Origin of the sequence: Bradyrhizobium sp. AUGA SZCCT0105 (assembly GCF_018129565.1) — a bacterium.
Lineage (GTDB): Bacteria > Pseudomonadota > Alphaproteobacteria > Rhizobiales > Xanthobacteraceae > Bradyrhizobium.
The window spans coordinates 394924-451383 of sequence record NZ_JAFCMK010000005.1; the positions used below are offsets into that span (position 1 = coordinate 394924).

Consider the following 56460-nt stretch of genomic DNA (forward strand, 5'->3'; position numbering starts at 1 on the left):
TCGACACCACGTTGGGACACTGCGCGAGCCGGGCCATGCCGGCGCGCCAGGCGGCGCGGCCTTGCGGCGACAGATCCTCCAGCATGCCGGCATGCTGCAGGATGAATGTCACCTCGGGGCAGGCCTCGACGAGGCCGGCGGCATCGGCCATCTGCGTCGCGAACACCTGCAGGTCGAAGCTCCAGCCATAGTCGGCGAGGTGGCCGACATTGCGCCGGATCACAGGATCGGTGCAGAGATCGGGACGGGCCGCGAAGCGATAGAGCGGGTTTTCGTGCCAGTGCAGCTGCATGCGCACGCCGCGGACCAGCGGATAACGCTTCAGCCGATCGAGCTGCGGCCGGACGTCGTCGACGGAAAAATCGGCATAGGCGACGAGCGCCTGCGGCCAGCCGTGCTGATCCGCGGTCTGCTGCACCCAGGCTGCTTCGTCCTCGAACTGGCCATTCGGCCAGTTGGTCTGGACATAGACCGAGCGGGTGACGCCGGTGCCTTTGAGGTCGTCGAGATACTCCTCGATCGGATAGTCGCGGCGGATCGGCTCGTAGGGGCCGAAGATGCGCGGCTGCATCGGGCCGGACAGCCAGGCGAGATCGGCCTGACGCCAGATGTGATGATGTCCGTCGACAATGCCGGTCACGCAGCTCTCCTTGTTGCAAGCGACAGCAGATGCGCGACCACTGCCGCGCTCGATCCGCCGTCCACGAGATCATCGACAAAGCGCTGGATCGCGATCAGTGCCTCAGTTTGCGGCTTGAATCCGGGCGACGTCGCGAGCGGCGTCAGCCAGCTCACGCGCCAGGCCCGGCGCGACAGCTTTGCGACGGCATCGCGCAGTGCCGCCGGGTCGCCGCGCTCAAGGCCGTCGGAGACGATCACGACCGCGGCGCCGCGGGCATATCCGCCGAACCGCGGCACGGCGAGGAAGGCCTGCAGCGCGTCGCCGATCCTCGTGCCGCCGTCCCAGTCGCTGACCAGGAAGGAGGCCGCGTTCAGCGCCTGCTCGCGCCGCTTCAGCCGCAGCGCCGGCGTGACACGGGTCAGCCGCGTGCCGAAGGTGAACACCTCGACATTGCCGGCCGCCTGCACCAGCACATGCGCGAGCCGCATATTCTCCTCGGTGCGCGCCTTCATCGAGCCGGAGACGTCGATCAGGAGCAGGATCTTTCGCGGACGCTGGCGGCGGCGCATCCGGCCGAGCCGCAGCACCTCACCGTCATTGCGCACGCTGTCACGCAGGGTGCGGCGGAGGTCGGCGAACGGGCCGCTCCTCGCGCGGCGTCGCCGGTGGCCGCGCCTTCGCGGCAGCCGTTTTGCCGCGTCGCGCGAGAGCCGGCGCAGCGGATCGCTGGTTGCAGTCTGGGCAAAGCGGCGCTCGACCAGTGCTTCGGCGCGCGCCGCAGCAAGGCCGGATTCATTGGCCTCGTCGGCAAGCGGCGGCTCGTCCCCGCCGCGGCCTTCTTCCTGCAAGCGGACAGTCTCCTCGTCCTCGCCCTCGGCCTGCTCGATCGCATCAGTGCCGCGGAAATGGATGTCGAACAACCGGTCATACGTTGCGCGGCGCTCGGGTGGCGGCGCCAGCGTCGCGAGCCCGGCCCGGCGGATGTGCTCCAGGCTGCGCGGCCCGAGCAGCTCGATTGCCGCCAGGAAGCTCGTCGTCTGCTCCGGCGCGACCGAAAAGCCGTTGGCGCGCAGCAGCGCGACGAAGGTGACGAAGATCTGCGCGGCGCGCGGCAGCTTGAGATCGTCGCTCACGCGGCTGCCTCCGCGATGATCGCATCGAGCCGGGGTGAGATGAAATGCAGATCCTCCTCGTCCTTCAGCGCGACGCCGATCGAGCGCTTGAATGCGTCAGGCCAGCGTGCGCCGCCTTTGTGCAGCAAGGTCGCGGCCTCGGCCCAGTCGACCGCTTCGGCCACCCCCGGCGCCTTGCTCAGCGGCTCGCGGCGCAGCCGACCGACGGCGGCGACCACGGCGCGGGCAGTCGCCTCGGCAACGCTGGAGGCGCGCATCATCACGATGCGCGCCTCGCGCTCGGCGTTCGGATAGTCGATCCAGTGATAGACGCAGCGCCGCCGCAGCGCCTCGTGCAGGTCGCGCGTCCGGTTCGAGGTCAGCACCACCACGGGATGCTCGACGGCGCGCACCGTGCCGCGCTCGGGGATCGAGATCTGGAAGTCGGAGAGGAATTCGAGCAGGAACGCCTCGAACTCCTGGTCGGCGCGGTCGATCTCGTCGATCAGAAGAACGGTCGCGTCGGGCGCGCGCAACGCGGCGAGCATCGGGCGCTCGATCAGGAACGACTCGCCGTAGATGTCGATGCTCTCCTCGCCCGCCTGCCGGATCGCCAGCATCTGGCGCGGATAGTTCCACTCGTAGAGTGCCGCCGAAGCATCGATGCCCTCATAGCATTGCAGGCGGATCAGCCTGCGGCCGAGCACGGCGGCGATCGCCTTCGCAGCCTCGGTCTTGCCGACCCCCGGCGCGCCCTCGAGCAGCAGCGGCTTGCCGAGCGCGAGCGAGAGATAGGAGGCGGTCGCGATGCCGTCGTCGGCGAGGTAATAGGCCGCACGCAGCGCCTTCTCCAGCGCCTCGGGGCTGTCGATACCGACAATGTTGCTGCGGACCGGCATGAAAGGACCTCAGCGCCGCGGCTGCGGCCGCGCGCCGCCCTGCGCCCGGATCGCGCGCAGTACCTTTTCCGGCGTGATTGGCAGATCGTCGATCCGGACGCCGACGGCGTTGAAGATCGCGTTAGCAACGGCGGGCAACACCGGATTGGCGCACATCTCGCCGGGTCCCTTGGCGCCGAACGGGCCGTCGGGCGCCGGGCGTTCCAGCACCGCAATGTCGTGCGGGCAGATGTCGCCCGGTCCCGGCATCAGATATTCGACGAAGTCGCGTGGGCCATGCACCGGCTCCGGATAATAGGGCTCCGGCGTCTCGTAGAGCGCGTGGCTGACGCCCATCCAGGCGCCGCCGACCAGCTGCTGCTCGACCAGCCGCGGATTGAGCGCGCGGCCGAGCTCATAGGCGGAGTCCATCCTGACCATGTCGACCTCGCCGGTCTCGTCGTCGACCTCGACCTCTGCGACGAGACAGGCATGCGCATAACATGTCGCCGGCGACATCTCGCCGGTTTCAGGGTCGACGTCGGACAGCGGCACCAGGAAGATGCCGCGGCCGGAGATCGTCTTGCCTTGCTTGAACTGTGCGGCGATCGCGACGTCCTTGGTCGAGATCGAGCGGTGCGGTGCGCCCTTGACGTGGATATTGCCGCGCCCATCAGTCTCGAGATCAGCGGCGTTCACCTCCAGTTCCTCGGCAGCCGCCTCCATCATCACGCCGCGCGCCTCCCGCGCCGCCGCCATCACGGCGTTGCCGACGCGGTGGGTGCCGCGCGAGGCGAACGAGCCCATGCAGTGCGGGCCGGTGTCGGAGTCGGCAGTGTCGACATAGACGTCCTCGACCGGCACGCCGAGCGTCTCTGCGCAGATCTGCCGGGTCACCGACTTCATGCCCTGGCCAAGATCGATCGAGGACAGCGCTACGGTGAACTTGCCGCTCGGGTTCGAATGCACCAGCGCCTGGCTCGGATCGCCGCCGAGATTCATGCCGATGGGGTAGTTGACCGACGCGATGCCGCGTCCGCGATGCCGGGTCATGGTCAGCGCCTCCTGGTGCCGAAGACGGATGAGAAGCGGGTCGCGCCGTGCGACGGCGCGCTCGGCCGCGGTGGCGGAGGTGATGGTGGCAGTGGAGAGGGCGGCGGAGGCGGCTCGCGCGTCGCGGCCGGCGCGCGGTCATACGTCGTGCGCTGCTGGATCGGTGCGGCCGCCGGCGCATGTGATTCCCGCGGCGTCAGCGTCACGGCGGCGCGGATCCCGCCACCATCCTTGCGCGACGACATCCGCTTGAACTCCTCGCGGAGCGGCCATTTCGCCTTCTCCGCGGCGACCTGCACGCATTCGATCAGCGCGGTGTTCTTGGCCTCGCGCCGATGCGCCTTCATGTCGCCGTCGCGATACGCGTTGAGGATCCGGAACTCCATCGGATCTATGCCGACGAGATGGGCGAGCTTGTCCATCTGGCATTCGATGGCGAAATCCATCGCCGTGACGCCGAAACCACGCATCGCGGTCGCCGGCGTCCGGTTGGTGAAGACGCAGTAGACGTCGCCATGGACGTTCGGGATCGTGTAGGGGCCGGGCAGATGCGCGGCGCATTTCACCGCCGCATAGCTCGACAGCCGCGTATAGGCGCCGCTGTCGAAATAGGCGCGCACCTTGCGGGCGACGACGCGGCCGTCGCGCATCACGCCATCCTTGATGTAGATGCGCTCGGCGCCGCGCGGCGGGCCGTATTGCATCTCCTCCTCGCGCCCGAACACGTAGCGCACCGGACGCCCGGTCAGCATCGCGCCGAGGATGCAGAGCGGCTCGGTCAGCGTATCGACCTTGCCGCCGAAGCCGCCGCCGACAGTGCCGCCGATGAAGTGGAAGGTGTTGGAGGGCACATCGAGGATCTTGGCGCAGGTGTCGACCGAGAAGAACAGCGCCTGCGTCGAGGTGTAGACGATGTAGCGGCCGTTGGTGTCGGGTGCTGCGATCGAACCGTTGGTCTCGGTCGGCGCGTGCTCGATCGGCGACATCTGGTAGCGCTGCTCCAGCACATGGTCGGCCGAGGCCAGGGCGCGGTCGGCGTCGCCGAAGCGCAACTGCTGGCGATCATAGGTCTCGTGATAGGTGAAGGTGTTCTTGGGGTACACCTCGTTGACGACGGGCGCGCCCGGCTTCAGCGCCTCCTCGACATCGAACACCGCCGGCAGCGGCTCATAGTCGATCTTAACCTTGGCGATCGCCTCAAAAGCTTCGCGCGGGCTGTCGGCGACGATGGCGACGATCGGCTCGCCCTTGTAGCGCACCTTGTCGACCGCGAGCGATGGCTCGTCGTCCTTGCCGAAATTGATCAGGCTGAGCAGCGTGTTGAGGTTGCGCGGCACGTCGGAGGCGCGAATCACGCACCGCACCCCCTGCGACCGCTCGGCCTCCGACGTGTCGATGCGTCGCAGCCGTGCGTGGGAATGCGCGCTGCGGACCACTTTCAGGTGCAGCATGCCTTGCAGCTTGTGATCGTCGAAATAGGGCGAGGTGCCGGTGACATGGCCGAGCATGTCCTGGCGCTGCGTGCCCTTGCCGATTTCCTTCAGATTATCGTCGCGCTCGTCAGCGAAGAGGTCCTTGCGCAATTCCAGCATGGCACTGTTCCCTTACGCGCGGGCTCGGCCGCCGGATGCGGCAGCCAACACGGCGTTGATGATCGGCTCATAGCCGGTGCAGCGGCAGATATTGCCGGAGATCGCCTCGACCACTTCGGCGCGGTTCGGCTGCGGATTGCGGTCGAGCAGCGCTTTCGCGGCCATCAGCATGCCCGGCGTGCAGTAGCCGCACTGCGCGGCGAAATTGTCGGCAAAGGCGCGCTGCAGCGGATGCAGGTTGGGGCCGTCCTTGATGCCGTCGAGCGTCTCGACCGAGCGGCCGGCGACTGTTTCGGCCAGCGTCAGGCAGGAGAGATGCAGCTCGCCATCGATCAGCACACTGCAGGTGCCGCAGCCGCCCTGGCCGCAACCGAATTTCGGTGTCATGTCGCCGATCAGCTCGCGTAGCGCGACCAAAAGGTTGGTGCCGCCGTCGACGAAGATCGCGACGTCGCGGCCGTTGTGGCTGAATTGCAGAGGGGTCTTGGCCATGACGATCTATTCCTGACCGGACAACAGGCGCCTGAGATGCACGCCGACGATCTCGCGGCGATACCAGGCGCTGGCGAGCGCATTGTCGCCGGGCGAAGTTCCTTCGACCGCTGCCGCGGCAGCCGCATTGATCGTGGACGTGTCGAGCGAGTGGCCTTCCAGCGCGCGTTCGGCGGCGCGGGCGCGGATCGGGGTCGGCGCCATCGAGCCGAGCGCGACGCGGGCGCCGACGATCCGGCTGCCGTTGACCGGCAGATGCGCCGCGAGCGTGATCACCGCGCCGCCCTTGGGCTTGATCCGCGCGATCTTGCGGTAGCGGAAGGCATCAGCGCTGCCGGGCTTGGCAAAGGAGATCGCGAGCACCAGCGTGCCGGCCTGCCGGTCGCGCGACAGCAGGAATTCCTCGATTCCGATCTCGCGGCCGCCGAGGCCGCCGTGCACCGATACCATCGCATCGAGCGCAAGCATCGCGACGGTGAAATCGCCATACGGCACCGGCGCGAACAGATTGCCGCCGACCGTTCCCATGTTGCGCACCGCCGGTCCGCCGATCGAGCGGGCAGGGGCGTGCAGGAAGCCGAGATCGCGTTCGGCCAGGATGCGTGCGAAGGTGACGCCGGCGCCGAGCACGATCCGCGCGCCCGACGTGTCGATCCTTGTCATCGCCTGGTCGCTGGCGCGCACGACGGTCGAGATCGAGATGTCGCCTTCGTTCAGCGCCCGCATCACCAGCGTGCCGCCGCCGAGATAGCGGGCGCTGCGGTCCGACGACAGCGCGGCTGCGGCCTCGTTCGTGCTGGTGAAGGTCTTCACCGTGACTGGCATGATGTCCTTCCCCGCTTACGCGGCCCCCTTCAGATGCCGGCGGATGGCGTCGAAGCCGGCCTGGTAGATGTCTTCCGAAACCATGTGCGTGATGCGGTCCGTGTCCTCGGTCCGCGTCATGAAGCGCGACTCCCAGTGCCAGAAGGTGCGGTCGCCATCGGTGACCGGCAGCAGGCGAACATGCGCCACGTAGTTGAACATCGGGACCGGCGTATCGAGCAGGCAGTAGCTGAACGATTGTTCGAGGTCGGACAGCGCCAGCAACTGCTCGCGCAGCTCGGATCCGTCCTTCAGCTTGAAGCGCCTGACGCAGCCGATTTTGTCGGAGGGCTGCGCCCGCTCGATGCCGCTGGTCGCGACCGCTGGGTGCCAGCGGTCATGACCGTTGAAATCGCGCAGCACGGCCCACACCGCATCGGTTGGTGTATCCAGGATCGTGCTCTTGACGATATGCGGCACGGCCTATCCCCCGAACGCCCGCTTCAGCGCGTCGAACCCGCCCTGGAACACACCGCCGCCGATATTGTTGACCAGCTCCGCCTCGCGCTCGGGCGCACAGTCGAACTCGGCGGTCCATTCCATGAACGTCTGGTCGCCATCGGTGACCGGCGTGAGCCGCAGCGTCGCGACATAGTTCTCGACGCCCATCGGCGATTCCAGGATCGAGTAGGTGCAGAACATGTCGTAATCGGACAGGCCGAGCAGCTTCTCGCGGATGCGATCGCCGTTGCGCAGGCGGAAATCCCTGATGCAGCCGATCTTGTCCGAGGGCTCGCCGCCCTCGATCCGGCTTTCAGCGATCGCGGGATGCCAGTTCGGCAGCCCGTTAAAATCGCGCACCCGGGCCCAGACCCGGTCGTTGCGGGCGTTGACGACAGTAGAGACGTAAACCCGTGCCATGTTGCGAGCTCAGTCCTTCTTGCGCGGCGTGCGTTCGGGGCGCGGCTCGCCGCCGCCTTCGGGCGCTGCCGGCTTGGCATCGCCGCCGCTCTTGCGCGCGGAGTCCTTGATGCCTTGCATGTCCCGGGCCTCGCGGATCAGGCCGGGCATCTTGGCGAGGCTGCCGCCCTCGACGCCGATATCCGACAGGATCGAGTCGATCAGCGGCGCCTGCACGCGGTAACGCAGCGCCGAATCGATCACCTCGTCGGTGGCGCTGCGGCCGGAACCGCCGCCATTGCCGTTGCCATTGAGCCCGTCGACCTGGAGGATGCGGATGCCCTCGATCTTCTCCATCGGCTTGACGCTCTCGCGCACGATGCCCTCGATCCGGTCGAGCAGCTTGCGGCGGAACAGCGAGTAGCGGGCCTGATCGGTCAGCACGTTCTCGGCCTCGTTGAGCAGCCGCTGTGCCTCGGCCTCGACCGTGGCACGGACCCGTTCGGCCCCGGCCGCGATCCTGGTTTCCTCGGCCTGCTTTTCGGCGAGCAGAACCTCGACGGTCTTGCGCCGCTTGGCGATTTCGCTCTCGCGCGCGGTGACGACGCGCTCGGCCGCCTCGGTGGCGTGGACCCTGGCGTCCTCGGCGGCGGCGCGCGCCGCCGATTCCTCCAGCGACTTCTGGTGCAGCGCGATCGCCTTTTCCATCAAGGCGGTCTCGACGTCCTTCTCCCTGTTGACCTCGAGCTTGCGCAGCTCGCGCTCGCGGCCGACCCTCGCCTCGTCGAGGCCACGGTCGGAGGCGATGCGGGCGCGCTCGACCTCCTCGCGCGCCGCGATCTCGGCCTCCTGCAGCGATTGATTGCGGGCGACCTCGAGCTGCTCGATCGAACGGCGCCGTTCGATCCGCGCCGCCTCCAGCGCCTGCTCGCGGGTCACATCGGTGGTCTCGACCTCCTTGCGAGCCGTGATCTCGGCCTGCTTCACCTGCCGGTCGGCATCGATCCGCTCCGAGCGCTTGGCGGCGAGCGCGATGACGCGCTCCTCGTCGGCGAGCTCGATCGCCCGCTTCTGGTCGATATTGAGCACCTCGCGGGTCCTGGAGGAGGTGATCCGCTCGCTCTCCAGCGCCAGCTCGACATCGATGCGCTGCCGCTCGACCGCGTCGCGGCGCTTCAGCTCGGCGGCCTCGATCGCTCCGGTGCGTTCGATCTCGAGCGCGCGGGTCTCGCGCTCCGCACGGATGCGCTGCGCTGCGACCGACTTCTCCTGCGAGATGCGTGCCGCCTCGATCGATTCACGCGAGGCGATGTCGGCTTCCTCGATCGCGCGGGTGCGTGCGATCTCCAGGGAGCGTACGTGTTCCTCCTGCGCGATCCGGGACGCCTCGGTGGCGTCGCGCGCGGTGATCCCGGCGATCTCGATCGCCTGGTTGCGCTCGATCTCGAGCTTGCGCGTGGTGTGATCGGCGGCGATGCGCTCGGCCGCCAGCGTCTTCTCTCTGATGATCCGAGCGGCTTCGACCGACTTCTGCGCCTCGATCTCGGCCTCCTGGATGGTCCGGACCTGCTGGATCTCCAGCGCGCGGGTGCGTTCGTCGGAGGAGATGCGCTCGACATTGACCGTCATGGTCTGGGCGATGCGCGCCTTCTCGGTGGCCTCGCGGGCCGCGATCTCGGCTTCCTCGACGGCGCGGGTGCGCTCGATCTCGCGCCGGCGGGTCTCTTCCTCATTGGCGATGCGGGCATCGGTGACGACGCGGTCCTGCTGGATGCGGGCCTTTTCGATCGACTCGCGGGCCGCGATCTCGGCCTCCTCCACTGTGCGCATCCGCTCGATCTCGCGCTGGCGGACCTCGCGCTCGGAGGCGATGCGGGTGGTGTCGACCGAGCGCTGGTTGGCGATCCTGGCCTTCTCGATCTCCTCGCGCGCCAGCAACTCCCGCTCTTCCACCGCGCGGGTGCGTTCGATCTCCCGGTGCCGGGTCTCGCGTTCGGAGGCGATGCGGGCTTCGGTGATAGCCTGCTCGTTGGCGATGCGCGCCTTTTCGATGGCTTCGCGCGCGGTAATCTGGGCCTGTTCGGCCTCGGTCTCGCGCAGCGCGCGCTCGCGCGCGACTTCGGTGCGCTGCAGGGCGCGGCGCATCTCGATGTCGCGCTCCTGCTCGAGGCGGGCGGTCTCGCTCTCGCGCTCGATGTCCAGCGCTTGCCGCTCGGCCTCCAGGTTGCGGGAGCGGATCTTGATCATCGAGTCCTGCTCGATGTCGTTGCGCAGCTTGCGCTTGGCCTCGATGTCCTCCATCAGGCGGGTCAGGCCTTCGGCGTCGAAGCGGTTCGAGGGGTTGAAATATTCGAGGTCGGTCTGGTCGAGATCGGTGATCGCGACCGACTCCAGCTCGAGGCCATTCTGCGCCAGTGCTTCGGCGGCATTGGCCTTGACGCGGGCGACATATTCGCCGCGCTGCTCGTGCATCTGCTCCATCGTCATCTCTGACGCAACCGAGCGGATCGCGGAGATGAACTTGCCGGAGAGCAGGGTGTGCAGCTGCTCCGGCTCCATGGTGCGGCGGCCGAGCGTGGCGGCGGCGATCGAGACGGCCTCGCGGGTTGCCTGCACCCGGACGTAGAAATCGGCCTCGATGTCGACGCGCATCCGGTCGCGGGTGATCACGGCATCCTGCCGGGAGCGCACGATCCCCATCGGCAGCACGTTCATGTTCACAGGCGTGTAGTCGTGGATGAACGGCAGCACGAAGGCGCCGCCGTTGATCACCACGCGTTCGCCGAGGAAACCGGTCCGGACGAAGGAGGTTTCCTTCGATGAGCGGTGGTAGAGCCAGTTCACCACATAGACGATGATGACGATCGCGACGATTGCGACGATCAGCCAGAGGATCAATTCACCGACCAGCATCCCCGACATCTCTTCCTCCCTTGGTCACGGCGGCTCTAGCGCGCGCCGATCGCCTTGAACTTGCGAACCTGATCCGTCAGCGCCCGCTCGACCGGCAAGCGCTCCATCGAGGAGGCGCCGTAGAAGCCGTGGCAGTTGGGGGTCTGCTTCATGATGAAATCGGCATCCGCGGGATCGGCGATCGGGCCGCCATGCGCGAGCACGATGATGTTCGAATTGACGCTGAGCGCGGCCTCGGCCCAGGCCTTGATGCGGGCAGGGCAGTCGGCGAGCTTCAGCGCGGTCTGCGCGCCAATCGTGCCGCCCGTGGTGAGGCCCATATGGCAGACGATGATGTCGGCGCCCGCGATCGCCATCGCGGTCGCTTCCTGCTCGCTGAACACATAGGGCGTGGTCAGCATGTTCTTGTCATGCGCCTTCGCGATCATGTCGATCTCGAGCGCATAGGACATCCCGGTCTCTTCGAGATTGGCGCGGAAGGTGCCGTCGATCAGTCCGACGGTCGGGAAGTTCTGCACGCCGGCGAAGCCGATGGCCTTGAGCTGGTCGAGGAACACGTCCATGTCGCGGAACGGATCGGTACCGTTGACGCCGGCGAGCACCGGCGTCTTGGTCACGACCGGTAATACTTCGCCGGCCATCTCGACGACGATGGCGTTGGCATCGCCGTAGGGCATCAGTCCGGCGAGCGAGCCGCGGCCGGCCATGCGGTAGCGGCCGGAATTGTAGATCACGATCAGGTCGACGCCGCCGGCCTCCTCGCATTTTGCCGATAGGCCAGTGCCGGCGCCGCCGCCGACGATCGGCTCGCCGCGTGCGATCATGGCGTGAAACTTCTTCAACAGCGCCGCGCGTTCAAACCTGGGCATGGGTCACCTCGCCACTCTCCGCCGGCCACCGGCGCGTCCGAGCAGCGGACGGAACGCGCTGACGATGGCGGCGGTGAACTCGGGATCGTTGATGTTGCGCTTGATGCGGATGATCTGCCGGTTGCCCGTCTGGCGCACGGTGCGCTCCAGCGCGCGGAACAGCGCCGTGTCGGCATCGGGGTCCCAGAACGGCTGGCCGGGCGCATCGAGCGCGGAGACGCCGCCTTCGGCCAGGAAGAAACGCACCGACCCGTCCATCTGGTTGAGGCGCTCGCCGATCCAGCGGCCCATCCGCTCGTTCTCTTCCGGCGTGGTCCGCATCAAGGTGACCTGCGGATTGTGGACATGGAATTTGCGCTGCCGGTAGCGCTCCGGAATCGTGTCGGGCGCGCCGAAGTTCACCATATCCAGCGCGCCGACCGAGCCGACATAGGGCACGCGGCTGCGGATGATGGCGCCGAAGCGATCGTCGGTCGCCGGGAACACGCCGCCCATCAGCAGGTCACAGACCTCGGTCGTGGTGAGGTCGATGACGCCGGCAAGCTGGCCGGACTCGACCAGCTTCTCCATCGATCGGCCGCCGACGCCGGTGGCGTGGAACACGAGGCACTCGAAATCCTCGCGCAGGTCGGCTGCGATCTTCTGCACGGCCTGAGTGGTGACGCCGAACATGGTAATGCCGATGGCCGGAGGATGAGCGCCGGTATCGCGTGGCTTGCCGGTCTGTTCCTCGAGCCGCGCCTTGACCATGCCGACCAGGGCATGGGCGCCGTTGCCGAGCACCGTGCGCGAAATCGAATTGAGGCCCTGCACGTCGGTCACCGAATACATCATGGTGATGTCAGCGGGCCCGACATAAGGACCGACGTCGCCGGAGGCGACCGAGGAGATGATGAGCTTCGGTACGCCGATCGGAAGCGCGCGCATGCCCGGCGCGACCAGCGACGCGCCACCCGAACCCCCGGCGGAAATAATGCCGGCGACATTGCCCTGGCGGCGCAGCCACCGCTCGAACGCGTCCGCCATCGCGGTTACCGAGGCGCCGCGATCGGTGCCGAACACGCCGGAGCCGCCGCGGCTGTGGTTGAGGGCAATCTCCTGCGCGGTGACGTCGCAGCTCGCCGCCTTGCCGCTGGTCGAAACGTCGACCAGCCGGGTGCGCAGGCCGCTGGCCGCGATGATATCGCGGATGAAGCGCAGCTCCGCACCCTTGGTGTCGAGCGTGCCGACGACCAGCACGACGGGAGGCCCCGATGTCCTCGACGTCGCCAGTTCGCGTCGCGTACGGGTTGCTTCCTCGAGACGCGTGACGGCGACGGACTGCGTCCGCGCGGCGGCCTCGATACGGGCGATCGGCACCGGTTGCGACCAGCGCGTCGGCAGCACGGGATTGGAGACGTAGATGCGAGCCGGACCCTTGCGTTCCGACTGCGGCGCGCCGGCCGCCTCAGCTTTTGCCGGCGCCGTCTCGGCATCAATCTCGTTAGCGCCGTGGGTGCCGACGCCGAGTAGCCGCTGCTGCAACTCGCGGTCGGTGGCGAGCCGCGCGGAGTCGATGATGCGATTGATCCGGCCATTGACCATGATGGCGACGTTGCGCGATACCGCCGTCGCGACGCCGATGTTCTGCTCGATGACCAGGATGGACATGTCGCCTTCGTCGCCGAGGCGTAGCAGCATCTCCTCGACTTGCGCGACGATGACAGGCGCGAGGCCCTCGGTCGGTTCGTCCATGATCAGGAGCTGCGGATTGGTGAGCAGTGCGCGCGAGATCGCGAGCATCTGCTGCTCGCCGCCGGAGAGCTGGTTGCCGCCGTTGTTCCTGCGTTCGGCGAGGCGCGGGAAGGTGTCGTAGATGCGCTCGATGGTCCAGGCGCCGCGGCGCAGGCCGCCGGCGAGCGCAAGGTGTTCGTCGACCGTCAGCGAACGCCACAGTCGCCGGCCCTGCGGCACATAGCCGACGCCGAGCCGGGCGATGCGCGCCGGATTGAGCCGCGTGACTTCCTCGCCGCGAATCCGGATCGAGCCACTGCTGGCGCGCACCAGGCCCATGATGGCCTTGCACAGCGTGGTCTTGCCCATGCCGTTGCGGCCGACCACCGAGAACACGCCGGTATCGAGCGTAAGGTCGACGCCTTGCAGCGCGTGCGCATGGCCGTAATAGACGTCGAGGCCCTTCACCTCGAGTGCGGGCGCGGTGCGACGGTCATTCATGGCCGCCTCCGAGATAAAGCTCCTGCACCTCGGGATCGGACTCGATCTCGCGCGGCAGCCCTTCCTTGAAGATGCGGCCGTTGTGCATCATCGTCACGCTCTCGACGACGCGCAGCGCAACGTCCATGTCGTGCTCGATGATGATGTAGCCGATATGCGCAGGCAGCGAGGTCAGGATCTCGATCAGCTCGCGCCGCTCGGTCGGCGACAGTCCCGCCGCCGGCTCGTCGAACAGGATGAAGCGCGGCGCGCCGGCGAGGGCTAGTGCGATCTCGAGCTGGCGCTGCTGGCCATGCGCCAGCTCGGCGACGCGCTGCTCCTTGACGCCGGCAAGGTGCACGGCCTGCACCAGCGTCTCGGTCGCGTGCATCAGCGCATCGTTCTGCCCCGGGCGCAGCAACGAGAACCGGCCGCGGGAGACGCCGCGGCAGGCGAGATAGACGTTGTCCTGCACGGTGAGGCCGGGGAACAGCGCCGAGATCTGGTAGGTGCGGCGCAGTCCGCGGCGGATCCGCTCATAGGGCGGGAACTGGGTGATGTCCTCGCCGAAGAAGCGGATCGTGCCGGAGGAGGGCGGGAAGTCGCCGGTGATGCAGTTGAACAGCGTCGTCTTGCCGGCGCCGTTCGAGCCGAGCACCGCGCGCCGCTCGCCCGGACGCACGGTGATGGTGACGTCGGTCAGCGCCGCCAGCGCGCCGAACAGCCGGGTCACGCCGCGCAGCTCCAGGGCTGCGCCGGCGCCGACCACGGACAGTCGCTGCGCGACGCTATCCATGGCGGCCTCCGACCGAACGTTGTGTCGCGGATGCGCTGCGGCGCCGCCAGCGTTCCCAGAGGCCGATCACGCCGTCGGATGACCAGAACACGATGGCGAGGAAGCCGAGCCCGATCAGCAGCCGGAAGCGGTTGCCGTCGAGCCCGAACTTGATCAGCACGTCGAGCGCGAAGGTGCGCAGCAGCACGAAGATCAGCGCGCCGATGAACGGGCCGATCGGCCGGGTGATGCCGCCGACCACGGCGATGATCAGGACGTCGATGCAAGCGCCGACGCTGACTGAGCCCGGCGAGATCTGCCGGTAGTTCCAGACCTGCAACACGCCGCCGAGTGCCGCGATGAAGGCGGCGAAGGCGTAGGCGGCGATGCGGTGGGCATTGGGATTGAAGCCGAGCGCGGCCATGCGGCGGGGGTTGTCGCGGACGCCTTGCAGCGCGAGGCCGAACGGCGCGCGCGAGACATACTGGACGGCGAAGTAGCAGATCGCGGCGACGCCGAGCGTCACATAATAGAAGGCGATGTCGGCGCGCCAGTCGACGCCCCAGAAGTGCGGGGTCGCGACGGTGTTGATGCCGGTATGGCCGTTGAAGATCGCCCAGTTCTGGTTGGTGAAGTAGTAGAATGCCGCACCGATCGCGAGCGTGATCATGATGGTGTAGATGCCCTCGGTGCGCACCGCGAGCGCGCCGCCGAGCGTGCCGAACAGCGTCGCCAGCGCGAGCGCCATTGGCGTTGCGAGCCACCACGGCCAGCCGAGGCTGATATTGGCGTTGCCGCTCATGCCGAACACCGCGACCATGTAGCCGGCAAAGCCCGCGATCGTGAGCTGCATCAGGCTGACCATGCCGCCATAGCCGGCGAGGAACATCAGGCTCAGCGCAATGACGCCGAGGATCAGCGTGGTGGCGAAGATCTCGATCAGGAAGAAGCCGTTGGCGATCAGCGGCATGATCACGAGGATCAGCGCGACCAGCCAGGCCGCCGGGTTCTGGAATTCCGGCCAGGCGCGGATCAAGGCGCGGCGGGTCGCGTTGGCGGAAGGATCGGGGCGGAACTGGGTGCTCTGCAGCAACGACATCTCATCGCCTCGCGAGCAGGCCCTGCGGCCGCAGCGCCAGCACCACGACCATGATCAGGAAGGTGACGACGATGGCGTAGGTCGGGATGTAGACCGAGCCGAGCTGCTCGGCGAGCCCGATGATGACGGCGCCGAGCGCAGCGCCCGGGATCGAGCCCATGCCGCCGACGATCACGACCACGAGCGAAGCCAGCAGGAAGCGCGTATCCTCGCCCGGCGACAGCGACTGGAAGGTGCCGCCGACCACGCCGGCGATGCCGGCGAGCCCCGCGCCGAGCGCGAACACCAGCACGAACACCAGCTGGATCCGAACCCCGGTCGCGGCCAGGATGTCGCGGTCGTCGACCCCGGCGCGCACGATCATGCCGATCCGCGTACGGTTGAGCGCCAGCCACATTGCGACGCCGATCACGACGGACGCCGCGAAGATCACCAGCCGTACCAGCGGATATTGCAGATAGACCGGCTCGCCCGATGATTTGATTGCGGTGAGCAGCGGCAGCTGCACCGGCCCGATCAGCCAGCTCGGGGTCTGGACCTGGTAGAAGTCGCCGCCGAACACCCAGAGCATCAAATCCGCGAACACGATCGAGAGCCCGATCGTGACCATGGTCTGCCTGAGGTCCTGACCCTCCATGCGGCGGAACACGGCGAGCTGCAGGATCACGCCGACCAGCGCCGCCGCGATGAAAGCGACGATGAAGCTGAGGATCCATGATCCGGTCCAGGTGCTGATCGCGTAGCCGATATAGCCACCGAACAGATAGAGCGAGCCGTGGGCGAGGTTGACGTTGCGCATCAGGCCGAAGATCAGCGTGAAGCCGCTGGCCACCAGGAAATACAGCCCACCGAGCGTGACGCCGTTCAAGACGGCGTTGAGGAACACGCGCTTGCGGCCGATCGCGGCTTCCAGCCCCGGCGGCCAGATCGCGAACACCAGCCACAGCAGCACCGCGACCGCGATGATCACGATCAGCGCCCAGGCCGGATGGCGTTCGATGAACCTGGCCATCTCCGTCGCGTTCCCTCTGACGTCGCGACCGTCTGCCGGGCCGCGTGTCCAGTATCCTACCGAGGGCGAAAGCGGCGGATTTGATCGAGAGTATCTTTTATCGTCTGCTCTGGAACTCTTTCACGGCCGCAACACCTTGGCAGCGCGGCGATAGTCGGTCGGGGCCATGCCGACATTGGCGGCGAAGAAGCGGGTGAAACCGCTCTGCGAGGAGAAGCCGAGATCGAAGCCGATATCGGCGATCGGCGTTTCGGTCGCGACCAGCGCATCCAGCGCCTGCTCCATGATTAGCGTGTTCATGTAGAGGTGAGGGGTGACGCCGGTCTGGGTGCGGAACAGCCGGTAGAAATGCGGCCGCGACAACCCCGCTTCGCGCGCGATCGCATCGAGCTCGATCTCGGCGCCGGGGCTTTCCGACATCAGCTTGATCGATTTGCGGACCCGGAAATCGGTCACCGCGGCGGCGGCGCGCGCGTCCTGCGCCGCCTGCCAGCTCTCCTCGTAGCAGGAGTCGATCAGCTGCCGGAGCTCGCAGTCGAGGCTGCGCAGCGACGGCGCGCCGCACACCAGTGCTGCGGTGCGGCGGATCAGCCGGTCGAGCGCCTCCGTGCGCGGAAAGAAGGTGCGGCCGAACCGCAGGCCCTGCGCGCTCGCCGGCTGCGGCGCGAACCATTCGGCGTTGACATAGAGCACGAAGAAGATCGCGCCGTGGTCCATGTCGGTCGGCAGAAAATTGTGCGGTTCCCACGGGTTGACCGCAACCACGGTGTCGTCCTTGAGCAGCAGGCGCTGCTCGGAGACATCGATCTGCGCCGGCGTTCCGCCGACATGAAAGATCAGGTGCCCTTCGCGGTGCGCATGCACGTTGAAGGGACGGTTCAACTGATAGACCGTCGCGCGACCGAACCGGCCGTGGAAGACGGCAAGCGCCCTGCTCATGCCTCCCCTCCCGCGGGATGTTCTTGTCTTTTCGACAAGCGTTCATCATCCGCCCGCGGAAAGCAAGGGCGAGCAGGGCTGTTCATGCAACCGCGCGCTTCCGTCACGGCTGGCTTGCTCGCACCTGCAACAAATACGTCAGTACTTCTTGCACTCCGGGACCGTGCGGCTCGGCAGGCCGATCTTGGCGAACACCGCCGGATCGTAGCCCAGCGTCTGGTTGACGTTCGGGATCACCTTCACGACCTTGCTGAACAGCGCGCCCTTGCCGTCATCGACCACCTCGGTGACGAAATTGGTGCCGATCGCCTGGCGGTTGGCGTCGAGCTTGATCTTGCCATTCGGGGCGTCGATCTCGATCTTGGCCAGCGCGTCCTTCAGCTTGGCCTGGTTGTTGGAGAGATCGCCATTGACCTGCCGCAGCGCCAGGATCAGCGCCATGGTCGAGCCGTAATAGTTGGTGGCGAGCAGCGACGGGCTCGGGAAGCGTTTGCTCTCCGGGAACGAGTCCTGATAGGCCTTCACGAATTTCTGCCAGCCCGGATCCTCCCAGGTATCGGCCTGGCCGCTCGCGGCGATGGTGCCGATCAGCGCGTTCTTGGCGCTGCCCTTCGACGACAGGATGGTCTGGTCGATCATGATCGAGCCGCCCATCAGATGCGCCTTGCCGCCGGCCTGCTGATACTGGTTGAGGAAGTTGACGGCGTCGGCGCCGCCGAGGCCGAGATAGATCGCATCGACATCGTCAGGCAGCGCGGCGATGACAGAGGCGAAGTCCTTGGTGCCGAGCGGCACCCATTGCCGGTTGGTGACCTGGCCGCCGGCGCCGCAGAACTCCAGCACCAGGCCGAACACCTGGGTGTAGATGAACGAGTAATCCTCGCCGACCGTCGCGATCTTGCGATAGCCCTTGGTCTCATAGGCATATTTGCCGAGGCCGACCTGCCACTGCGCGCCGTCCATGTTGTAGCGGAAGAAGTTCGGCGCCGGATCGACGTAGGTCGTCTCCTGCGCGCCGGAGGCGGCGTTGACGAAGGTCAGCTCCGGATGGGTCTTGGCAAAATTCTTCACCGCGATGCCCTCGTCGCCGGATAGCGGCGACAGCAGGATCTGCACCTTGTCCTGCTCGATCAGCTTGCGCACCGCGCGCACCGCGGAGTCCGGCGTCGCATCGGTCGAGGCGACGACGAATTCGAGCTCCTTGTCGCCGATCTTCTTGCCGAGCACGTTGAGCGCGGTCTGGTGGCCGCGCATGCCGTCCTCGCCGAGCACCGTATAGGTGCCCTCGAGCGTCGCGGTGACGCCGACCTTGATCTTCTCCTGGGCGAACGCCGTGCCCGAAAGCAACAGGCTGCTCAACGCAATCAGTCCCAAACTGCCTTTCAACATCGCTCTCCTCCCTCTGTGTTGTCACCGGCGCCAACATGGCCTGACGAAGGCTGATTGGCGTCCGGTTGTTGCGGCAAAGCTAGCCGAAGGCAGGCGCGGCGCGGATGTCGTCGCAGCGGGGGTGCTTAACGGGCAGTCTCATTTTGATTGTTGCGCCGCAACGAGATTCGCGGCGGGACCGCATACACAATCGTCGTCTCGGCCTGCGCCGGGACGACACTGAATTTGTGCACGCGTCAATTGCGCATTCGGCGTCCACCGCATCTCACGCCGCGTTCGTGCGCCGCGAGGCCCGTAGCGCGGAGCGGCAACATGGTCCGGACATCGCCTGCGTTACGGCATGTGGTGGCCGGCGGCCTGTCCGCCGTCGACGTGGAGCACTTCTCCGGTCACGAAGCCTGCGCCATCGAGGTAGAGCACCGCGTCGACGATGTCGGAGATATCTCCCATCCTGCCAACAGGGTGAAGGGCTGCGAGCGCCTGATGCGCCTCCGCCGGGTGCATCGGGGTCTTGATGATCCCGGGCGACACCGCGTTGACGCGGATTCCGGTCCTTGCATATTCGATGGCGAGCGCGCGGGTTGCGGCGTTCAGGGCGCCCTTTGTCAGCGAAGCGAGGGCGGCGGGAACGCTGCTCATCGGCTGGTCGACGAGACTCGTCGTGATCGTGACGACGTGGCCGTGGCCCTGCTTGCTCATCAGCTCCAGCGCGCGCCGGGTCATGTGGAAGAAGCCGGTGACGTTGGTCGAGATGTAGCTGGCGTAGTCATCCTGCGTGTAGGCCGTGAAAGGTTTTGCCATGAAGATGCCGGCGTTGTTGACCAGCGTGTCGACGCGACCGAAACGCTGCAGCGCCGCCTTGAACACCTGCTCTGCCGTATCGGCTGCACCGACGTCGCCCGCCACCGTGACGATATCGGCATCGGCGGCCGGCTTGATCGAGCGTGACGTCGCGACGACCCGGCAGTTGCGATCCCTGAAGGCCTGAACGAGGCCGGCTCCGATCCCCTGCGATGCGCCGGTGACGACTGCCACTTTCCGCTCTGTGCTCATGATTGCACTCCTTTTTCGCGCTACGCTGCGCCGCTTGCGGCGAGCGGGCTGTAGTCGCGGCTCTTGAACATCGCGTGCAGTTGCCGGCGCCGGATGCCGATATTGCCGCCGTCGAAGATCGGCAGCGCGAGCGCGTCCTGCAGCAGGCCGCCGAATGGCGCCTCATGATCGTAGCTGTCGATCCCGACCACCCGCATCAGATCGGTGATGACGCGCACGGCGGCCTCGGAGCCGAAGATCTTGGCCTGCACCGCCAGCTCTTCGGCCGCCGGCGACTGGGTGTCCAGTGCATGGCAGGCGCGCCAGCTGAGAGTGCGCGCCGCCTCGATCGTGGTCTTGGCATCGGCGAGCGCGTATCCGACCGCTTGATGCTCGATGATGGGGTGGACGCCGCCGCGCTTTTCGCTGCGGGCAAAATCGAGCGCGAACGCGAAGGCTGAGCGCATCAACGCGACGCCGAAGATTCCGACCAGGGCCGCGGTGCCGGTGAATGCCGCCGCGGTCAGCGCCAGGCCGGCACCTTGCTGTCCGAGCAGATTGTGGTGTGGCGCCGCGACATTCTGCAAAGCAAACTGCGGCACGAGATGCGCGCGATGACCGATGCTGTCGATTGCACGTTCGAACACGAGACCGTTCACCGGTCCTTGCACGGCAATGATCGAGATAGCGGCGTCCGGCGCTGCTGCCGGATCGGTCCGGCACACGATGGTCAGAAGATCGGCGCCCTCGCGATTCCAGCCGGTGGCCGAGGACACCCATTTCTTGCGGCCGTTGATCAGCCAGTTGTCGCCCTCTCGCTTGGCCGTAGTGCGGACACCTTCGCCGGGTGGCGGCGAGGCCGCGTTGGCGCTGCCGCCCGGTTCGCTGGAGCAGAAGGCCGCGAGCGGCGCGCCGCTGGTCTTCAGGAACGGCGGAAGCAGCCGCTGGCATTGCTCCGGCGTGCCGCCGAGCAGCAGCGGCAAGAGGCCGAGCACGCTGCCGAGCATGGTGAGCGTCACGCTGGGGTTCACGCTGTAGAATTCCTCCGCGAGGATCGCCATGTCGATCATGCCGGCATTGTCGCCGCCCGCCGGCGCCGGAATGCATTTGCGCAGATAGCCCGCCGCCACCACCGCCTCATAGGTCGGCTTGGTCGCGAGAAAGCGCTGCTCGGGCGTCGCCAGCTTTTCGGCGGCCCTGGCATCGGCCAGCACCTCCCTCGCAAACTTACGGGAGGCGAGCTGCAGCTCGCGCTGCTGTGCCGTGAGCGTGAAATCGATCGCCATGCCAATGCCCTCCGTGTCGGCGGTTCGGGCTATGGCTATCGCGGTGTGGTCAGGAAATCTTGGACGGCAGTGCCCGATTTCTTGGCGCGGAGTGAACCAGCTCTCGTCGCGCTTCAGTGTGCGGCGGCGCGGCGGAACTCGCGCGGGGCGAGGCCATTGTGGCGCTTGAACAGGCGGTTGAAATGCGAGATGTCGCGGAAGCCCGCGGCAAAGGCGATCTCGGCAATGGTCTTGTGCGCTGAGGTGCGATCGAGCAGGGCGCGCGTGCACGCGGCGATCCGCTGCTCGTTGACGTGTTCGCCCACCGAGCGGCCGGTGCTCGCAAACAGGCGGTGCACGTAGCGCTCGGAGCAGCGGAATTTTGCGGCCAGCGCCGGCGCACCGAGCTCGGGGTCGTCGCTGTGCCGGGCGATATGGTCAAGCATCATCGACAGCAGCACCGGCGTATGCACGCGCTCCGCCGCCATGTCGGCGAGGATGTCGGGTGCGTGCGCGATCAGCTCGGCGATATGCGTGCCGAGCATCGCCGAGGTTGTTGGGAGGCGACCGCCGCTCAGGCAGAGCTCGGCGTAGCTCGCCAGCGTCCGCGAGAGCGCGCGACCGGTTTCGGTCGCAGACAGACCGAGCCGCGGGCGATCGAACAGCGTGTCCGGCAACAGGCGCCGCGGCACGGCAAAGCAGAACAGCTTGAAGTGATGCCGGTGGGCGATCTCGAACGGCTGCGTCGTATCGGCAACCGCGAGATCGCCGGGGGCGCTGATCTGCTCGTGGCCGCGCTGCGAGGTGCGTCCCAGCCCTTCGAGCTGGAGGTTGACGAAGCAAAGGTCGTCGGTGCTCGCAGCGATGTGCGAGGCGAGCCGGTGCACGATGTGCCCGCTCGCCGTGACCCGCGATATCTGCAGCGGCGCGGCGTCGACCTTGCAGATCGCGCCGGCAAACGACTCCTCGGCAATCCTGCGCGGCTCCAGTCGCACGAAGGCGGCTGCGAGGTCGTCGGCCCAACTGCCGAAGGGCTGATCCGGACGGGCCGGCCTGGTCGACCATTCCATGTGCGCCTCGAATAGACCGTCACTGCGAAGGGCCCAGCGGGGCGAACGATATCGCCGGCCAAACCGGCGGTCAAATTCCGCCGGCGGCCTGTTTTTCCTGCAAAGCATGGCGCGTGCATGCAGAGGACGACGGTCTCACTTCGTGGTGTAGCCGCCATTGACCAAAATGGTCTGGCCGGTCATCCACCAGCCGTCCGACACCAGCAGGCGAATCCAGGGCACGACATCCTTGATGTCGGTGAGACCGGTCTTCGAGAAACCGGACAGCGCCGCGGCCGATTTGTGATAGGCGACCGCATCGGTGCCTTCGGCCGGATAGAAGAACGGCGTGTCCATCGGGCCGGGGCCGATCGCAGTCACCGAGATGCCGCGTGCGCCGAATTCTTTCGAGGCCGCGCGGGTGAAATGCTCGACCGGCGCCTTGGTGCCGGCATAGGCGGCATAGAACGGCGTGTAGGCGCCGAGCAGCGACGTCACCAGGGTGCAGATCTTGCCGTTGTCGTTCAGATGGCGGCCGGCTTCCTTGAGGAAGAAGAACGCGGACTTGGCGTTGACCGCGCTCATCGCGTCGTATTCGGCCTCCGAGATCTCGACCATCGGCTTCTTCAACACCTTGCCGACGGTGTTGATCGCGATGTCGGGACGGCCGATCGCAGCGACAGCATCAGTGAACAGCTTCTCCATCGCGCCCGAGGTCGTGAGGTTGGCCTGGAACGCGACCGCGTTGGCGCCAGCAGCCTTGATCGCGGCGACGGTCGCGTCGGCGTCGGCCTTGGTCGCGGCGCTGTTGTAGTGGATTGCGATCGCCTTCGCGCCGTGCGCCGCGAGATCGCGTGCGATCAGGCCGCCGAGGTTCTTGGCGCCGCCGGCGATGATGACGGTCTTTCCCTTGATGCTGTGGTCGGTCATGGCGTTCGCCTCTCCGGATCTCGCGGCCGCGCCGTGCGGCCGCTTTCTGGAGACAACGATATCGTCTAGGATTTGCCGATAAAGCTGTGCATTCTGACCTCACTTGTCAGAAATGGCGAACAATCGGGGCCCGATCTTGGACCGCATCGATCTCTTCCGCATCTTCGCCCGCGTCGTCGAGTGCGCGAGCTTTACGCGGGCGGCCGACACGCTCGGGCTGCCGCGCTCGTCGGTCTCGTCAGCGGTCGCGGAGCTGGAGCAGCGCATCGGCGCCCGGCTGCTGCACCGGACGACGCGAAAAGTGTCGCTCACGCATGATGGCGCGGCCTTCTACGAACGGTGCCTGCGCGTCGTCGCCGATGTCGAGGAGGCCGAGACCCTGTTCCGCCATGCCGCGGCCGAGCCGTCGGGTCGACTGAGGGTCGACGTGCCCGGGCGGATCGGACGCCTGATCATCGCGCCGGCGCTGCCTGCCTTCCTCGATCGCTATCCGCAGATTGACATCGATCTCGGCGTCACCGATCGCGCCATCAACCTGATCGCGGACTCCGCCGATTGCGTCGTGCGCGTCGGCGCGCTCGGCGATTCCGGTTTGATCGCGCGGCCGCTCGGCAATCTGACGCTGATCAACGTCGCGAGCGCGGGATATCTTGCGCGCCACGGCACCCCGCAGACGCCGGATGATCTCGCCACGCATTGGGCGGTCAACTACGCCTCGCCGTCCACCGGCCGCATCGAGGAGTGGGAATGGTGTGAGCAGGGCGCGTCGCGCACCATCGCGATGCGCGGCCGCGTCACCGTCAACAGCGCGGAAGCCTATATCGCGTGTTGCCTGGCCGGCCTCGGGCTGATCCAGATTCCCGCCTACGACGTGAAGCGGCATCTCGATGCCGGAGAGCTCGTTGAGGTGATGCCGCAGCATCGCGCGGCGCCGATGCCGATGACCTTGCTCTATCCGCACCGCCAGCATCTGTCGCGGCGGCTACAGGTGTTTGCCGATTGGCTGACGGCACTGCTGAAAGAGAAGCTGCTTGTCGCGGACTAGAACTTCAGCGTGATGCGGGCCCGAAAGCCGCAGCGCGTCATCGCCTGCTGTTGCCGGCGCGGGTCGAGGTCGTCCTTGTCGCGCGCTTCACCTCGGCCTTGGGCTGGAAAAACAGGCCGGGCATCACCGAAACCAGTCCGAAGGTCATTCCGAGGAATGCCAGGAACGTATCGAGATAATTGATCTCCATTTCAGTTGTCTCCATTCGGCTTGCACCGGGCCGCCCCGGTGCAATGCGTTCGTTGAACCTAGATATGGTCCGGTACATTGCTCGGTACAATAGAAACATTGATCTCGGAGCAATACTTTCAATGCTCCGCGTCTAGGCTGCAATCCGGGCCTTCTGAAGCGCCTCCGCGTGCCGCTGCTCGATGGCTTTGACGGAGTTTTCGAATGCCTTTTCCAGGACGCCTCTGCCGATCGGCCCGAGCACGAGGCCGAGGAGCCATCCCTTGAGATTCTTGCCCTCGCGCACCACGACCACGTCAATGTCGGTCGTGCCATCGGACCGCCGCACGAAGTTGTAGGTATGGCCCGACTTGCCACCCCACACATTGGAGTCGGTCGTCGTCAGGACGACATGGTCGGGGTCGGACCAGTCGTAGTGCAAACGTTCCCAGATGCCGTTCGAGCCCTCGGTCACATCCGCCTGCGAAGGGCCGCGATCATGCATCTTGAGATACGCGTCGGCGCTGTTGCCGAACAGTTTGGAGCGGCCCGGCCCGAAGTCGGTGAGGCCGGCGACGTACTGCTCGGGCGTCAAGCTGGTCGTCCGATGAAGGTGGATCGTGGACATCTGTCGCTCCTGCACCTTTGATGGAAGGCTCCGACCGCTGTGCCACTAGTTGGAGAGCGTGCCCGACTTGCGGACAGTCACGCTGTCGCCGTTCCGGCTGATCTCCACTGCGCCTGCCTGGTTCGGCGTCGAGAGCAGGGCACGCTGACCGGGCGCCAGCACCGAGACGAAGCGGACCGCCGTTCCGGCCTCGCCCTGTGAGAGCGTGGTCACGACGCGATATCCGTCGGGCTCGACCGTGTAGTAGGCGACGCCGGACACGTCGCCCAGATGGATGCTTTGGGCCTCTATCGGCCGGAGTCCGCGCGCCTCTGCGGCGCCAAACGAGGCGCCAAGTGAGGCGAGGGCAAAGGCTGTGGCGAGAACTGTGCTGCGGATCGACATGGGATCCTCCATTGGCTTGAGTGTTGGAACCTGGGCGGCGAGCGATTGCCCGTCTGCTCCCTTGCCGGAGGAGATGGTGAGGCTATGATCATCGATCAAACAGATAGGATCGATAATGGCCATCGATGCCGTCAATTTGGGTCGGATCGACCTGAATTTGCTTGTTCATCTCAATGCGCTGCTCACCGAACGGAGCGTGACCCGGGCGGCAGGCTCCGTCGGCATTGGCCAATCCGCGATGAGTCACAATCTCGCCCGCCTGCGCGAACTGTTCGATGACGAGTTGCTCACGCGCGGGGCCGACGGCATGCGCCTCACCCCGCGCGCGATGACCTTGGTCGATCCGGTGCGGACCGCGCTCGCACAGGTCGAGGCGGTGCTGCTGCGCGAGAAGACCTTCGATCCGGCCACGGCGGTGCGGACGTTCAGGCTCGGCCTGTCGGACAGTATGGAAATCCTGATCGTGCCGCGCCTTCTGGCGCGCATGCGCGAGATTGCGCCGGGCATTCACCTGCGGCTGTACAACGTCGATACGTCCCGGCTGCTCGATGATCTCGACGCCGACGAAGTGGATCTCGCGCTCTCCTACGGGCCGATCCAGCAAGGACAATTGCATCACAAACAGCGCGTGCTGTTCACCGAGAGCTTCCTTTGCATGTTCAATGCGGAGAAGACGGGCATCACGCCGCCCATCTCGCTCAAGGACTACATCCGACTTCCGCACGTGCTGACCAGCCTGCGGCCGGGGCGCACCGTGCGCGGCACTGTCGATGAGGCGCTCGAAGAGCTCGGCCTGCAGCGGTCCGTTGCGCTGACCACGCCGCGCTTCCTCACCGTGCCGTATCTGGTGGCGCAGGCGCCCGTGATCGTCACCATGGGCGCGCGGCTGGCGCGCCGCTTCGCCGCCGATCTCGGGCTCAGCCTCAGTCCGCCGCCGGTGAAGGTGAAAGACGTTACGGTGTCACTGCTGTGGCATGCGTCCTACCATCACGACCCGGCCCATGTCTGGTTGCGGGACCAGCTGGTCAAACTGGTCGCCGAACTGTGAGCCGGCACGGCGGGCGCGTGTCTCCGCAGCGCCTGCTGAACAGGCCTCGTCAGAACTTCTGCGTGATGCCGGCATAGAAGCCGCGGCGCGGGCCGTATTGCGGCGCGAACACGCCGATGCCGGAGCCGTCGCGGATCTGGTAGACGGTGTCGAACAAATTGACAACGTCGAAGCGCAGCGTGGTCGGCTTGTTCGGTGCGACAATGTTGAAGTCGTGCGAGACGCCGACGTTGACCTGCGCGTAGGGCGGCACCGTGCCAGTATTGGCGAAGCCGTCGCGCAGGCCTGAACCGTAGATCACCGACGCGCTGAACTTGGTGTCGTGCCATTGGTACCAGCCGCCGACCGATGCGGTCAGCGTCTGGGCATGGTCGGTGTTGACGTAATTGTTGGCGATGTAGGCCAGTTCGTCCGGATCGAACAGATACTGGTTCGAGACGACCTGGGTGGCGACTTGCCTCGCGATCGCGACATTGCCGTAGAGATGCAGATTGTCGTGGTCGTATCGCGCGGTCAGCTCGACGCCTTCGTTGGTGCCTTTCGCATAGTTGAAGGCGGTCAGGACGTAGGCCTGGCCGAACTGGCCGTCGTCGAGCAGGTCGGTCGCGATCTTGTAATAGGCGTCCATGCCGACCTCGAGGCCGGGGATCGCATCAACTTTCTGCTTGACGCCGATGTCGAACACGTGCGAGCGCTCCGGCAGCACGGGGTCTTTGGCGGTGGTCGCCGGCTGCGCCGTCGTGTTCTGTACCAGCGCAAGATTGGTCGGGGCAGCCAGCACCTGCTCGGGCGGCGTGAAGTTGCGGGCATAGCCGGCATGGAAGGTCGTGCCGTCAGTGGGCTTCCATGTCAGGCTGATCCGCGGGCTCAGCTGGTTGGCATCGACATATTGCCACATCTGGTCGAAGCGCAGGCCGGCATTGAGCGTCAGCTGGTTCGTGATCTTCCATTCGTCGGCAATGTAGGTGGAGAACAGATATCCGGTCTTGGCGCTGGAATCGAACACCGAGAGCGGCGCGTCGATCGGGTTGCCGGCATCGTCGAGCGGCAGCACGGTCGAGCCGTTGTTGACCAGCGACCGCTCGGCGCTCGACGCGACGCCGAACTTCAGCGTGTGCGCGAAGCCCAGCCTGTAGGAGGTGTCCTCCTGGATGCCGTTGATGAAGCTCTGGCGATAGACGTCCGACGCGACGCCGTTGAAGACGAGATCGCCGACCGGATCGGGCATGAAGTGCAGCTGGCTGTAGCGATTGAAATAGGCGACCTGGTAGTCGAACCCGTCGCCCGACTTCTGATAGGCCACGACGTTGAACTGGTTGAATTCGTGTTGTCGTTCGTTGAGCAGCGCAGAATCGAAGTTCGAGACGCCGTAGGCGGTGAAGGCCGGAGCCTGGCCGGGATTGTTGGGGATCTGATAGGCGCCGTTGGAGACACCGCCGATATAGGTCAGCCGGCTGGTCGGATTGAGCGCGGTCGAGACATAGGCAAAGCCCTTTTCCTGGTCGGTCCGGTCGTGGATCGCGCTATAGGCCGGCGTCGGGTTCTCGATGCCGACATCGCTGCCGAAATAGCGGCCGGAGACGTAATACTGCGTCTGTCCGATCGTGCCGCCATAGTCGACGCTGGTGGTGAAGGTGCCGTGGCTGCCGCCATAGACGCTGACGCTGCCGGAATTGTTGAAGGCATCGGCCTTGGTCTGGATGTCGAGCACGCCGGCGGTGCGCAGGCCATACTGCGCGGGCAGTGCACCCGTGATCAGCGCCATGCTGCCGACGATCCCGGTGTCGATGATCTGGCCGAAGGCGCCGACGCCGTCGGGGAGCATGATCCCGTTGATACGGTATTGCAGGTTGGCGTGCTCGTTGCGCACGTGCAGCTCGCCGCTTGCGGCGGAGTCCTGCGAAACCCCGGGCGCCTGCAGCAGCGCCTTGTCGAGCGTGGTGTTGGTGCCCTGTGGCAATGCCTCGAGGGCTTGCCGGCTCATCTGGTAGCTGTTGGCGCCGGTGGGTGCCAGCAGCGCGGCGCGGGCCTGGTCGAGCCGCGTGTTCTGGCTTGCGACGGCTTGCGCCTGGGTTTGCTCCGGAGATTCCGGCGTCGCCGATACCGCTCCGGTTCTGCGCGCGCGGTGGCCGCCGCCGCTCGCAACGCGCGTCTTCGGCTTGTTCGGTCCGGACGGCGCGGTGTGGCGCTGCGGCGCCGTCACCGTGATGTCGGGAAGAGTGGTTGTCGGCGCCGTCGTCTGCCCGAATGCGGCGCCGTTCATCCCGTAGACCAAGAGCGATGCAGCGCCGGCGGCGGCGCGTCGTCTCATAATTCCTGACATGTTGGTTCCCGATCTCACGAGGCTGCGATCCGGATCCTCACCGAAGGACGCGGTCGAGCCCGCCGTCGATGCGCGACGGCGAAATTCCCCATTGCTCAAACGGCAGCCGAATGGTGGCCGCGTTCGACGTTCAGTCGTGCAGGGAGTTCAGGAGATCGGAGGCGCGCGCGGCTGATAATGCAGCCGGCCGATATCAAGCGGCGCCGCATAATTGTCGATCTGCCAGGAGAGCAGAGCGATGGCATCGGGCAATTGAAGTGGCGGCAACGCCGGCGCCGGCGTCGCCGTGCTCGTCATCGCTACGACGGCGCAGATAGCGCAGAGATCTACGGCCAGATCGGAATCAGGATTCGAACGAGGCTCGTCGCGCGAGGCGTTCTCGATATGCGCCGCGAACGACGCTGTCGCCTGTGCCGGCGCAATGGCATGAAAATGGCCGAACGACAGCACGAACTGGATCGACAGCGCCAACAGCGCCAGCCGAGCCCCGTGCCTGTTGTTCGAACGAAACCACTTCATGACGACGCCATTTCCGCATCGAGAGGTCACAAGAACGATGGACGGCGCCTGCGACGCGGTGTCGCACAGTTTCGAAAACGTGCCGGTCTGTCAATCTGCATTGCCGGGCAATGCGATCAATTTCCAGGCGATCGGGCGATCTTGCAACATCGCGACGTTGGAAAATGGGGGCCCGGCTTATGCCGCGCCCCCATTCCTCACTCGACGATCGCGGTGACCACGCCGGCACCGACGGTGCGGTTGCCTTCACGGATCGCGAAGCGCGACCGCGCCTCGAGCGCGATCGGCTTGTTGAGCTCGATCGTGAACTCGGCGCTGTCGCCTGGCATCACCATCTCGGCGCCGTCGGCGAGCTGGACGGTGCCGGTGACGTCGGCGGTCCGGAAGTAGAACTGCGGACGATAGTTGGCGAAGAACGGCGTGTGCCGGCCGCCTTCGTCCTTCGTCAGCACATACACTTCCGCGCGGAAGGTCCGGTGCGGCGACGCACCACCCGGATGCGACAGCACCTGACCGCGCTGCACGAGAGCCTTGTCGATCCCGCGCAGCAGGCAGCCGACATTGTCGCCGGCCTGCCCCTGATCGAGGATCTTCCGGTAGCTCTCGATGCTGGTCACGACCGACTTGCGGGTCTCGCCGAGGCCGACGATCTCGACCTCGTCGCCGATCCTGATCGTGCCGCGCTCGACGAGCCCGGTCACCACGGTGCCGCGCCCCGCGATCGACTGCACGCCCTCGATCGGCATCAGGAACGGACGATCCTTCGGCCGCTCGGGCAGCTCGATAAAGCTGTCCAGCGCCTCGAACAGTTCGAGGATCGCCTGATCCGCCAGCGGACCGTGCTCGCCGCGCAGCGCGGCCATCGCCGCACCGCGCACGACCGGCGCGTTGTCGCCGTCATACTGGTACTTCGACAACAGGTCACGCACCTCGATCTCGACGAGATCGACCAGTTCCGGATCGTCGGCGACATCGCACTTGTTCAGGAACACCACGATGCGCGGCACGCCGATCTGGCGCGCGAGCAGGATGTGCTCGCGCGTCTGCGGCATCGGTCCGTCGACGGCCGAGACGACCAGGATCGCGCCGTCCATCTGCGCCGCGCCGGTGATCATGTTCTTCACATAATCGGCGTGGCCCGGGCAGTCGACGTGCGAGTAGTGGCGCGCCGCCGTCGAGAACTCGACGTGGCTTGTCGCGATGGTCAGGATCTTCGTATCGTCACGCGTACCTTGCGCGGCCGACGCCTTGGCAACGTCCTGATAGGAGACGAACTCGCCCCAGCCGTGATCGGCTGAAACCTTCGTCATCGCTGCCGTCAGCGTCGTCTTGCCATGATCCACGTGGCCGATCGTGCCAACATTGCAGTTGGGCTTGAGGCGGATGAACTTCTCTTTGGCCATGGGACACCTGTGGTGTTCGAGCTCCCGTGCTGGTTTGCACGACTCGTGGCACCGCGAGAGCCCGTTCGGCGCCAGGAGCCGCTTCCGCTCCGGGCTACCTTCCAATGTCAGGTGTGACGTGGGGTCAGGTCCAAAGCAGAATGGCGGCGGACGAGGGCATTAGCCCTCCCGTCATCAGCACTGATGCTCGCTGTGACTGCCGCATGTTGGAAACCTGGGTCGCTCGCTCTACAAAAGGAGGCGCGTACATAAGCGGTCGCCACGCAATTGGCAAGAGGCGGGGCTGTCGCGCCGAAGTGCAGCACTGGCATTGTCGACGTCCGACGGGTATAGTTTGGCCGCACGTGACGGTAACCCTATGTCCACTTTCGCAAGCAAATCCGGTCTCGCAATCATCGCCGCAGTGCTCTGTCTCGGCGCCCAGCAGGCCAACGCCCAGGCCGGCCCTGTGCGCTACTGGACGCCGGGCTCGCTGTTCGGCTTCGGCAGCAGCCTGGCCGATGGCCAGCAGGCGGACACTTACGGCAACTTTCCGGGCTTTGACGCCACCGCCCCGCAAGGCGGCGACTTCTCGTATCTGAACGGCCGTCCGGATGGCTGGTTCATCGGCGGCGAAGGCGGCCGCGCCGGCTGGAACACGCTCGGTCGATCGGCGGCGTTCGGCTCGCTCGAATATCAGGGCGCGCAGGTCGGCTACAATTTCAAGGGCGTCGGCGATACGCCCGTGACGTTCTTCGCCGGCTTCGACTCGTTGAAATACAATCCCCCCGGCGCCGGCGGTCCGCTGGCGCCGTTCAGCGGCAATCCCGGCGTCAACGCCGGGTATACGGCACGTGCGGGACTCGAGTTCCGCCCGACCTCGAATGTCACCCTGTCGTTCGGGGCCGGTTTCACCCAGCAAGGGGCGGAGCGCATGGACAGCGACATCCATTCGCAGCTGCTGCCCGGCCAGTCACCGGTTCTGTTCGGCGGCCGCTAGCGCGAAGCCGGCAGCCTGACGGTAGCGCGTCAGCGCAAGACCACAGCGTTGCGATCCTGATCCAACCAGAACTTCAATCAGAACCAAGAAGGCTCGAGCTCGCGAGCACAATCAGGATCGAACCATGGACATGCAAGGCAAGATCGCACTCGTCACCGCCGCGGCATCGGGCGCCGGTCGTGCCGGCGCGCTCATTCTCGCGCGCGAGGGTGCTGCGGTCGCGGTGGTCGACCAGAACGAGGCCGGCGCGAAGGCGGTGGTCGAGGAGATCAAAAAGGGTGGTGGACGTGCGCTGGCGCTGGCCGGCGATCTGCGCGACGACAAGTTCTCGCGCGATATCGTTGCTGCGACCGTGAAGGAGTTCGGCGCGCTCGATTGCGTGTGGAATCATCTCGGCATTCCCGGTCCGTCTGTGATCGACGATCTGGAAGGCTGGGATCTCAGCGTCGATCTCAATCTGCGCTCGCAGCTGATCACCACCAATGCCGCGCTCGGGCAGATGACGACGCGGCGGAAGGGCAGCATCCTGTTCACCGCATCGACCTCGGGCCTGGTCGGCTCGCCTTGGAGCCCGACCTATTCAGCGGCCAAGGCCGGCGTAATCGGTCTCGCGCGGGCGCTCGCCAAGCGTCACGCCAAGGACGGCGTGCGCGTCAATGCGATCTGCCCTGGCGCGATCGACACGCCGATGCTGCGGGTGTTCGTCAACCGGCCGGACCAGCCGGGCCACAACGAGGCTGACCCCGAGGAATTGATCAAGGCTGCGGTGACCCGCAATCCGATGGGCCGCGCCGCGCGCCCTGAGGAGATCGCCGAGGTTGCGGTGTTCCTGCTGTCGGACAAGGCCTCGTTCGTCACCGGCATCGCGATGCCGGTCGACGGCGGGACGGTGGCGTAGACACCCGCGTCGCTCGCTAATGCCAGGATAGGTTAACTTCTGCGAAGGAAGTGCGCTCCCTCTCCCGCTTGCGGGGGAGGGCTGGGGTGGGGGTGTTTCCGCGATCGATGCTCTTTATGGGGAGTGAGCCCTCACCCGGATCGCATCTATCGATGCGATCCGACCTCCCCCGCAAGCGGGAGAGGTGCAGCGAGTTCGCGTCGCTGGCTCGCCGCACCCCAACTTCATCGCTTTCTAGAACTTCGCCCTGATGCCGGCGTAGGCGGCGAGCGGCATGCCGGGCACGAAGGTGCGGGGATCGCTCAACTGCGCCATCAGGTTGGGGAGGCCGCCGGCGCTGGTAAAGCCGCCCGTTTGGTAGAACGCGCCGCTTAGATAGTAGTGCCGGTTGAACACATTGTTGATCAGGCCGAACACCTCGATGTTCTTCGTGATCTGGTATGACGCGTGCAAATTGACGACCGAGTAGGCCGGCACCTTCGGGCTCTGGTTGGTGTAGTCATGGATGATCCACTGGCTGCCCACGAAATTGAGATCGGCGCCGACCTTCCACGCATCTGTCACGTTGTAGTCGACGCCGGCCTTGAAGCGGTGCGCGGGAATGCCTGGGATGTGGTCGCCCGGCATGACGTTGACGAATTGCGCGCCGGCATCGTTGGTCAGGGCATTCGGATTGTTCGGCGAAGACAGTGTGACCGCGCTTCGATAGGTGGCGTCGACAAAGGTGTAGTTGGCGTAGGCGTTCCAGCGATCGATGCGATAGTCGAGCTTGGCCTCGATGCCCTGCCGCAAGGTCTGCCCGGCATTCTGGAAGAAGCCGAAATTGTTGACGCCGAGCGGGCTCGTAACCTGGATGATGTCGTCGTCGGACAGGGTGTGGAACACGCCCAGGCCCCAGCTCAGCATGCCGGTCCTGGCGTCGCGGCCCCAGCTGCCGCGCAGGCCGGCCTCGACGGTGTGCGACACCACCTGCTTGAGCGGCGGGTCGGCCACCAGGAAGGTGTCGATCATGCAGGGATGGTTGGGATCGGAGCAGCCGAGCTCCAGCGGCGTCGGTGCGCGGTTGGCTTCCGAATAGCCGGCATAGGCGGTGAGGTTCGGGGTGATCTTGAAGGTGCCGCCGATCACCGGGTTGAAGCGCTGGAAACGATTGCTGCTGTTGAGTAGGTCGTTGGTTCCGGTCTGGTCCTGCAGGTCGATCTGGGCATAGTTGAACCGTCCACCGGCCGTGACCGAGAACCTGTTCGTCACGTCGAACGTGTCGGTGAGGTAGACGCCGGTGTAGGTGTTGGTGGCGCGCAGATCGACCGGGCTGAGGCCGGCGTCGGGCTGGTTGATGAAGACCCCGGTGCCCGTCACGAACAGATTCTGGTCGACGGTGCCGAGCTCGCTGGTCGCAGTAAACTTGGTGTTGCCATGGTCGACGCTGACGCCCATGACGACGTGGTTGTCGTGCCCGAACAGTCTGGCGGTATTGGTGAACTGGGCCGTGCCGCCGAAACTGTTAGTGGCAGCTCGGTTGCGATCGAGCTCGCCAAGGAAAGCGTTGCCCAGCGTGTTCGGAGTCGCGGGACCGTCCGCAGGACCGAAAACCGGGAGGCCGTCGCCGATGCACAAGGTCGTGGGATCGTCGCACGGCGCAACGTCAGTGCCGTTGCCGTCGACATGGGTCTGCCGGAAGCCGCGGAAATAGGCGTTGCCCTGGAACGACCAGGTGTCCGAGAAATTATGGCTCAGCGTGGCGTTGACGAAAGCGAGCTGCAGCATCGTCGATTGCGGCCAGGTGTAGACGCTCGACCAGCGCTGGTTGAGCATCTCGACCGGCGTTGCGGCGACGTTGCCGAGCAGATTGCTGGCGCCGGTGAAATTGACGTGGAATTCGGTGTCATCGTTGCGCGCGCCGATGTCGACATACATGCGGTTGACGTGCGACGAATTGGCATAGTCGCGCCAGCCGCGGTCATAGGCGGATTCGAACGCGGCATAGGCCGAGATATTGTCCTTCTGGCCGCCGGCCTGCACGCTGCCCTGCACGCGCCCAAAGGAGCCGCCGAACACTTCACCCTCGACGCCCTGATAGGTGAAACCGTTCTTCATCTGGATGCTGAGCGCGCCGCCGATCGCGTTGAGGCCGAACACGGGGTTATTGGGAACCAGCGACACTCGGTCGATGGCCTTTTCCGGGATGAAATCCCAGTTGACCACGTCACCCCAGGATTCGTTGACGCGGACGCCGTTCTGATAGACCGCGATGCCCTGCGGCGTTCCCTGAACCGGCGAGGCGACGAAGCCGCGATAGTCGAGATTGCGCTGGAAGGGATTGCCGGTCTGATCGGTCAGCGTGACGCCGGGCAGCTTGCGGTTCACCGAGTCAAGAAAGTTCGTCGAATAGTTGCGGCTGAAATCCGCCGAGGTCAGCACCTCGGTGTTGGACGGGATCTTGTCGCGATCAAGCAGGCTCGAGTCGCGGTCGGACGGACCAGGGACCCCGGTACCGCCCTCGGGCGCCGCCGCGGTTTGCACCGACGCGGCCCGTGTGCGGGCGGTTCGCGAGGTCCGCACCACCGGCCGGGCGGCAGGCTTGATGCTGCGTGTGCCTGACAGCGGCGAGGGGGCAATCACGGTGACCGGCGGTAGTTCGGTCGGGGCAGGGGTCTGGGCCTGCACCATCGTCAGCGGCGCTGCAGCTCCGATGGCGGTGAGCATGGCCGCAACGCCGCGCGTAATGGCCGAAGAAGACAAAAATCGTGTTGCCGTAAGCAACAACGCACCAGCCATAACGCCCACCCTGTTGTCCCGGTTCGGCTTTTATCCCCGACGAACCTTGGTTTTGAGACTGCGGGAGCGCTGGTGCTTTGGCAAACAAGATGTGTCCCGGAGGTCCGGGATTCTTTTCCATCCGAAATCGGGAAAAATTCCCGATGCCGGTCGACGGGCCCGCCAACCGGCTGCGCGGTGGTGATTCTCGCCGGTTTTGCGAAGACTTATGCCCAAGAGGCAGGCATCCCGCCTCCTGGGCGGCGGCCGCAGGTCAGTCCTTGAACTCGCAGCCGAGCCGCTGCAGGGCCTCATCGACCCAGCGGCGGTCACTGGTGCCGGCGAGGATCTGCTGGATGGCCTTTTCCTCGGTCGCCTTCTTGGCTTCGGTCAGCTTGCAGACGGCCTCGGCGTCGTCATGCGGCACGCAGAGCACGCCGTCGTCGTCGGCCACGATGAGATCGCCGGGCTCGACGATCATGCCGTCGATCGAGATGGCGCAATTGATCTCGCCCGGGCCGTCCTTGTAGGGCCCGCGATGGGCGACGCCGGCGGCAAACACCGGGAACGATCCGGCGCGGATCGCGCCGGCATCGCGGATCGAGCCGTCGATCACGAAGCCCGCGACGCCCTTCTTCTCGGCCAGCGTCGACATGATCTCGCCGATGATGGCGTTGACCAGGACGCCGCCGGCGTCGACCACGATCACGTCGCCCGGCTGGGCGAGATCGATCGCCTTGTGCACCATCAGATTGTCGCCGGGCCGGGTCTTCACGGTCAGCGCCGGGCCGCCGAGCCAGCCGCCCGCATGCATCGGCCGCAGCCGGTTGGTGCCGGTGATCCGCGACATCACGTCGCTGATATTGGCGACCGGCAGCGTGCGGTAGCGCGCGACGAGGTCGGGCGACACTTTCCGCTTCGCCTTGTGAATTACAAATCCTATGGCCATCGGTGTTCTCCGGTGTGTTGTCGGCGCGGTCGGCTAGTGTGCGCGGCGGTCGAGATGGGCGTTGAGGCGCGGATAGACCCGGCGGGCATTGCCTTCGAATATCTTGGCCTTGTCCTCCGCGTTCAGCGGCAGCGCGTCGATGTAGCGGCGGGTGTCGTCGAAGTGATGCCCGGTCTCGGGATCGATGCCGCGGACCGCACCGACCATCTCCGACGCAAACAGGATGTTCTCGACCGGGATCACCCTGGTCAACAGCTCGATGCCGGGGAGATGATAGACGCAGGTGTCGAAGAACACGTTCTTCAACAGATGCTCCGACAGCGGCGGCAGCTTCATGTCCTGGGCGAGGCCGCGGTAGCGGCCCCAGTGATACGGCACCGCGCCGCCGCCATGCGGGATGATGAAGCGCAGGGTCGGGAAGCGCTTGAAGATGTCCGAGGTCAGGAACTGCATGAAGGCGGTGGTGTCGCCGTTGAGGTAATGCGCGCCGGTGCCGTGGAAGCAGGGATTGCAGGACGAAGAGACATGGACCATCGCCGGCACGTCGAGCTCGACCATCTTCTCATACAGAGGATACCACCATTCATCGGTCAGCGGCGGATCGCACCAATAGCCGCCGGCGGGATCGGGATTGAGGTTGCAGCCGACGAAGCCGAGCTGCGTCACGCAGCGCTCGAGCTCCTCGATGCAGTTTTTGGGCTGCACGCCCGGGCTCTGCGGCAGCTGGCAGACGGGAACGAAATTCTGCGGGAACAGCGTGCAGACCCGGTGCACGAGGTCGTTGCAGATCGTGGTCCACTCCCGGCTGGTCGCTTCCTTGCCGACATGGTGTGCCATGCCGGCGGCGCGCGGCGAGAAGATGGTGACGTCGGTGCCCCGCTCCTTCTGCAGGCGAAGCTGCGCGCCCTCGACGCTGGTGCGGATCTCGTCGTCGGTGATGCCGAGATTGGTGGTGAGCGGCCGGCGCGATCTGTCGGCGAGGCCGGCGAGCTGCTTGTCGCGGAAGATCTGCAGCTTGGCCGGCTCGGTGGTGTAATGGCCGTGACAGTCGATGATCATGGTTGCGTCCTTGTTGTTCCCCTTGGCAGGGTTGTCAGTGTGCGACGGATGACGGAATCGCGCCCGTCAATTCCGTCTCGCGCGGTTTGACCCGCATGGTGGCGGCGATGGCGGAGGCGACGAACAGGAAGCCGGCGATGCCGACGAGCGCCCAGGAGAAGCTTCCGGTGGAGTCCTTGATCAGGCCGATGCACCACGGGCCGATCAGGCCGCCGAACTGCGCCAGCGTGTTGACCATGGCGATCGCGGCGGCGCCGGCCGCGCCGGTCAGCAGCGAGGCGTTGATGCTCCAGAACAAGGGATTTCCGGCATTCAGGCTGAAGCCGACGATGCAGAGGAACACGAAGGCCAGCACCGGGCTTGCGACATAGGCGCTGCCGAGCATGGCGACGGCGGCGAGCAGATAGACGGCCGCAAGATGAAACTTGCGGTCGCCGGTCTTGTCCGAACTTCGGCTCACCACGATGGTGCCGACGACACCGAGCAGCGGCGGGATCGCCGACAGGAAGCCGACCTCGATGTTGCTGAGATTGCCCATGCCCTTGATGATCTGCGGCAGCCACAACAGCAGGCCATAGATGCCGACCAGCGCGCAGCCGAACAACGCCGCCAGCAGCCAGACCCTGATATCGAGCACGCATTCGATCAACCTGTGCTGCCCCTGCTGTTCGATCTCGGCCCGCTCAGTGGCAAGCTCGCCTTCCAGCCAGGCGGCCTGCTCTTTGGTGAGCCAGTTCGCCTTGGCCGGGCGGTCGGTCAAATAATAGAGCGTGAACAGGCCGAGCAGAATGGTCGGCACGCCCTCGGCGATGAACATCCATTGCCAGCCATGCAGGCCGGACGCGCCGTCGAGGAAGGTCATGATGCTGGTCGAGATCGGCCCGCCGAGCACGGCCGAGAACGAGCCGGCGATGATGTAGCCGGCCACCGCGCGGGCGCGGTAGCGCGCGGGGAACCAGTAGGTCAGATAAAGTACCACGCCGGGCATGAAGCCGGCTTCCGCGACGCCAAGGCCGAACCGCATCACATAGAGGCTGAGCGGATTCCAGACAAAGGCGGTCAGCGTGGCGACGAGGCCCCAGGTGATCAGGATGCGCGCGAGCCAGATCCGGGCGCCGAGCCAGTGCAGCATCAGATTGCTCGGCACTTCGAGCACCATGTAGCCGAGGAAGAAGATGCTGGCGGCAAAGCCGAAGATCGCAGGGCTGAGGCCAAGGTCCTTGTTCATCGTCAGCCCGGCGTAGCCGAGATTGATGCGGTCGAGATAGTTGAAGAACATCATGACGAAGAGGATCGGGATCAGCCGCCAATAGACCCGGCGGATGGTTTGCTGTTCGAGTTCGCTGACGGACGCCTGGCCCATTGGAATCCTCCCTTGCTTTCTTGTTATCGCGCCTGTGATCCGAGCCGGGCGGAGCGCCTGTTATTCGCGGCGATTTCGCATGGCTGACCGGCTGCGCGTGTTGCCCCTTGGAGCATCCGCGTTTTGGCGCCAAGATCGGGAAACGGACCTGGGAGGTCAAATACCGCTTTGACCCGTCACTTATAGGGAAACGGAATAAGCGATGGATTACAGGCAGCTTCGCTACTTCATCGCGGTCGCCGAAGAGCTCAGCTTTAGCCGCGCCGCCAAGCGGCTGCATGTCAGCCAGCCGCCGCTGAGCACGCAGATCAAGGCGATGGAGGAGGAGCTCGGCACCCAGCTGTTGTCGCGGACGCGGCGTGCGGTCGAGCTCACCCAGGCCGGCCAATTGCTGCTGGAGCACGCACGGCGTGCCGTCAGCGAGCTCGATCTGGCGTCGGAGACCGTGCGCCGCGCCGCGCGCGGGGAGGCCGGCGCCGTTCGTGTCGGCTTTACCGACTCGGTTCCGATGCTCGAGATGTTCGCCGTACTGTTCCGCAGCTTCCGCGGCAGCTATCCGCGGGTGAAGATCGAGCTCAGGCACATGTCGACGGCAAAACAGTTGCAGGCGCTGGCCGACGCCGAGCTCGACGTCGCGATCATGCGGCCGCCGCTGGATTTCCGGCCGGCGGCCGATCTGCAGGTTCATGTCGTCTGGCGCGACCGGCTGATGGTGTTCCTGCCGATCGATCATCCGCTTGCCGCCGCACCCGGCAAGCTCAGCGTTGCCGACCTTGCCGAGCACGAATTCGTCGGCATGGCGGAGAGCGGTTGCGGCGTCGGTGACCAGGCGGCGATGCTGTGCCGGCGCGCCGGCTTCGCGCCGCGGATCGCGCAGGAAGCGCATGAACTGCGCACGGTGCTTAGCCTTGTTGCGGCCGGGATCGGACTGTCGATTCTGCCGTCATGCTACCAGCAGGCCGGTGTCATGAACGTTGTCGCGAAAGCGCTGGACACGCCGGATGCGGAGAGCCGCATGCTGGTGGCGATGCGCTCGAACGCCTCGCTGCTGCCGCGCCGGTTCGTCGAATGCGCGCTGCAGGCGGCGTCGCGAAGTGCACCGCCGCTGGTCCCCGAGGTCGCTGCGGCGATCCGCTGATCGAGCTGCGCCGAAGGCGAACGCGCGCCCTTGAGATGGCGACCTGCCGTGCGTGGCACGCGACGGTCCGCGCTCCCATACTTTCGTCGGCCGTAGTCTCCCGGAATGCAGTCTGGCGTCACTCTTGCATACTTCAATGCCAGGTGCTGGGGCGCCGATTCGTCGTGTTTCGCCCGCGACGGCAATGTCGCCGGCGAACAGTAAGTGATGCGCGCCCGCAGCTGGATCAGATCTGCGGAGACCACAACATGCACGCCATCACGCGTGCGGCACTGCTGCTGGGGGCGATGTGGCTGACATCGCCGACCCTGGCGCGCGACGACGGCCGCTACGCCAATTCACCTCTGAAACCCTGGTTTGAAAGTCTGCACAGCGGCTACGGACAATGCTGTTCCGACGCCGACGGATCGGTGGTCGCCGATCCGGACTGGGAGTCGGATCACGGCCATTATCGCGTGCACATCGACGACGAATGGGTCGTGGTGCCGAACGAGGCCTTGATCACCGAGCCGAACAAGATCGGCCGAACCATGGTGTGGAAGCACTATATCGACGGCCACCCGCGCGTGCGCTGCTTCATGCCGGGCAGCATGACCTGAGGCGCTGTCTTACGCGGGCGTATGGCGTGTGAGGAAGCGCGTCACCACGCCGCCGAGCGTGGCGTGGTCGAGAGGTGCGGTGAGCGACGCCTTGGCGGTTTCGACCACGGCATCGGGCGCGAGGCCGCGGCGCAGATCGCACAGCGCGTCGGCGTAATCGACGGTGAATTCCGGATGCGGCTGCACCGACAGCGTGGTGCCGTTGGCATAGAGCAGCCCGGCATGCGGGGTGAATTCGGACGCCATGATGGTGCGTGCGGAAGCGGGCGGGGTGATCACCTGGTCCTGATGCGAGGCGGCCGCCGCGATCGTCTCGCCGTCGATCAGCCCGTTGTCCGGTGCCAGCCGATAGACGTGACGGCCGATGCCCCAGCCTTTCTCCGATTTGCACACGGTGCCGCCGAGCGCCTGCGCGATCAGCTGGTGGCCGAAGCAGACGCCGACCATCAGAACGCGTTTGTCATGGGCCGTGCGCACGAAGGCTTCGAGCGGCGCGATCCAGGCGACATCGTCATAGACACCGGCCGCCGATCCCGTGATCAGGATCGCATCCAGTGTGGCCGGATCCGGAAGTGCCTCGCCGTTGGCGACGCCGACGACGTCGCAGGCGACCGACGGATCGGCCGTGGCCACCATCCGCTGGAACATCTGCGGATAGCTGCCGTGGCGCTCGCGGAACTGCGGACTGACGAGCCCGGTTTCGATGATGGTGATGCGGGGCATGGAACGCGCTGACGGATGGGCGGGGATGCCTCAGCGTTTACTCCGGAAGCGCTGACGGCCGCAAGCTGTGCGGCGCGGCCGCCGGTCAATTCCGCGACGGCGCCATCGCGTCGATCGTTGCGGTGTGCTGCGCCGCCGGCGTCGTGCTGAAGATCGCCGGTATCGGGCTTTCGATCGTCGGCGTCGTCGCGACGATCGCAGGCTCGGTGCGGTAACGCGGCAGCTGATCCTCGAGCGAGTAGCCGACGCAGAGCGCGAGGCTCGACCAGACCGCCATGCTGAAATACAGCGACATCCAGGCGATCTCCTCGCGCCACTCGGCGATGTCGTGGGTCACGACCCAGCGTCGGCTGACGTCGCGCAGGCCATCGAGCGGATGCAGCAGCGTGCCGCCGGCGGCGAGATTGGCGCGCCAGCGGTTCAGATACATCGGGACGTCGACGGTCATCAGGAAGGCGAGGAAGGCGGCGATGCCGACGATCGCGACGATGAAGGCCCAGCGCACCGGGCCCTGAAACTCGGGCAGCAGCCGGCACAGCGCGATCCCGACCAGGAAGAACACCACGGCCCAGATCGAGTTCTCGATCGCGTTGCAGAGATAATGGGTGGTCAGCACCGCATACCAGGAGAAGCATTCCGCAATCACGATCAGCGGCACGATGATCCAGGCGATGTTGATGGTGGTCTCGGCGCCGGTCATGGTGCCGAGCTGATACAGGATGATCGCCCATTGCGCGGCGAAGCAGACCTCGGCGACGGTCGCGACGGTGCGGCCGACCACGACGCTCGACAGCCAGGTGTCAAACAGGCAGATGCGCTGCACGTCGGCGCGCGGCAGCACCGAGCGGAAGGCGCAGCCGAACACATAGGCCGCGCAGAGCAGTAGCATCAGGCCGATGCCGGACGTATTGCTGAGGCTGCCGTTCGACTGCTCGTGGAACTGTCGGTACAGCGCGAACCAGATCGCGATGTTGGCGGCACTGACGAGGCTCAGGAAGCCCCACCACCGGACCACCGGATTCGACCAAGCCAGCGAAACCGGCCGCGCCCGCCACTCCATGCTCATTCACCGCTCCGCGTGTAACCGAACTGATATTGAATTGTAGCAATTCTGTCATAGAAGGCGGCGAATCACGACTAAAAAATACGTGTGGCACGGGGCCCTGGCGGCTCCGATTGTGACAGCGTTTGTGACAGCGGGCGCGGTTTGTGACAGCGAGCGCGTGGTTGCGCGGCCCACGAAACCTCCCCTCCTCATTCCGGGATGCGCCGAAGGCGCAGGCCCGGAATCCATCGGGCCGCCGTGTCGTGGTTGAATGGATTCCGGGCTCGCGCTTCGCGCGCCCCGGAATGACGATGGAGGGAGTCCAGCCTTCGCGATTGTGATCGAAGTTGGCGGCCGCCCCCGTAGGCAGGCATCGCGCGATCATCTATTGAACGGCCTTCCTTTTTCGGGCCGAACCCGCACGGGCGGCTTCAAGCCAAGGCGCCTTGTGACGACGGATATGACGGCCAGCTACGATCCGCTGTTGCGCAGGATTCACTGGGCGACGGCGGTGCTGTTCATCGCGGCCATGCTGATCGGGCTTTATTGCGGACTGCAGCCGGCAGGGACGTCGCCGCGGCGCGAACTGCTCGAGGTGCACAAGTCACTCGGCGTCACCCTGTTCTTCCTGGCGATCCTGCGGCTGATGGTGCGCGCCGTGACCACGGCGCCGCCGGCGCCGGGCTCGTTCTCTCCGCTGGTCAGGATCGCGGCACGGCTCAATCACTGGGCGCTCTACGCCATCCTCTTCGTGATGCCGGTGACCGGATACATGTTCTCGTCGGCCGGCGGGTATTCGCTGCGCTATTTCTGGACCTTCAGCTGGCCGCGCCTGTTCGCCGACAACAAGGCGGTCGCGGAGGCCGGCGAGCTCGCGCATGGCCTGCTTGCCTACTTCGTTTATGCGGTGGTCGCGCTGCATATCGCGGCGACGCTCTGGCATGTCGTCGTCAAGAAGGACGAGACGCTGGCACGGATGTGGCCGCGCGCGAGCCGCAATCAGTTCTGACGCGGCGGTCGGCCTTCAGCCGCGCAGCGCGGTTTCCGGAATGGTGCGGCGAACGACCTCGCGCATCGCGAAGCTGGAATGGATGCGGGCGACGCCCGGCATCCGCGACAAATGCTGCTTGTGGATGCGCTCGAAGTCGGCGATGTCGCGGGCAATGACCTGCAAATGATAATCGTCGCTGCCCGACATCAGATGGCAGGACACGACATCGGGGCAGCGTGCGATCGCGGCCTCGAAGGCTGCGAGATAATCCTCGCTCTGCTTCTCCAGCGTGATGGTGACGACGACGGTTGTCACGAGGCCAAGCGCAGTCGGTTCGAGGTCGACGCGGTAGCCGCGGATCACGCCGATCTCCTCGAGATGGCGGATGCGCCGCGCGCAGGCGGTCGGCGACAGCCCGACCTTCTCGGCAAGCTCGATCTGGCTCGCGCGAGCGTCGGCGACCAGCTCGGCGAGGATTCTGAGATCGATACGATCGAGACCGTCCACGCAGTTTTCCTTCGATGGCTGAGCTGGAAACGAAGGATATGAGCGTATCTGCATGTGCACAAGCTGGAATTCGCTGAGAAACGCCATGTGACGAGGAATAGCCTTGAGGTTAACGGAAACGAATCCTTCAAGGAGCGGACCATGCGCATCGGCGTGCCCAAGGAAATCAAGGTCGAGGAATATCGGGTCGGGCTGACGCCTGCCTCGGTGCGGGAATATGTGGCACATGGCCACGAGGTGGTGGTCCAGCGCGGCGCCGGTGACGGCATCGGTGCTGGCGATGACGTCTACACCCAGGCCGGCGCACGGATTGCCGACACCGCCGAAGAGGTGTTCTCGGTCGCCGAGATGATCGTGAAGGTGAAGGAGCCACAGCCGTCCGAATGGATCCGGCTGCGCGAGGGCCAGATCCTGTTCACCTATCTGCATCTCGCGCCCGACGTGCCGCAGACCGCGGGGCTGATCGCCTCCGGCTGCACGGCGGTCGCCTATGAAACCGTGACCGATGCGCATGGCGGGCTGCCGTTGCTCGCGCCGATGAGCGAAGTCGCAGGCCGGCTGGCGATCGAGGCCGCGGGCGCTGCGCTGCGCAAATCCGCCGATGGCATGGGCAAGCTGCTCGGCGGTGTGCCGGGCGTTCCGCCGGCGCGCGTTGCGATCATCGGCGGCGGCGTGGTCGGCACCCACGCGGCGCGGATGGCGGCAGGCCTTGGCAGCGACGTCACCATCCTTGACCGTTCATTGCCGCGGCTCCGCGCGCTCGACGACCTCTTCCTCGGGCGCGTCCGCACCCGCTACGCCACGCTGGAAGCGATCGAGCAGGAGGTTTTCGCGGCTGACGTTGTGATCGGCGCGGTGCTGGTGCCCGGCGCCAGCGCGCCGAAACTTGTCTCGCGCGCGCAGCTTGCCGGCATGAAACGCCGTGCGGTGCTGGTCGACGTCGCGATCGACCAGGGCGGCTGCTTCGAGACTTCGAAGGCGACCACGCACCAGGCGCCGACCTATCTGGTCGACGACATCGTGCATTATTGCGTCGCCAACATGCCGGGCGCGGTGCCGGTCACCTCGAGCCACGCGCTCAACCACGCCACCTTGCCGTTCGGCCTGGCTTTGGCGTCGAAGGGACTGCGCGCGCTGGTCGAGGATCCGCATCTGCGCGCCGGCCTCAACGTCCATCGCGGCCGCATCACCAACCGCGCGGTGGCCGAGAGCCAGCATCTGTCGGCCGTGATGCCGGAGGAAGCGCTGGCGTCGTAGGAATTTCGACGCGCATTTGTAGCCCGGATGCAGCGAAGCGAAATCCGGGGCCGATCTCTCCGCGGAGGGACTGCCCCCGGATTGCGCTTCGCTGCATCCGGGCTACGGCGCCACATCTGTCAGTTCTTTCAGCCGGCTCTGCATAACTTCAATGACGTGCGCGCGCTTTGCCGCGATTCGTTCGATTGGTCCGCCGATGCCGATCGCGAGCGGCGCGCGTCGCTTTGGCAGGGGAACGAGCATGCCGATTGTGTTTGCGCCCGGCGTCGTGCGGCCGCTCGACTCGGAAAAGCCGCGGCGGCGGATGCGCTCGACCTCTTCGAGAAAGGCCGCTTCGCGAACGCGCGCCGACTGACTCGGCTCCTCAGCGTTGTTGCGACGGATGATACCGCGAATTTTGGTGTTTGGCATTTGGCTCAGCAGCACGTGTCCGAGCGCGGTGCGAACCATCGGTCGTATTTGACCGGCATTTGCAATGAACTGAAGCTGATTGCCGCCGGGGACAACGTGTAGATATCGCATCCCGGCGGCGCCGGCCTGTTGTCCAAGCATGACGGTCTCGCCGCCCGTTGCGGTCCAGAGTTCCTCCATCAGATCGGTGAGCTTTCGATCACGGAACGGAGAACGGCGGATCCAATCACCAAGCAGATTGACCCGGTAGCTGGGGATGAAGCGCCGGGTCTGTCGGTCGTATTCAAGGTAGTTCAATTCAACGAGGCTGCGAAGCAACACGGACGTGCTCGATTGGGGCATCTCCAGCGCGGAAGCTATTTCAGTCACGGAAGCAGCCCGCTTTGTTTCCCGAAAGAACTCCAGAACCGCAAACGACCGCATGGCCGATTTGACGATGGCCGTCTTGTTCGCGTTCGGCATGGCTGTCTCCGCGGCGGGTCAATGACCGCGCCTCCATCACATATGTGATGTTAGGGCAAAACCGCTTCACTTGACGACAACTTTGGCACAGATTGGCGTCAATAAGATCAAGCCGCATGGAAACGCAGAGAGCGGGGGAAGGCGGATGCCCGGACGAAGTTTGCTTGAGAAGATCTGGGACCAGCATGTCATTGCCCGCCTCAGCGAGGACACGGACCTCCTGCATATCGACCGCCATCTGCTGCACGATCTCGGCGGCTCGCGCGGCCTGCTCGATCTCAAGAGCCGTGGCCTCAAGGTTCACAATCCCGAACTGACGTTTGCGACGCCGGACCACGCGCTCTCCACGGCGCCCGGCCGCGCCGGAACCAGCAAGATCGGCATGGAATTGCTGGCCGCGCTGCGGACCGAGACGGCGGCGAGCGGCATCACGCTGTTCGATGTCGACCAGCCCGGCCAGGGCATCGTCCACGTCATCGGGCCGGAACTCGGCTTGAGCCTGCCGGGCGCGACGATCGTCTGCGGCGACAGCCACACCTGCACCCATGGCGGCCTCGGCGCGCTCGCTTTCGGCATCGGATCGAGCGAGCTCACCCATGTGCTGGCGACGCAGGCGCTGATCCAGCGCCGGCCGAAGACGATGCGCGCGCGCTTCGAGGGCAAGCTGCCGCTCGGCGTCACTGCCAAGGACATGATCCTCGCGCTGATCGGCCATATCGGCGCCGCCGGCGGCACCGGCTACGCGGTCGAATATGCCGGCAGTGCGATCCGTGCGCTGCCGATCGAAGGCCGGCTGACGATCTGCAACCTCTCGATCGAGCTCGGCGCCAAGATGGGCATGGTGGCGCCCGACGAGACAACATTCGAATTCCTGCGCGGCCGTCCCTATGCGCCGCAGGGCGAGATGTGGGATCTCGCGGTCAAGGCATGGCGCGAATTGCCGAGCGATCCCGATGCGGTGTTCGACCGCGAGGTCGTGATCGATGTCGAAAAGATCATCCCGCAGGTGACCTGGGGCATCAGCCCCGAGCATGTCGTCGGCGTCGATGGCCTCATTCCCGATCCGAAGTCGGTCGACGATCCCTTGCGGCGCGCCGCGATCGAGACCGCGCTCGAGTATATGGGCCTGCAGGGCGGCGCGCCGATCGCCGGCACGCCGGTCGACTGGGTGTTCATCGGCTCCTGCACCAACAGCCGGCTGAGCGATCTGCGCGCCGCGGCCGAGGTCGCGCGCGGCCGCAAGGTCGCCGCCGGCGTCCGCGCCTGGGTGGTGCCGGGCTCGGAAAATGTCAAGCGCGAGGCGGTCGCCGAAGGGCTCGACAAGATCTTCATCGACGCCGGCTTCGAGTGGCGCGAGCCGGGCTGCTCGATGTGCCTTGCCGCCAACGGCGAGGTGGTGGCGCCCGGACAGCGCTCGGTCTCGACCTCGAACCGCAATTTCGTCGGCCGGCAGGGGCCGCGGGCACGGACGCATCTGGCGAGCCCCGCGAGTGCGGCGGCCTCGGCCATTGCCGGCGCGATTGCCGATGTCAGGATGATGGGGCGCCAGTGATGCCGAAACCGTTCGACAAGCTCACCGCGACCGCTGCGCCGATCATGCGCGCCAATATCGATACCGACGTGATCATCCGGATCGAGCGCCTGGTCGGCAATTCGATCCGCGGCACGCTCGGCAAATGGGCGTTCGGCTCGCTGCGCTATCTGGCCGACGGCTCGGAGAATCCGGATTTCATCCTCAACCGCGAGCCGTATCGCGATGCTGAGATTTTGGTGACCGGACCGAACTTCGGCTGCGGCTCGTCGCGCGAGGGCGCGGTGTGGTCGCTGCAGGAGCGCGGCATCCGCGCCGTCATCGGCTCCGGCTTCGGCGACATCTTCTTCGCCAACTGCTTCCAGAACGGCATCCTGCCTGTCGTCGTCGACAAGGCCGTGGTGGATCAGCTTGCCGCCGACATCGAGGCGACGCAGGGCGCGGGCAAGGTCGCGATCGACCTCGAGGCCCAGACCATCGTCTCGCCGTCGGGCACGCGGCATTCGTTCGAGATCGATCCGCGGCGGCGCGAAGGGCTGCTGAAGGGCCTCGACGAGGTGGCGCTGACGTTGCAGCGCGACGACGAGATCCACGCCTTCCAGGCTGCCGACCGCACGGCGCGACCCTGGATTCATTTTCAGAGCACAACCGCTTCAAGGACACCCGTTTCAAGGACATCTGCATGAGCACGCAATCCAACATGGTCAAGGTCGCCGTCGTCGGCGGCGAGGGCATCGGCCCTGAAGTCACCGCGCAGTCGCGCCGCGTGCTCGAGTGGTTCGCGGCCAAACGGAACGTGCCGATGACCTTGCGCGAGGCGCAATACGGCCTGATCCCGTATCTGGCGACCGGCAAGGTGCTGCCGGAGGATACCGCGGAGGCGATGGACGAGGCCGACGCCATCCTGTGGGGCGCGACCGGCGGGCCGGAAACGACCGAAGTGCCGGCCGCGGCGCGCAAGGCCGGCAGCCTCTTGGGCCTGCGCAGCAAATACGATCTCTACGCCAATTTGAGGCCGATCGTGGCGAGCCCGGCGCTGTCGGCATCGGCGCCGCTCAAGCCCGAGGTGCTCGACGGCGTCGACTTCGTCATCATCCGCGAGTTGACCAGCGGCATCTATTTCGGGGAGCCGCGCGGCATCGAGACCTTACCGGATGGCCAGCGCCGCGGCTTCAACACCGAGCAGTACACGACGAACCAGATCCGCCGCGTGGCGCGCTCGGCGTTCGAGCTGGCGCGGACCCGGCGCAACAAGGTCTGCTCGGTCGACAAGGCCAACGTGCTGGAGACCAGCGTGGTCTGGCGCGAGGAGGTGATCAGGCTGCACAAGGAGGAGTTCTCCGACGTCGAGCTGACCCATCTCTATGTCGACAACGCCGCGATGCAGATCGTGCGCGAGCCGCGGCAATTCGACGTGATGGTGACGGGCAACATCTTCGGCGACATCCTGTCCGACTGTGCGGCGATGGCCTCGGGCTCGCTCGGCATGCTGCCGTCGGCCTCGCTCGGCCCGGTCGATCGCTTCGGCCGGCGCAAGGCGCTGTATGAGCCGGTGCATGGCAGCGCGCCCGATATCGCGGGCAAGGGCATCGCCAATCCGCTCGGCTCGATCCTCAGCGTCGCGATGCTGCTGCGCCTGACGCTGAATCGCCCTGAGGATGCCGACCTGCTGGAGCAGGCGGTGCACGCCGCGCTCGCGTCCGGCGCGCGCACCGCCGATATCGCCGAGGCCGGGGCGAAGAAGCTGTCGACCGCCCAGATGGGCGACGCGGTACTCAGCGCGCTCGACAAGATCTCAGCGAAGGAGCACGCGTGATGGCGCGCCTCACCACGCCCCACCCTTCAAGGCGATCGGCACTGACGGTGATCGCCGCGGGCGGTGCGGCGCTGGCGACCGGGCGTGGATGGGCGCAGGCGGCCACTGGCCGCGCGATCTATCCGGTCGCGGTGCCGGTCTATCAGACGCAATTTGTTGCGGACCGCATCGGCTACTTCAAGGAAGCCGGGCTCGACTGCAAGCTGGTGCAGGGCGGCAGCGGCGTGAAGACCCGCGAGATCATCGCCTCGTCGCAGGGCGACATCGGGATCGGCGACGTCACCCATCCGATGCAGCTGACCAATCACGGCCGCGCCGCGCGCGTGCTGCTGCCGGTCGACACACGGTCGAACTCGGTGATGTTCATCCTGCGCAAGGATCTGAAGGACCAGGGCATCAACACGCTGGAGGCCTTCACGCAATGGAAGCGGCCCGACGGCCGCAAGCCGATTGTCTCGGTCTCCTCGCTCGGCGGCACCAACCATGTCTGGGCATCCTACTACATGGAAACCATGGGGCTCGACGACAAGGTGACCTGGATCGGCACCGGCAATGTCGACACCATGCTGGGATCGCTGAAGTCGAAGCAGGTCGACATCCTCGTCAGCTCGCTGTCGCTACTGAACGAGGCGCAGCAGCAGGGCTGGGGCGAATTGCTGTTCGACGGCACCGACGAGGCGATCTGGAACAAGCATATCGGCGGCAAGGTACCGGTAACAGCGCATTTCACGCTGCAGGCCACCATCGACAAGGATCCGGCCAAGATGCAGGCCTATGTCACCGCGCTATGGCGCGCATCGCAATGGATCAAGACGCACAAGGCGGCCGAGGTCTATGATGCCATCGAGCCCTATGTCGGCAGCACCTCGCGCGATGCCAATCTGCTGGAGATATCAGCGATCCAGAAGGTCGCGGACTATGAGGGTATTGTCGACGCGGCGAGCTTCGCGCGCGGCGAAAAGGTCTGGTTCCGCGAGATGACCGGCATCAAGCCGCTCAAGATCGCCGACGTGGTCAACTCCAACCTCATCGACGCGGCGCGAAAGGCCTATCCGGGTTGAGCGCGCTCGAGACGAGCGCAACCTTGTCGCCGCGCGCCTCGGCCGACCGTCGCGTCGAGGCCAAGGGCCTGAGCAAGTCGTTCCAGCTTGCGAAGACCACGATCGAGGCGGTGCGCGATGTCTCTTTCGACGTCCGCCGCGGCGAGTTCGTCGCGCTGCTTGGGCCGTCGGGCTCCGGCAAGAGCACGGTGCTCAACATGATCGCCTCGCTGATCCGCCCCACCGGCGGCGAGATCCTGATCGACGGCAAGCGCGTCATTCCCGGCAAGGCGACGCCGAATGTCGGCTACGTCTTCCAGCGCGACACGCTGTTTCCCTGGCGGACCGTCGGCGACAACATCGGCTATGGGCTGGAACTATCAGGCGTACCGGCTCAGGAGCGGAAAGAGCGCATCGCGCAATGTGTCACGCAGGCAGGCTTGAAGGGATTCGAGAGCGCCTATCCGTCGGCGCTGTCGGGCGGCATGCGGCAGCGCGCGGCGCTGATGCGGACGTTGATCGTCGAGCCGCAGATCCTGCTGATGGACGAGCCGTTCGGCGCGCTCGACACTCACACCAAGATCGACATGCACGAGGTGCTGCTTCGGATCTGGGAGCGCGAGCAGCAGACCGTGCTGTTCGTGACCCACGATCTCGGCGAGGCGCTGACCTTGGCCGATCGCATCATCCTGTTCTCGGCGCGGCCGGGCCGCATCAAGGACATGTTCGCAGTCGACTTCGCGCGCCCGCGTGATGCGGTGAAGGTGCGTGAGACTCCGCGCTATGCCGAGCTGTTCCAGCACATCTGGCACTCGCTCGGTGAGGAATTCGTCAAGGGCCGCAGCGCATGAGGCGATACGGCATGCTCAGCACGATCGGCTGGCAGGTCCTGATCTGCGCCATCGTGCTGTCGGTCTGGCAATGGGGCTACGATCTTCGCACCAGGCTGCCGTGGCTGGTGCCCGACCTGCTCGATCCATACTTCATCTCGAAGCCGTCGATGATCTTCGACAACTTCTTGATCCAGAGCTGCCTGACGACCAAGCTCGGCGCGTTCAACGGCTGGTTCAACGGCGAGTTCGCAAAGTGCCTGGCGCGCAACGAGAACAATCTCTGGGCCGCGACGGCGATCACGCTGAAGAACACCTTCTTCGGCTTCGTCACCGGCGTGGTCAGCGGCTTCGTCGCCGGGCTGATCCTCGGGCGCTCCGACCGTCTCAGCGCGATCTTCCAGCCGTTCATTACGGCTGTGAATTCGATCCCGCGGATCGCGCTGGCGCCGATCATCGTGCTGGCGTTCGGGATCGGCGACATGTCGAAGATCGTCACCTCCTGGATCGTCGTGGTGTTCCTGGTGTTCTTCAACACTTTCGAGGGCGCGCGTTCGATCGACGAGGGCTTCACCAACGCGGCGCGGCTGCTTGGCGCCAGCGAGTGGCAGATCACCCGCACCGTGGTGATCCCCTCGACCATGGCCTGGGTGTTCGCTTCCCTGACGCCGGCGATCTCCTTCGCGCTGATCGGCGTGATCGTCGGCGAGTTCATCGGCGCCGAGCGTGGCATCGGCCGGCTCATCATCGAGTCCGAGGCGCGCGGCGAGGCCTCGGGCATGATGGTCGCGGTCGTGGTCTTGATGCTGGTCGGTGTCGTGCTGTCCGCGATCATCTGGCGGCTGCAGGCCTATCTTCTGCGCTGGCAGCGGCAGCGCAGCGCCGAGTAGGAAGCGGCCCGCGGCGACATCTCATTTGTCGCGCGCGGGCCATTTCCAGACATGGGATTTCCAGACCTTGGATTTCCAGACCTGGGCTGGCTCAAATTCGGGCTGCGGTTTCCGACGGAGCTGCGGCTGCGGTTTCCGACGACGAGGTTTCGCCGTCGAGCCAATCCTGCTCCTTGGCCAGCGCGCGCCAGGCCGCCTCCATGCGCTTGAAGCGATTGTAGGTCGGCTCGTCGTCGGCGCGCTCGGCAAGCTGCGCGCAATTCTCCGCATTGTCGAGGAAGTGCTGCGATTGTTTCATGGAACGTCCTCCTGTTGATGGGGACGTGGGCCATCAAATCAGGCTATTCAACGCGTGGAACATTAGCATTTCGCCACACAGGTGAATGCCTGTTCAGCGAGGTTCCCTGCGCGATGTTCCGCATTCGCGCGGGAGCCTCTGCAGCAGGTGCGACATAGGAACGGTTTGTCGCACCCGACGTTCCTCCTCCACATTGCCACTCGAGGAGGAGAGACGTCATGAGAAAGTATCTGTTTGCCGCTGCCATGGTGACCGCGATCGCTTCGCCCGCATTCGCCGATGAAATCGGTGTTCGTGCCGGTCCCGTCGGCGCCGGCGTCACGGTCGGCGAGTCGCATGAATATCGCGACCGGGATCGTGACCGCACCACGGTGATCAGGGAGCGTGAGCCGCGCAGTGATCGGACCACGGTGATCAAGAAGCAGGACGAGTTCGGCAATCGCAGCAAGACCGTCATTCATCACGACGACGATTGATCCTGACCAAGGCCACGAGATCGTCCGCCGCTGACCTCGTCACGGCGGACTTTCCATATGCAGGTTGGCCTGCGCTGCTGCTAGGTGACCGGCGCCGGGTTGAACAGCGTCAGATCGTTATGAATGCCCCAGCGGTCCGACCACGGCTTGGTCCGGCCGCTCGCGACGTCGAGGATCAGGCGGAACAGGTCCCAGCCGGTCTCCTCGATCGTCTTCTCGCCGGTCGCAATGCAGCCGGCGTCGAAATCGATCAGGTCCTTCCAGCGCCGCGCCAGCTCGCTGCGGGTCGCGACCTTGATGACGGGGGCTGCGGCAAGGCCATAGGGCGTGCCGCGGCCTGTCGTGAACACCTGCAAAGTCATGCCGGAGGCGAGCTGCAACGTGCCGCAGATGAAGTCGCTGGCCGGCGTCGCGGCGAACAGCATGCCCTTCTGCCGCGCCTTCTCGCCCGGCGACAGCACGCCCGCGATCGGGCCGGAGCCGGATTTCACGATCGAGCCCAGGGATTTCTCGACGATGTTGGCGAGCCCGCCCTTCTTGTTGCCCGGCGTCGTGTTGGCGCTGCGGTCGGCGCCGCCGCGGGCCAGATAGGCGTCATACCAGGCCATCTCGCGGATCAGCGCGCGGCCGACATCCTCGTTGACGGCGCGGCGGGTCAGCAGCTGGATCGCGTCGCGCACCTCGGTCACTTCCGAGAACATCACGGTCGCGCCAGCCCGCACCAAGAGGTCCGCGGCGAACCCGACCGCAGGATTTGCGGTGACGCCGGAGAACGCATCGCTGCCGCCGCATTGCAGGCCGATCACGAGATCGGCGGCCGGGCAGGTCTCGCGCGTGCGGGCGTTGAGCACCTTCAGCCGCGCCTCGGCCTGGGTCATGATGGCGTCGATGATGGCGCCGAAGCCGTCAAAGGCTTCGTCCTGCATCCGCACGATGGCGTCGCTGACGCCTTCCGGCACCAGCCGCTCCGGCGCGAGCTTCTCGCAGCCGAGGCCAATGACCAGGATCTCGCCGCCGAAATTCGGATTGAGCGCGAGGTTCTGCAGGGTGCGGATCGGCACAACGGCGTCGGGCGCCGTGATGGCGACGCCGCAGCCATAGGCATGCGTCAGCGGCACGACGTCGTCGACATTGGGATACTTCGGCAAGAGCTCGGCGCGGATGCGCTTGACTGCGTATTCCATCGTGCCCTTGACGCATTGCACGGAGGAGGAGATGCCGAGGATGTTCTTGGTGCCGACCGAGCCGTCGGGATTGCGAAAGCCTTCGAAGGTAAAACCTTCGAGCGGCGGCAGCACCGGCGGCACCGCGGTTGCGATCTCGAGCTGATCGAGCGGCGGCGCGTCGGGCATCCGGATGCGGGCCTCGTCGACCCATTCGCCGGCCAGGATCGGCGACAGCGCATGGCCGATCACCTCGCCATAGCGGATGATCGGCACGCCCTCGGCGATGTCTTCCAGCGCGGTCTTGTGGCCCTGCGGCACGAAGGCGCGCAGCGTCAGGCCACAGGCGAAACGCGAGCCGGCAGGCAAGCCGAAATCATTCGCGACGATCGCGACATTGTCGCGCGCGTTGAGCTTGATGTAGCGGGGCTCCTGCGCGCCGATCGACTGGTCCATGAGGGCTCCGGAAGTTTGTAGGGCGGGTTAGCCGAAGGCGCAACCCGCCATGTTTGATGTACGGTGCCGATGGTGGATTACGCTGACGCTAATCCGCCCTGAATCTCAGCCCGGGAACGTGTAGGCCGTCTTCACCGTGGTGTAGAACTCGCGGGCGTAGGCGCCCTGTTCGCGCGCGCCGTAGCTCGAGCCTTTGCGGCCGCCGAACGGCACGTGGTAATCGACGCCGGCGGTCGGCAGATTGACCATCACCATGCCGGCCTCGCTGTTGCGCTTGTAGTGCGAAGCGTATTTCAGGCTTGACGTGCAGATGCCCGAGGCGAGACCGAACTCGGTGTCGTTGGAGATCGCCAGCGCTTCCTCGTAATCCTTGGCGCGGATCACGCAGGCGACCGGGCCGAAAATCTCCTCACGGGCGATCCGCATCTGGTTGGTCGCCTCGGTGAACAGCGCGGGCTGCAGATAGAAGCCGGGCGTCTCGCGGTTCAGCAACTCGCCGCCCCAGTGCAGGCGGGCGCCTTCGTCCTGGCCGATCTTGATGTAGCGCAGGTCCTGGTCGAGCTGGCTCTGGTCGACGACAGGGCCGACATGCACGCCGCTCTTCAGCGCGTCATCCACCGAAAGGCCCTTCATCCGCTCGGTCATCGCGGCGACGAAGCGGTCGTGAATCCCCGCAGTGACGATCAGGCGCGAGGAGGCCGTGCAGCGCTGGCCGGTCGAGAAATAGGCGCCGTTGACGGCGACCTCGACCGCGACCTTGACGTCGGCGTCGTCGAGCACGACCAGCGGGTTCTTGCCGCCCATCTCGAGCTGGAACTTCTTCATCGGATTGGAGAGCACGCAGGCCTGCGCGATCTTGCGGCCGGTCTGCACCGAGCCGGTGAACGAGATTGCGGCAACATCGGGATGCTCGAGCAGGGTCTGGCCGACCACCGAGCCCGAACCGACCACGAGGTTGAACACGCCGGCCGGAATCCCGGAGCGCGCGATGATCTCGGACAGCGCGTGCGCGGAGCCCGGCACCAGCTCGGCCGGCTTGAACACCACCGTGTTGCCGTAGCAGAGCGCGGGCGCGATCTTCCAGGCCGGGATCGCGATCGGGAAATTCCACGGCGTGATCATGCCGATGACGCCGACCGGCTCGCGCGTGATCTCGACATCGAGACCGGGCCGCACCGATGCGCCCTTCTCGCCCATCAGCCGCAGCGCCTCGCCGGCGAAGAACGCAAAGATCTGCCCGGCGCGCGCCACCTCGCCGATGCCTTCCGGCAGCGTCTTGCCTTCCTCGCGCGCCAGCAGGCGGCCCAGCTCTTCCTTGCGGGCGAGGATTTCGACGGAGACTTTGGTCAGTGCGTCAAAGCGCTCCTGCGGCGTCGAGCGCGCCCAGGCCGGGAAGGCGGCCTTCGCGGCGGCGATCGCCTTTTCGGTCTGCGCCTTGTCGGCCTTGGCGTATTCGCCGACCACGTCGGCCGTGTTGGAGGGGTTGATGTCCTGCGTAATGCCCGTTCCGTCGACCCATTCGCCGGCGATGAAGTTCTTCTGGTGAGCGGTCATGTTTCCAACCTTTCTTGTTAGCGCACGAGGCAGGGACGCTTGTCGTCGAAGGTCCAGCCGGGGATCAGGAACTGCATGGCCAGCGCATCGTCGCGGGCGCCGAGGCCATGCTGCTTGTATAGCGCGTTCGCCGCCTCGATGGCAGCGCGATCGAGCTCGATGCCGAGGCCCGGCCGATCCGGGATCGCGATCTTGCCGCCCTTGATCTGCAGCGGCTCCTTGGTCAACGCCTGGCCGTCCTGCCAGATCCAGTGAGTGTCGATCGCGGTCACCTTGCCGGGCGCCGCGGCGCCGACATGGGTGAACATCGCGAGCGAAATGTCGAAATGATTGTTGGAGTGCGAGCCCCAGGTCAGGCCGTTGTCGCGGCAGGTCTGCGCCACCCGCACCGAGCCCTGCATGGTCCAGAAATGCGGATCGGCCAGCGGAATGTCGACGGCGCCGAGCCGCAGCGCGTGGGAGAGCTGACGCCAGTCGGTCGCGATCATGTTGGTCGCGGTCGGCAGTCCCGTCGCGCGGCGGAACTCGGCCATGATCTCGCGGCCGGAGAAGCCGGCCTCGGCGCCGCAGGGATCCTCCGCATAGGCAAGCACGCCATGCATGTTGCTGCAAAGCCGGATCGCCTCATCGAGCGACCAGGCGCCGTTCGGGTCGAGCGTGGCGCGGGCCTTCGGAAAGCGCTTGGCGATCGCGGTGACGGCCTCGATCTCTTCTTCGCCCTTGAGCACGCCGCCCTTGAGCTTGAAATCGGCAAAGCCGTAATGCGCCTGCGTCGCCTCGGCGAGGCGCACGATCGCCTCCGGCGTCATCGCTGCCTGATGGCGCAGGTTGA

Annotated in this window: 54 protein-coding genes (2 of these 54 cut by a window edge); 15 read left to right on the plus strand and 39 right to left on the minus strand. The window is 65.9% G+C overall.

Features of this window, described 5'->3' with window-relative positions:
- The 21 genes from JQ573_RS24880 to JQ573_RS24980 all read right to left on the minus strand — a co-directional run.
- Nucleotides 1-640 carry the 5' portion of an amidohydrolase gene (locus tag JQ573_RS24880; RefSeq protein WP_212315798.1) on the minus strand. It extends 251 nt beyond the left edge of the window, so only the first 640 of its 891 coding nucleotides appear in the window; its start codon is at nucleotides 638-640; its stop codon lies beyond the left edge, outside the window.
- Entirely contained in the window at nucleotides 637-1755 is a 1119-nt protein-coding gene (locus tag JQ573_RS24885) for a VWA domain-containing protein (protein WP_212315795.1), read from the minus strand. The genes JQ573_RS24880 and JQ573_RS24885 overlap by 4 nt, the downstream gene beginning before the upstream one ends.
- On the minus strand, nucleotides 1752-2633 hold the full coding sequence (locus tag JQ573_RS24890) for a MoxR family ATPase (protein WP_212315793.1): 882 nt from the start codon (nucleotides 2631-2633) through the stop codon (nucleotides 1752-1754). Before JQ573_RS24890 ends, JQ573_RS24885 begins: the two co-directional genes overlap by 4 nt.
- Nucleotides 2634-2642: 9 nt before the next feature.
- Nucleotides 2643-3665: a xanthine dehydrogenase family protein molybdopterin-binding subunit gene (locus tag JQ573_RS24895; protein WP_021075858.1), complete on the minus strand. Its 1023-nt coding sequence runs from the start codon at nucleotides 3663-3665 to the stop codon at nucleotides 2643-2645.
- Nucleotides 3666-3667: 2 nt separating this feature from the next.
- Nucleotides 3668-5257: a xanthine dehydrogenase family protein molybdopterin-binding subunit gene (locus JQ573_RS24900; RefSeq protein WP_212315791.1), complete on the minus strand. Its 1590-nt coding sequence runs from the start codon at nucleotides 5255-5257 to the stop codon at nucleotides 3668-3670.
- 12 nt (nucleotides 5258-5269) lie between these two features.
- Nucleotides 5270-5749, minus strand: a complete 480-nt coding sequence (locus JQ573_RS24905) for a (2Fe-2S)-binding protein (protein WP_212315789.1) — start codon at nucleotides 5747-5749, stop codon at nucleotides 5270-5272.
- Between the two features lie 6 nt (nucleotides 5750-5755).
- The gene (locus JQ573_RS24910; protein WP_212315787.1) at nucleotides 5756-6574 is read right to left on the minus strand and encodes a xanthine dehydrogenase family protein subunit M; all 819 of its coding nucleotides are present in this window, start codon (nucleotides 6572-6574) and stop codon (nucleotides 5756-5758) included.
- 15 nt (nucleotides 6575-6589) lie between these two features.
- Nucleotides 6590-7033, minus strand: a complete 444-nt coding sequence (locus JQ573_RS24915; protein WP_212315786.1) for an SRPBCC family protein — start codon at nucleotides 7031-7033, stop codon at nucleotides 6590-6592.
- A 3-nt stretch (nucleotides 7034-7036) separates the two neighbouring features.
- Nucleotides 7037-7474 carry an SRPBCC family protein gene (locus JQ573_RS24920; RefSeq protein ID WP_173641096.1) on the minus strand — a complete coding sequence of 146 codons (438 nt, stop codon included), beginning with the start codon at nucleotides 7472-7474 and terminating at the stop codon, nucleotides 7037-7039.
- Nucleotides 7475-7483: 9 nt separating this feature from the next.
- Nucleotides 7484-10375 carry a flotillin family protein gene (locus tag JQ573_RS24925; protein WP_212315785.1) on the minus strand — a complete coding sequence of 964 codons (2892 nt, stop codon included), beginning with the start codon at nucleotides 10373-10375 and terminating at the stop codon, nucleotides 7484-7486.
- A 26-nt stretch (nucleotides 10376-10401) separates the two neighbouring features.
- Entirely contained in the window at nucleotides 10402-11235 is an 834-nt protein-coding gene (locus JQ573_RS24930) for a phosphoenolpyruvate hydrolase family protein (RefSeq protein WP_212315784.1), read from the minus strand.
- A 3-nt stretch (nucleotides 11236-11238) separates the two neighbouring features.
- Nucleotides 11239-13449 carry an ABC transporter permease gene (locus JQ573_RS24935; RefSeq protein ID WP_212315783.1) on the minus strand — a complete coding sequence of 737 codons (2211 nt, stop codon included), beginning with the start codon at nucleotides 13447-13449 and terminating at the stop codon, nucleotides 11239-11241.
- Complete coding sequence (locus tag JQ573_RS24940; RefSeq protein WP_212315782.1) at nucleotides 13442-14224, minus strand: ABC transporter ATP-binding protein; 783 nt, start codon at nucleotides 14222-14224, stop codon at nucleotides 13442-13444. The genes JQ573_RS24935 and JQ573_RS24940 overlap by 8 nt, the downstream gene beginning before the upstream one ends.
- Entirely contained in the window at nucleotides 14217-15302 is a 1086-nt protein-coding gene (locus tag JQ573_RS24945) for a branched-chain amino acid ABC transporter permease (RefSeq protein ID WP_212315781.1), read from the minus strand. The genes JQ573_RS24940 and JQ573_RS24945 overlap by 8 nt, the downstream gene beginning before the upstream one ends.
- 1 nt (nucleotide 15303) lies before the next feature.
- A complete protein-coding gene (locus tag JQ573_RS24950) occupies nucleotides 15304-16314 on the minus strand; it encodes a branched-chain amino acid ABC transporter permease (RefSeq protein ID WP_212315780.1) in 1011 nt (336 codons plus the stop codon).
- 120 nt (nucleotides 16315-16434) lie between these two features.
- A complete protein-coding gene (locus tag JQ573_RS24955; RefSeq protein WP_212315779.1) occupies nucleotides 16435-17253 on the minus strand; it encodes a helix-turn-helix transcriptional regulator in 819 nt (272 codons plus the stop codon).
- 138 nt (nucleotides 17254-17391) lie between these two features.
- Nucleotides 17392-18642, minus strand: coding sequence for an ABC transporter substrate-binding protein (locus JQ573_RS24960; protein WP_050401637.1), 1251 nt, complete (start codon nucleotides 18640-18642; stop codon nucleotides 17392-17394).
- Nucleotides 18643-18975: 333 nt separating this feature from the next.
- A complete protein-coding gene (locus tag JQ573_RS24965) occupies nucleotides 18976-19695 on the minus strand; it encodes an SDR family NAD(P)-dependent oxidoreductase (protein ID WP_212315777.1) in 720 nt (239 codons plus the stop codon).
- Between the two features lie 20 nt (nucleotides 19696-19715).
- Complete coding sequence (locus JQ573_RS24970; protein WP_249132246.1) at nucleotides 19716-20960, minus strand: acyl-CoA dehydrogenase family protein; 1245 nt, start codon at nucleotides 20958-20960, stop codon at nucleotides 19716-19718.
- A gap of 113 nt (nucleotides 20961-21073) precedes the next feature.
- Entirely contained in the window at nucleotides 21074-22009 is a 936-nt protein-coding gene (locus JQ573_RS24975) for a helix-turn-helix domain-containing protein (RefSeq protein WP_212315775.1), read from the minus strand.
- Nucleotides 22010-22144: 135 nt separating this feature from the next.
- Nucleotides 22145-22918: an SDR family oxidoreductase gene (locus tag JQ573_RS24980; protein WP_212315773.1), complete on the minus strand. Its 774-nt coding sequence runs from the start codon at nucleotides 22916-22918 to the stop codon at nucleotides 22145-22147.
- Between the two features lie 136 nt (nucleotides 22919-23054).
- On the opposite strand from JQ573_RS24980, the gene JQ573_RS24985 reads away from it, so the two are divergent.
- Nucleotides 23055-23963 carry a LysR family transcriptional regulator gene (locus JQ573_RS24985; protein WP_212315771.1) on the plus strand — a complete coding sequence of 303 codons (909 nt, stop codon included), beginning with the start codon at nucleotides 23055-23057 and terminating at the stop codon, nucleotides 23961-23963.
- A gap of 37 nt (nucleotides 23964-24000) precedes the next feature.
- Here JQ573_RS24985 and JQ573_RS24990 read toward each other — a convergent pair whose 3' ends face one another.
- The 3 genes from JQ573_RS24990 to JQ573_RS25000 form a co-directional block, all read right to left on the minus strand.
- Nucleotides 24001-24153: a hypothetical protein gene (locus JQ573_RS24990; RefSeq protein ID WP_212315769.1), complete on the minus strand. Its 153-nt coding sequence runs from the start codon at nucleotides 24151-24153 to the stop codon at nucleotides 24001-24003.
- Between the two features lie 132 nt (nucleotides 24154-24285).
- On the minus strand, nucleotides 24286-24759 hold the full coding sequence (locus tag JQ573_RS24995; protein WP_212315767.1) for a hypothetical protein: 474 nt from the start codon (nucleotides 24757-24759) through the stop codon (nucleotides 24286-24288).
- Nucleotides 24760-24804: 45 nt separating this feature from the next.
- A complete protein-coding gene (locus JQ573_RS25000) occupies nucleotides 24805-25266 on the minus strand; it encodes a hypothetical protein (protein WP_249132248.1) in 462 nt (153 codons plus the stop codon).
- Here JQ573_RS25000 and JQ573_RS25005 point away from each other — a divergent pair.
- Entirely contained in the window at nucleotides 25259-26191 is a 933-nt protein-coding gene (locus tag JQ573_RS25005) for a LysR family transcriptional regulator (protein ID WP_212315765.1), read from the plus strand. The two genes, JQ573_RS25000 and JQ573_RS25005, sit on opposite strands and share 8 nt — an antisense overlap.
- Before the next feature lie 49 nt (nucleotides 26192-26240).
- Here the strand turns inward: JQ573_RS25005 and JQ573_RS25010 are convergent, their stop codons facing one another.
- The 3 genes from JQ573_RS25010 to tuf form a co-directional block, all read right to left on the minus strand.
- Nucleotides 26241-28514 carry a TonB-dependent receptor gene (locus tag JQ573_RS25010; protein WP_212315763.1) on the minus strand — a complete coding sequence of 758 codons (2274 nt, stop codon included), beginning with the start codon at nucleotides 28512-28514 and terminating at the stop codon, nucleotides 26241-26243.
- A gap of 147 nt (nucleotides 28515-28661) precedes the next feature.
- Nucleotides 28662-29033 (minus strand): hypothetical protein, encoded by a 372-nt coding sequence (locus JQ573_RS40330; RefSeq protein WP_249132250.1) that lies wholly within the window; start codon nucleotides 29031-29033, stop codon nucleotides 28662-28664.
- A gap of 197 nt (nucleotides 29034-29230) precedes the next feature.
- Nucleotides 29231-30436, minus strand: coding sequence for an elongation factor Tu (gene tuf, locus JQ573_RS25020; protein WP_212315761.1), 1206 nt, complete (start codon nucleotides 30434-30436; stop codon nucleotides 29231-29233).
- Nucleotides 30437-30794: 358 nt separating this feature from the next.
- On the opposite strand from tuf, the gene JQ573_RS25025 reads away from it, so the two are divergent.
- Both JQ573_RS25025 and JQ573_RS25030 read left to right on the plus strand, forming a co-directional pair.
- Complete coding sequence (locus tag JQ573_RS25025; RefSeq protein ID WP_212315759.1) at nucleotides 30795-31415, plus strand: hypothetical protein; 621 nt, start codon at nucleotides 30795-30797, stop codon at nucleotides 31413-31415.
- Between the two features lie 124 nt (nucleotides 31416-31539).
- Complete coding sequence (locus JQ573_RS25030; protein ID WP_212315757.1) at nucleotides 31540-32313, plus strand: SDR family NAD(P)-dependent oxidoreductase; 774 nt, start codon at nucleotides 31540-31542, stop codon at nucleotides 32311-32313.
- Nucleotides 32314-32547: 234 nt separating this feature from the next.
- On the opposite strand, the gene JQ573_RS25035 is transcribed toward JQ573_RS25030, so the two are convergent.
- From JQ573_RS25035 to JQ573_RS25050, 4 genes are all read right to left on the minus strand, one after another.
- Nucleotides 32548-35019 (minus strand): TonB-dependent receptor, encoded by a 2472-nt coding sequence (locus tag JQ573_RS25035; protein WP_283815110.1) that lies wholly within the window; start codon nucleotides 35017-35019, stop codon nucleotides 32548-32550.
- A 325-nt stretch (nucleotides 35020-35344) separates the two neighbouring features.
- Nucleotides 35345-36019, minus strand: a complete 675-nt coding sequence (locus JQ573_RS25040; protein ID WP_212315755.1) for an RraA family protein — start codon at nucleotides 36017-36019, stop codon at nucleotides 35345-35347.
- 33 nt (nucleotides 36020-36052) lie between these two features.
- Nucleotides 36053-37078 (minus strand): amidohydrolase family protein, encoded by a 1026-nt coding sequence (locus JQ573_RS25045; protein ID WP_212315753.1) that lies wholly within the window; start codon nucleotides 37076-37078, stop codon nucleotides 36053-36055.
- Between the two features lie 34 nt (nucleotides 37079-37112).
- Entirely contained in the window at nucleotides 37113-38441 is a 1329-nt protein-coding gene (locus JQ573_RS25050) for an MFS transporter (protein ID WP_212315751.1), read from the minus strand.
- A 202-nt stretch (nucleotides 38442-38643) separates the two neighbouring features.
- On the opposite strand from JQ573_RS25050, the gene JQ573_RS25055 reads away from it, so the two are divergent.
- Complete coding sequence (locus JQ573_RS25055; RefSeq protein ID WP_212315749.1) at nucleotides 38644-39579, plus strand: LysR substrate-binding domain-containing protein; 936 nt, start codon at nucleotides 38644-38646, stop codon at nucleotides 39577-39579.
- Between the two features lie 248 nt (nucleotides 39580-39827).
- Nucleotides 39828-40178, plus strand: coding sequence for a hypothetical protein (locus tag JQ573_RS25060; RefSeq protein WP_212315747.1), 351 nt, complete (start codon nucleotides 39828-39830; stop codon nucleotides 40176-40178).
- A gap of 9 nt (nucleotides 40179-40187) precedes the next feature.
- Here the strand turns inward: JQ573_RS25060 and JQ573_RS25065 are convergent, their stop codons facing one another.
- Both JQ573_RS25065 and JQ573_RS25070 read right to left on the minus strand, forming a co-directional pair.
- The gene (locus JQ573_RS25065; protein ID WP_212315745.1) at nucleotides 40188-40901 is read right to left on the minus strand and encodes a glutamine amidotransferase-related protein; all 714 of its coding nucleotides are present in this window, start codon (nucleotides 40899-40901) and stop codon (nucleotides 40188-40190) included.
- 85 nt (nucleotides 40902-40986) lie between these two features.
- Nucleotides 40987-41961, minus strand: a complete 975-nt coding sequence (locus tag JQ573_RS25070; protein ID WP_249132348.1) for a hypothetical protein — start codon at nucleotides 41959-41961, stop codon at nucleotides 40987-40989.
- 445 nt (nucleotides 41962-42406) lie between these two features.
- Between JQ573_RS25070 and JQ573_RS25075 the strand changes: the two genes are divergently transcribed.
- Complete coding sequence (locus tag JQ573_RS25075; RefSeq protein WP_212315743.1) at nucleotides 42407-42955, plus strand: cytochrome b; 549 nt, start codon at nucleotides 42407-42409, stop codon at nucleotides 42953-42955.
- 15 nt (nucleotides 42956-42970) lie between these two features.
- Here the strand turns inward: JQ573_RS25075 and JQ573_RS25080 are convergent, their stop codons facing one another.
- The gene (locus tag JQ573_RS25080; RefSeq protein ID WP_212316444.1) at nucleotides 42971-43498 is read right to left on the minus strand and encodes an Lrp/AsnC family transcriptional regulator; all 528 of its coding nucleotides are present in this window, start codon (nucleotides 43496-43498) and stop codon (nucleotides 42971-42973) included.
- 87 nt (nucleotides 43499-43585) lie between these two features.
- Between JQ573_RS25080 and ald the strand changes: the two genes are divergently transcribed.
- Nucleotides 43586-44701, plus strand: a complete 1116-nt coding sequence (gene ald, locus JQ573_RS25085; protein ID WP_176533261.1) for an alanine dehydrogenase — start codon at nucleotides 43586-43588, stop codon at nucleotides 44699-44701.
- A 102-nt stretch (nucleotides 44702-44803) separates the two neighbouring features.
- Here the strand turns inward: ald and JQ573_RS25090 are convergent, their stop codons facing one another.
- Entirely contained in the window at nucleotides 44804-45574 is a 771-nt protein-coding gene (locus tag JQ573_RS25090; protein WP_212315741.1) for an IclR family transcriptional regulator, read from the minus strand.
- A gap of 145 nt (nucleotides 45575-45719) precedes the next feature.
- On the opposite strand from JQ573_RS25090, the gene leuC reads away from it, so the two are divergent.
- The 6 genes from leuC to JQ573_RS25120 are packed head-to-tail and all read left to right on the plus strand — an operon-like array spanning nucleotide 45720 to nucleotide 51681.
- On the plus strand, nucleotides 45720-47126 hold the full coding sequence (gene leuC / locus JQ573_RS25095) for a 3-isopropylmalate dehydratase large subunit (protein WP_212315739.1): 1407 nt from the start codon (nucleotides 45720-45722) through the stop codon (nucleotides 47124-47126).
- Nucleotides 47126-47791 (plus strand): 3-isopropylmalate dehydratase small subunit, encoded by a 666-nt coding sequence (gene leuD / locus JQ573_RS25100; protein WP_212315737.1) that lies wholly within the window; start codon nucleotides 47126-47128, stop codon nucleotides 47789-47791. The genes leuC and leuD overlap by 1 nt, the downstream gene beginning before the upstream one ends.
- A complete protein-coding gene (gene leuB, locus JQ573_RS25105; protein WP_212315736.1) occupies nucleotides 47788-48921 on the plus strand; it encodes a 3-isopropylmalate dehydrogenase in 1134 nt (377 codons plus the stop codon). Before leuD ends, leuB begins: the two co-directional genes overlap by 4 nt.
- A complete protein-coding gene (locus tag JQ573_RS25110; protein WP_212315734.1) occupies nucleotides 48921-49982 on the plus strand; it encodes an ABC transporter substrate-binding protein in 1062 nt (353 codons plus the stop codon). The genes leuB and JQ573_RS25110 overlap by 1 nt, the downstream gene beginning before the upstream one ends.
- A 23-nt stretch (nucleotides 49983-50005) precedes the next feature.
- A complete protein-coding gene (locus tag JQ573_RS25115; RefSeq protein WP_409334646.1) occupies nucleotides 50006-50812 on the plus strand; it encodes an ABC transporter ATP-binding protein in 807 nt (268 codons plus the stop codon).
- Nucleotides 50809-51681: an ABC transporter permease gene (locus tag JQ573_RS25120; RefSeq protein WP_212315730.1), complete on the plus strand. Its 873-nt coding sequence runs from the start codon at nucleotides 50809-50811 to the stop codon at nucleotides 51679-51681. Before JQ573_RS25115 ends, JQ573_RS25120 begins: the two co-directional genes overlap by 4 nt.
- Nucleotides 51682-51772: 91 nt before the next feature.
- On the opposite strand, the gene JQ573_RS25125 is transcribed toward JQ573_RS25120, so the two are convergent.
- On the minus strand, nucleotides 51773-51979 hold the full coding sequence (locus JQ573_RS25125; RefSeq protein WP_212315728.1) for a hypothetical protein: 207 nt from the start codon (nucleotides 51977-51979) through the stop codon (nucleotides 51773-51775).
- A 218-nt stretch (nucleotides 51980-52197) separates the two neighbouring features.
- Here JQ573_RS25125 and JQ573_RS25130 point away from each other — a divergent pair, with 218 nt between their 5' ends.
- Entirely contained in the window at nucleotides 52198-52455 is a 258-nt protein-coding gene (locus JQ573_RS25130) for a hypothetical protein (RefSeq protein WP_212315726.1), read from the plus strand.
- 80 nt (nucleotides 52456-52535) lie between these two features.
- Here the strand turns inward: JQ573_RS25130 and garD are convergent, their stop codons facing one another.
- From garD to gudD, 3 genes are all read right to left on the minus strand, one after another.
- Nucleotides 52536-54074: a galactarate dehydratase gene (garD, locus tag JQ573_RS25135; RefSeq protein WP_212315725.1), complete on the minus strand. Its 1539-nt coding sequence runs from the start codon at nucleotides 54072-54074 to the stop codon at nucleotides 52536-52538.
- A gap of 105 nt (nucleotides 54075-54179) precedes the next feature.
- Complete coding sequence (locus tag JQ573_RS25140) at nucleotides 54180-55628, minus strand: aldehyde dehydrogenase family protein (protein WP_212315723.1); 1449 nt, start codon at nucleotides 55626-55628, stop codon at nucleotides 54180-54182.
- A 17-nt stretch (nucleotides 55629-55645) separates the two neighbouring features.
- Nucleotides 55646-56460 carry the 3' portion of a glucarate dehydratase gene (gudD, locus tag JQ573_RS25145; protein WP_212315721.1) on the minus strand. It continues 541 nt past the right edge of the window, so only the last 815 of its 1356 coding nucleotides appear in the window; its start codon lies off the right edge, out of view; the stop codon is at nucleotides 55646-55648.

Coding starts and splice junctions, on each gene's coding strand:
- JQ573_RS24935 (WP_212315783.1), bottom strand. CDS start 13,449: ATGAATGACCGTCGCACCGCGCCCGCACTCGAGGTGAAGGGCCTCGAC.
- ald (WP_176533261.1), top strand. CDS start 43,586: ATGCGCATCGGCGTGCCCAAGGAAATCAAGGTCGAGGAATATCGGGTC.
- JQ573_RS24930 (WP_212315784.1), bottom strand. CDS start 11,235: ATGCCCAGGTTTGAACGCGCGGCGCTGTTGAAGAAGTTTCACGCCATG.
- JQ573_RS25120 (WP_212315730.1), top strand. CDS start 50,809: ATGAGGCGATACGGCATGCTCAGCACGATCGGCTGGCAGGTCCTGATC.
- JQ573_RS24995 (WP_212315767.1), bottom strand. CDS start 24,759: ATGTCCACGATCCACCTTCATCGGACGACCAGCTTGACGCCCGAGCAG.
- JQ573_RS25035 (WP_283815110.1), bottom strand. CDS start 35,019: ATGCTCACCGCCATCGGAGCTGCAGCGCCGCTGACGATGGTGCAGGCC.
- JQ573_RS24895 (WP_021075858.1), bottom strand. CDS start 3,665: ATGACCCGGCATCGCGGACGCGGCATCGCGTCGGTCAACTACCCCATC.
- JQ573_RS24950 (WP_212315780.1), bottom strand. CDS start 16,314: ATGGCCAGGTTCATCGAACGCCATCCGGCCTGGGCGCTGATCGTGATC.
- JQ573_RS24910 (WP_212315787.1), bottom strand. CDS start 6,574: ATGCCAGTCACGGTGAAGACCTTCACCAGCACGAACGAGGCCGCAGCC.
- JQ573_RS24900 (WP_212315791.1), bottom strand. CDS start 5,257: ATGCTGGAATTGCGCAAGGACCTCTTCGCTGACGAGCGCGACGATAAT.
- JQ573_RS25040 (WP_212315755.1), bottom strand. CDS start 36,019: ATGGCCATAGGATTTGTAATTCACAAGGCGAAGCGGAAAGTGTCGCCC.
- JQ573_RS25110 (WP_212315734.1), top strand. CDS start 48,921: ATGGCGCGCCTCACCACGCCCCACCCTTCAAGGCGATCGGCACTGACG.
- JQ573_RS24940 (WP_212315782.1), bottom strand. CDS start 14,224: ATGGATAGCGTCGCGCAGCGACTGTCCGTGGTCGGCGCCGGCGCAGCC.
- JQ573_RS24975 (WP_212315775.1), bottom strand. CDS start 22,009: ATGGAATGGTCGACCAGGCCGGCCCGTCCGGATCAGCCCTTCGGCAGT.
- JQ573_RS25065 (WP_212315745.1), bottom strand. CDS start 40,901: ATGCCCCGCATCACCATCATCGAAACCGGGCTCGTCAGTCCGCAGTTC.
- JQ573_RS25140 (WP_212315723.1), bottom strand. CDS start 55,628: ATGACCGCTCACCAGAAGAACTTCATCGCCGGCGAATGGGTCGACGGA.
- JQ573_RS25090 (WP_212315741.1), bottom strand. CDS start 45,574: ATGCCGAACGCGAACAAGACGGCCATCGTCAAATCGGCCATGCGGTCG.
- JQ573_RS24970 (WP_249132246.1), bottom strand. CDS start 20,960: ATGGCGATCGATTTCACGCTCACGGCACAGCAGCGCGAGCTGCAGCTC.
- JQ573_RS24980 (WP_212315773.1), bottom strand. CDS start 22,918: ATGACCGACCACAGCATCAAGGGAAAGACCGTCATCATCGCCGGCGGC.
- tuf (WP_212315761.1), bottom strand. CDS start 30,436: ATGGCCAAAGAGAAGTTCATCCGCCTCAAGCCCAACTGCAATGTTGGC.
- JQ573_RS25125 (WP_212315728.1), bottom strand. CDS start 51,979: ATGAAACAATCGCAGCACTTCCTCGACAATGCGGAGAATTGCGCGCAG.
- JQ573_RS24890 (WP_212315793.1), bottom strand. CDS start 2,633: ATGCCGGTCCGCAGCAACATTGTCGGTATCGACAGCCCCGAGGCGCTG.
- JQ573_RS25075 (WP_212315743.1), top strand. CDS start 42,407: ATGACGGCCAGCTACGATCCGCTGTTGCGCAGGATTCACTGGGCGACG.
- JQ573_RS25000 (WP_249132248.1), bottom strand. CDS start 25,266: ATGGCCATTATCGATCCTATCTGTTTGATCGATGATCATAGCCTCACC.
- garD (WP_212315725.1), bottom strand. CDS start 54,074: ATGGACCAGTCGATCGGCGCGCAGGAGCCCCGCTACATCAAGCTCAAC.
- JQ573_RS24990 (WP_212315769.1), bottom strand. CDS start 24,153: ATGGAGATCAATTATCTCGATACGTTCCTGGCATTCCTCGGAATGACC.
- JQ573_RS25005 (WP_212315765.1), top strand. CDS start 25,259: ATGGCCATCGATGCCGTCAATTTGGGTCGGATCGACCTGAATTTGCTT.
- JQ573_RS24920 (WP_173641096.1), bottom strand. CDS start 7,474: ATGGCACGGGTTTACGTCTCTACTGTCGTCAACGCCCGCAACGACCGG.
- JQ573_RS25025 (WP_212315759.1), top strand. CDS start 30,795: ATGTCCACTTTCGCAAGCAAATCCGGTCTCGCAATCATCGCCGCAGTG.
- JQ573_RS25080 (WP_212316444.1), bottom strand. CDS start 43,498: ATGCAGATACGCTCATATCCTTCGTTTCCAGCTCAGCCATCGAAGGAA.
- JQ573_RS25130 (WP_212315726.1), top strand. CDS start 52,198: ATGAGAAAGTATCTGTTTGCCGCTGCCATGGTGACCGCGATCGCTTCG.
- JQ573_RS25050 (WP_212315751.1), bottom strand. CDS start 38,441: ATGGGCCAGGCGTCCGTCAGCGAACTCGAACAGCAAACCATCCGCCGG.
- JQ573_RS25070 (WP_249132348.1), bottom strand. CDS start 41,961: ATGGAGTGGCGGGCGCGGCCGGTTTCGCTGGCTTGGTCGAATCCGGTG.
- leuC (WP_212315739.1), top strand. CDS start 45,720: ATGCCCGGACGAAGTTTGCTTGAGAAGATCTGGGACCAGCATGTCATT.
- JQ573_RS25030 (WP_212315757.1), top strand. CDS start 31,540: ATGGACATGCAAGGCAAGATCGCACTCGTCACCGCCGCGGCATCGGGC.
- JQ573_RS24960 (WP_050401637.1), bottom strand. CDS start 18,642: ATGTTGAAAGGCAGTTTGGGACTGATTGCGTTGAGCAGCCTGTTGCTT.
- JQ573_RS25045 (WP_212315753.1), bottom strand. CDS start 37,078: ATGATCATCGACTGTCACGGCCATTACACCACCGAGCCGGCCAAGCTG.
- JQ573_RS25010 (WP_212315763.1), bottom strand. CDS start 28,514: ATGTCAGGAATTATGAGACGACGCGCCGCCGCCGGCGCTGCATCGCTC.
- JQ573_RS24965 (WP_212315777.1), bottom strand. CDS start 19,695: ATGAGCACAGAGCGGAAAGTGGCAGTCGTCACCGGCGCATCGCAGGGG.
- JQ573_RS25060 (WP_212315747.1), top strand. CDS start 39,828: ATGCACGCCATCACGCGTGCGGCACTGCTGCTGGGGGCGATGTGGCTG.
- JQ573_RS24945 (WP_212315781.1), bottom strand. CDS start 15,302: ATGTCGTTGCTGCAGAGCACCCAGTTCCGCCCCGATCCTTCCGCCAAC.
- JQ573_RS24955 (WP_212315779.1), bottom strand. CDS start 17,253: ATGAGCAGGGCGCTTGCCGTCTTCCACGGCCGGTTCGGTCGCGCGACG.
- JQ573_RS24905 (WP_212315789.1), bottom strand. CDS start 5,749: ATGGCCAAGACCCCTCTGCAATTCAGCCACAACGGCCGCGACGTCGCG.
- leuD (WP_212315737.1), top strand. CDS start 47,126: ATGCCGAAACCGTTCGACAAGCTCACCGCGACCGCTGCGCCGATCATG.
- JQ573_RS40330 (WP_249132250.1), bottom strand. CDS start 29,033: ATGAAGTGGTTTCGTTCGAACAACAGGCACGGGGCTCGGCTGGCGCTG.
- leuB (WP_212315736.1), top strand. CDS start 47,788: ATGAGCACGCAATCCAACATGGTCAAGGTCGCCGTCGTCGGCGGCGAG.
- JQ573_RS25055 (WP_212315749.1), top strand. CDS start 38,644: ATGGATTACAGGCAGCTTCGCTACTTCATCGCGGTCGCCGAAGAGCTC.
- JQ573_RS24925 (WP_212315785.1), bottom strand. CDS start 10,375: ATGTCGGGGATGCTGGTCGGTGAATTGATCCTCTGGCTGATCGTCGCA.